Annotated in this window: 45 protein-coding genes (1 of these 45 running past the window's edge); 19 read left to right on the top strand and 26 right to left on the bottom strand. The window is 59.4% G+C overall.

What is annotated here, in order from left to right:
* A protein-coding gene (locus DWZ52_RS03880) for a M18 family aminopeptidase (protein WP_233547258.1) crosses the window boundary here: on the bottom strand, positions 1-1,261 show its 5' portion. 125 nt of this gene lie to the left of the window's left edge; the window shows 1,261 of its 1,386 coding nt (coding positions 1-1,261); the start codon lies at positions 1,259-1,261; its stop codon lies beyond the left edge, outside the window.
* 161 nt (positions 1,262-1,422) lie between these two features.
* Between DWZ52_RS03880 and DWZ52_RS03875 the strand changes: the two genes are divergently transcribed.
* From DWZ52_RS03875 to DWZ52_RS03865, 3 genes are all read left to right on the top strand, one after another.
* Complete coding sequence (locus tag DWZ52_RS03875) at positions 1,423-2,508, top strand: linear amide C-N hydrolase (protein ID WP_117716959.1); 1,086 nt, start codon at positions 1,423-1,425, stop codon at positions 2,506-2,508.
* Positions 2,509-2,648: 140 nt separating this feature from the next.
* Positions 2,649-3,728 carry a 6-phosphofructokinase gene (locus tag DWZ52_RS03870; RefSeq protein WP_117716958.1) on the top strand — a complete coding sequence of 360 codons (1,080 nt, stop codon included), beginning with the start codon at positions 2,649-2,651 and terminating at the stop codon, positions 3,726-3,728.
* A gap of 434 nt (positions 3,729-4,162) precedes the next feature.
* Complete coding sequence (locus tag DWZ52_RS03865) at positions 4,163-5,101, top strand: helix-turn-helix domain-containing protein (RefSeq protein WP_117640206.1); 939 nt, start codon at positions 4,163-4,165, stop codon at positions 5,099-5,101.
* Positions 5,102-5,584: 483 nt separating this feature from the next.
* On the opposite strand, the gene DWZ52_RS03860 is transcribed toward DWZ52_RS03865, so the two are convergent.
* Positions 5,585-8,350: an FtsX-like permease family protein gene (locus tag DWZ52_RS03860; RefSeq protein WP_233524927.1), complete on the bottom strand. Its 2,766-nt coding sequence runs from the start codon at positions 8,348-8,350 to the stop codon at positions 5,585-5,587.
* A 5-nt stretch (positions 8,351-8,355) separates the two neighbouring features.
* Positions 8,356-9,057, bottom strand: coding sequence for an ABC transporter ATP-binding protein (locus DWZ52_RS03855; protein WP_117635686.1), 702 nt, complete (start codon positions 9,055-9,057; stop codon positions 8,356-8,358).
* Positions 9,058-9,329: 272 nt separating this feature from the next.
* Between DWZ52_RS03855 and DWZ52_RS03850 the strand changes: the two genes are divergently transcribed.
* Together DWZ52_RS03850 and DWZ52_RS03845 are read left to right on the top strand one after the other, a co-directional pair.
* Complete coding sequence (locus tag DWZ52_RS03850) at positions 9,330-9,968, top strand: GyrI-like domain-containing protein (protein ID WP_117635685.1); 639 nt, start codon at positions 9,330-9,332, stop codon at positions 9,966-9,968.
* Positions 9,969-10,153: 185 nt separating this feature from the next.
* Positions 10,154-11,389 (top strand): chloride channel protein, encoded by a 1,236-nt coding sequence (locus tag DWZ52_RS03845; protein WP_117640204.1) that lies wholly within the window; start codon positions 10,154-10,156, stop codon positions 11,387-11,389.
* 206 nt (positions 11,390-11,595) lie between these two features.
* Here DWZ52_RS03845 and DWZ52_RS03840 read toward each other — a convergent pair whose 3' ends face one another.
* The 3 genes from DWZ52_RS03840 to DWZ52_RS03830 form a co-directional block, all read right to left on the bottom strand.
* A complete protein-coding gene (locus tag DWZ52_RS03840; RefSeq protein ID WP_233509057.1) occupies positions 11,596-12,174 on the bottom strand; it encodes a methylated-DNA--[protein]-cysteine S-methyltransferase in 579 nt (192 codons plus the stop codon).
* Between the two features lie 457 nt (positions 12,175-12,631).
* Positions 12,632-13,657: an aspartate-semialdehyde dehydrogenase gene (locus tag DWZ52_RS03835; protein WP_117640200.1), complete on the bottom strand. Its 1,026-nt coding sequence runs from the start codon at positions 13,655-13,657 to the stop codon at positions 12,632-12,634.
* Positions 13,658-13,830: 173 nt separating this feature from the next.
* The gene (locus tag DWZ52_RS03830) at positions 13,831-15,219 is read right to left on the bottom strand and encodes an aspartate kinase (RefSeq protein WP_117640197.1); all 1,389 of its coding nucleotides are present in this window, start codon (positions 15,217-15,219) and stop codon (positions 13,831-13,833) included.
* Between the two features lie 103 nt (positions 15,220-15,322).
* Here DWZ52_RS03830 and thrC point away from each other — a divergent pair, with 103 nt between their 5' ends.
* Both thrC and thrB read left to right on the top strand, forming a co-directional pair.
* Positions 15,323-16,840, top strand: a complete 1,518-nt coding sequence (gene thrC / locus DWZ52_RS03825; RefSeq protein ID WP_117640195.1) for a threonine synthase — start codon at positions 15,323-15,325, stop codon at positions 16,838-16,840.
* A 201-nt stretch (positions 16,841-17,041) separates the two neighbouring features.
* Positions 17,042-17,923, top strand: a complete 882-nt coding sequence (gene thrB, locus DWZ52_RS03820; RefSeq protein WP_117563865.1) for a homoserine kinase — start codon at positions 17,042-17,044, stop codon at positions 17,921-17,923.
* 258 nt (positions 17,924-18,181) lie between these two features.
* Here thrB and yihA read toward each other — a convergent pair whose 3' ends face one another.
* From yihA to DWZ52_RS03775, 9 genes are all read right to left on the bottom strand, one after another.
* Positions 18,182-18,772, bottom strand: a complete 591-nt coding sequence (gene yihA / locus DWZ52_RS03815) for a ribosome biogenesis GTP-binding protein YihA/YsxC (protein WP_006234871.1) — start codon at positions 18,770-18,772, stop codon at positions 18,182-18,184.
* A 38-nt stretch (positions 18,773-18,810) separates the two neighbouring features.
* Entirely contained in the window at positions 18,811-19,551 is a 741-nt protein-coding gene (mtnN, locus tag DWZ52_RS03810; protein WP_118384943.1) for a 5'-methylthioadenosine/S-adenosylhomocysteine nucleosidase, read from the bottom strand.
* 78 nt (positions 19,552-19,629) lie between these two features.
* A complete protein-coding gene (locus DWZ52_RS03805) occupies positions 19,630-19,851 on the bottom strand; it encodes a hypothetical protein (RefSeq protein ID WP_118384942.1) in 222 nt (73 codons plus the stop codon).
* Positions 19,852-19,900: 49 nt separating this feature from the next.
* Positions 19,901-20,719 carry a pyruvate formate-lyase-activating protein gene (pflA, locus tag DWZ52_RS03800; RefSeq protein ID WP_118384941.1) on the bottom strand — a complete coding sequence of 273 codons (819 nt, stop codon included), beginning with the start codon at positions 20,717-20,719 and terminating at the stop codon, positions 19,901-19,903.
* A gap of 175 nt (positions 20,720-20,894) precedes the next feature.
* Positions 20,895-21,749: a DegV family protein gene (locus DWZ52_RS03795; protein WP_117716955.1), complete on the bottom strand. Its 855-nt coding sequence runs from the start codon at positions 21,747-21,749 to the stop codon at positions 20,895-20,897.
* 438 nt (positions 21,750-22,187) lie between these two features.
* Positions 22,188-22,439, bottom strand: coding sequence for an autonomous glycyl radical cofactor GrcA3 (grcA3, locus tag DWZ52_RS03790; protein WP_055252439.1), 252 nt, complete (start codon positions 22,437-22,439; stop codon positions 22,188-22,190).
* An 85-nt stretch (positions 22,440-22,524) separates the two neighbouring features.
* Positions 22,525-24,576, bottom strand: coding sequence for a formate C-acetyltransferase (gene pflB / locus DWZ52_RS03785; protein WP_117637024.1), 2,052 nt, complete (start codon positions 24,574-24,576; stop codon positions 22,525-22,527).
* A 469-nt stretch (positions 24,577-25,045) separates the two neighbouring features.
* Positions 25,046-26,059 (bottom strand): 2-keto-3-deoxygluconate permease, encoded by a 1,014-nt coding sequence (locus DWZ52_RS03780; protein WP_117564719.1) that lies wholly within the window; start codon positions 26,057-26,059, stop codon positions 25,046-25,048.
* A gap of 108 nt (positions 26,060-26,167) precedes the next feature.
* On the bottom strand, positions 26,168-26,917 hold the full coding sequence (locus tag DWZ52_RS03775; RefSeq protein WP_089572357.1) for an SDR family NAD(P)-dependent oxidoreductase: 750 nt from the start codon (positions 26,915-26,917) through the stop codon (positions 26,168-26,170).
* A 249-nt stretch (positions 26,918-27,166) separates the two neighbouring features.
* On the opposite strand from DWZ52_RS03775, the gene DWZ52_RS03770 reads away from it, so the two are divergent.
* Genes DWZ52_RS03770 through DWZ52_RS03760 form a run of 3 tightly spaced genes read left to right on the top strand, consistent with a single transcriptional unit; the run spans position 27,167 to position 31,835 of the window.
* Positions 27,167-27,616: a MarR family winged helix-turn-helix transcriptional regulator gene (locus DWZ52_RS03770; RefSeq protein ID WP_118384940.1), complete on the top strand. Its 450-nt coding sequence runs from the start codon at positions 27,167-27,169 to the stop codon at positions 27,614-27,616.
* Positions 27,613-29,979, top strand: a complete 2,367-nt coding sequence (locus tag DWZ52_RS03765; RefSeq protein ID WP_118384939.1) for an ABC transporter ATP-binding protein — start codon at positions 27,613-27,615, stop codon at positions 29,977-29,979. Before DWZ52_RS03770 ends, DWZ52_RS03765 begins: the two co-directional genes overlap by 4 nt.
* Positions 29,979-31,835 (top strand): ABC transporter ATP-binding protein, encoded by a 1,857-nt coding sequence (locus DWZ52_RS03760; RefSeq protein WP_118384938.1) that lies wholly within the window; start codon positions 29,979-29,981, stop codon positions 31,833-31,835. Before DWZ52_RS03765 ends, DWZ52_RS03760 begins: the two co-directional genes overlap by 1 nt.
* Positions 31,836-32,392: 557 nt before the next feature.
* On the opposite strand, the gene DWZ52_RS03750 is transcribed toward DWZ52_RS03760, so the two are convergent.
* A complete protein-coding gene (locus DWZ52_RS03750; protein ID WP_117564710.1) occupies positions 32,393-33,424 on the bottom strand; it encodes a 3-deoxy-7-phosphoheptulonate synthase in 1,032 nt (343 codons plus the stop codon).
* Positions 33,425-33,768: 344 nt separating this feature from the next.
* Between DWZ52_RS03750 and DWZ52_RS03745 the strand changes: the two genes are divergently transcribed.
* Complete coding sequence (locus DWZ52_RS03745; protein ID WP_117716324.1) at positions 33,769-34,419, top strand: GNAT family N-acetyltransferase; 651 nt, start codon at positions 33,769-33,771, stop codon at positions 34,417-34,419.
* 735 nt (positions 34,420-35,154) lie between these two features.
* The gene (locus tag DWZ52_RS03740) at positions 35,155-35,346 is read left to right on the top strand and encodes a hypothetical protein (protein ID WP_117564706.1); all 192 of its coding nucleotides are present in this window, start codon (positions 35,155-35,157) and stop codon (positions 35,344-35,346) included.
* 36 nt (positions 35,347-35,382) lie between these two features.
* On the opposite strand, the gene DWZ52_RS03735 is transcribed toward DWZ52_RS03740, so the two are convergent.
* From DWZ52_RS03735 to ptcA, 5 genes are all read right to left on the bottom strand, one after another.
* The gene (locus DWZ52_RS03735) at positions 35,383-36,792 is read right to left on the bottom strand and encodes an APC family permease (protein ID WP_117776867.1); all 1,410 of its coding nucleotides are present in this window, start codon (positions 36,790-36,792) and stop codon (positions 35,383-35,385) included.
* Entirely contained in the window at positions 36,782-36,964 is a 183-nt protein-coding gene (locus tag DWZ52_RS03730) for a hypothetical protein (protein WP_117637033.1), read from the bottom strand. Before DWZ52_RS03730 ends, DWZ52_RS03735 begins: the two co-directional genes overlap by 11 nt.
* A gap of 367 nt (positions 36,965-37,331) precedes the next feature.
* Positions 37,332-38,537 carry an agmatine deiminase family protein gene (locus DWZ52_RS03720; RefSeq protein ID WP_089572369.1) on the bottom strand — a complete coding sequence of 402 codons (1,206 nt, stop codon included), beginning with the start codon at positions 38,535-38,537 and terminating at the stop codon, positions 37,332-37,334.
* Positions 38,538-38,904: 367 nt separating this feature from the next.
* Positions 38,905-40,344: an APC family permease gene (locus DWZ52_RS03715; RefSeq protein WP_117785928.1), complete on the bottom strand. Its 1,440-nt coding sequence runs from the start codon at positions 40,342-40,344 to the stop codon at positions 38,905-38,907.
* A gap of 132 nt (positions 40,345-40,476) precedes the next feature.
* Entirely contained in the window at positions 40,477-41,550 is a 1,074-nt protein-coding gene (ptcA, locus tag DWZ52_RS03710; protein WP_118384936.1) for a putrescine carbamoyltransferase, read from the bottom strand.
* A gap of 329 nt (positions 41,551-41,879) precedes the next feature.
* Here ptcA and DWZ52_RS03705 point away from each other — a divergent pair, with 329 nt between their 5' ends.
* Positions 41,880-42,845 carry a response regulator transcription factor gene (locus tag DWZ52_RS03705; protein WP_158572407.1) on the top strand — a complete coding sequence of 322 codons (966 nt, stop codon included), beginning with the start codon at positions 41,880-41,882 and terminating at the stop codon, positions 42,843-42,845.
* 189 nt (positions 42,846-43,034) lie between these two features.
* On the opposite strand, the gene DWZ52_RS03700 is transcribed toward DWZ52_RS03705, so the two are convergent.
* Both DWZ52_RS03700 and DWZ52_RS03695 read right to left on the bottom strand, forming a co-directional pair.
* Positions 43,035-45,272 carry an ABC transporter permease gene (locus DWZ52_RS03700; protein ID WP_118384934.1) on the bottom strand — a complete coding sequence of 746 codons (2,238 nt, stop codon included), beginning with the start codon at positions 45,270-45,272 and terminating at the stop codon, positions 43,035-43,037.
* On the bottom strand, positions 45,262-46,047 hold the full coding sequence (locus DWZ52_RS03695; protein ID WP_118384933.1) for an ABC transporter ATP-binding protein: 786 nt from the start codon (positions 46,045-46,047) through the stop codon (positions 45,262-45,264). Before DWZ52_RS03695 ends, DWZ52_RS03700 begins: the two co-directional genes overlap by 11 nt.
* A 144-nt stretch (positions 46,048-46,191) precedes the next feature.
* Here DWZ52_RS03695 and vsr point away from each other — a divergent pair, with 144 nt between their 5' ends.
* From vsr to DWZ52_RS03680, 3 genes are all read left to right on the top strand, one after another.
* Positions 46,192-47,178: a DNA mismatch endonuclease Vsr gene (gene vsr / locus DWZ52_RS03690; RefSeq protein WP_118384932.1), complete on the top strand. Its 987-nt coding sequence runs from the start codon at positions 46,192-46,194 to the stop codon at positions 47,176-47,178.
* A 497-nt stretch (positions 47,179-47,675) separates the two neighbouring features.
* Positions 47,676-48,605 (top strand): AraC family transcriptional regulator, encoded by a 930-nt coding sequence (locus tag DWZ52_RS03685; RefSeq protein WP_158551686.1) that lies wholly within the window; start codon positions 47,676-47,678, stop codon positions 48,603-48,605.
* 56 nt (positions 48,606-48,661) lie between these two features.
* Entirely contained in the window at positions 48,662-49,285 is a 624-nt protein-coding gene (locus DWZ52_RS03680; protein WP_117629872.1) for an HAD family hydrolase, read from the top strand.
* A 322-nt stretch (positions 49,286-49,607) separates the two neighbouring features.
* Here the strand turns inward: DWZ52_RS03680 and DWZ52_RS03675 are convergent, their stop codons facing one another.
* Positions 49,608-50,465 (bottom strand): class II fructose-bisphosphate aldolase, encoded by an 858-nt coding sequence (locus tag DWZ52_RS03675; RefSeq protein ID WP_117629873.1) that lies wholly within the window; start codon positions 50,463-50,465, stop codon positions 49,608-49,610.
* Positions 50,466-50,800: 335 nt separating this feature from the next.
* Here DWZ52_RS03675 and DWZ52_RS03670 point away from each other — a divergent pair, with 335 nt between their 5' ends.
* Positions 50,801-51,604, top strand: coding sequence for a DeoR/GlpR family DNA-binding transcription regulator (locus tag DWZ52_RS03670; RefSeq protein ID WP_118384931.1), 804 nt, complete (start codon positions 50,801-50,803; stop codon positions 51,602-51,604).
* 41 nt (positions 51,605-51,645) lie between these two features.
* Here the strand turns inward: DWZ52_RS03670 and DWZ52_RS03665 are convergent, their stop codons facing one another.
* Together DWZ52_RS03665 and DWZ52_RS03660 are read right to left on the bottom strand one after the other, a co-directional pair.
* Positions 51,646-52,824, bottom strand: coding sequence for an FprA family A-type flavoprotein (locus tag DWZ52_RS03665; RefSeq protein WP_233547257.1), 1,179 nt, complete (start codon positions 52,822-52,824; stop codon positions 51,646-51,648).
* 129 nt (positions 52,825-52,953) lie between these two features.
* Complete coding sequence (locus tag DWZ52_RS03660; RefSeq protein ID WP_118384959.1) at positions 52,954-53,940, bottom strand: LacI family DNA-binding transcriptional regulator; 987 nt, start codon at positions 53,938-53,940, stop codon at positions 52,954-52,956.
* A 383-nt stretch (positions 53,941-54,323) separates the two neighbouring features.
* Between DWZ52_RS03660 and DWZ52_RS03655 the strand changes: the two genes are divergently transcribed.
* Together DWZ52_RS03655 and DWZ52_RS03650 are read left to right on the top strand one after the other, a co-directional pair.
* Positions 54,324-55,529 carry a galactokinase family protein gene (locus DWZ52_RS03655; RefSeq protein WP_118384929.1) on the top strand — a complete coding sequence of 402 codons (1,206 nt, stop codon included), beginning with the start codon at positions 54,324-54,326 and terminating at the stop codon, positions 55,527-55,529.
* Positions 55,520-57,148: a UDP-glucose--hexose-1-phosphate uridylyltransferase gene (locus DWZ52_RS03650; protein ID WP_233547256.1), complete on the top strand. Its 1,629-nt coding sequence runs from the start codon at positions 55,520-55,522 to the stop codon at positions 57,146-57,148. Before DWZ52_RS03655 ends, DWZ52_RS03650 begins: the two co-directional genes overlap by 10 nt.
* The last annotated feature ends 523 nt before the right edge of the window (positions 57,149-57,671 follow it).

The raw sequence follows: 57,671 nt of genomic DNA, 5'->3' as shown, positions 1-57,671 counted from the left end.
GCGGCAGGCCCACGTCCACGGCATGCATGCTCGCCTGCATATTGGACAGATTGCCCAGGGTAGAACCGCCGGCCATATCGCTCTTGTTGGCAAAGGCCTGCGTGGGCACGTCGGCGTCATCGCAAATGGCCTGGAACACCGCGCGGCTAAAGGCGTCGGTGCAGTAGTGCTGGTTGGCGGCCTCCTTGATGACGATGCCGCCGTTAAGCACAACCTGGTTGCGGGCGTCGCACTTCTCGGCGTGGTTGGGGTGCACGGCATGCGCGTTGTCGCAGCTCACGAGCATCGAAGCGGCAAGTGTGCGGTGGTACGACTCGTCATCGAAGCCCAGCGACCCGTTGATGCGGCGCAGCGCGTCGGCCAAGAACGTCGACATGGCGCCCTGCTTGGTCTCGGAGCCAACCTCCTCGTTATCAAAGCAGCAAAAGACCGAAACGTCGTGCGCATTCTCGGCACCCAAAAATGCCTGCAGCGAGGTGTAGGCGCAGGCCAGGTCGTCGAGCTTGGGCGTCGAGATAAACTCGTCGGCCCAGCCCCAAATACGCGCATCCTGTCGGTTGACCAGGAACAGGTCGCGGCCCAGAATCTGCTCAGGCTCAACATCCAGTTCGTCAGCGATCAGGGCATCAAAGTCACCCTGCTTAAGATCGCCAGCGCTGATGAGCGGGCACAGATCAACGGCGCGATTGGGAGCAAAGCCCTCGTTAACGCCGCGGTTCATATGGATGGCAAGGCTCGGAATGATAGCGACCTCGCGCTCGGTGGCGAGCAGGCGGCTCTCAATACGGTCGCCCTCGCGCACCAACACGCGGCCCGCGAGCGCCAACGGGCGGTCGAACCAGGTGTAGTCGATCATGCCGCCGTAGGCCTCGGTGTTCAGGCGCAGCGTCTTGCCCGCGCCGTCGAGCTCGGGCACGGCCTTGACCTTAAACGTCGGCGAATCGCTGTGCGACGCCGTGAGCTGAAAATGGTAGTCGCCGGCAACGCCGTCCTCGCCCCATGTCGCGGCCAGGTCCTCGCCCACCTTAAAGGCAACGACGCTCGAGGTGTTGCGCTGCGTGTAATAACGCCCGCCCGGCTCGATGTCCCACGCCGCATTCTCGGGCAGGTAGGTAAAGCCCGCCTCGTCGAGCTCGGCCATAATGGTCGCTGCCGTATGGAACATGCTGGGGCATGCCTCGATAAAGTCGATAAGGTCGTTGGCAGCCTCGATATCGTCGGCCGTCACGTGCGCGCGCTCGGGCGTTTCCTGATCCGTCATGCTCTCCCCTTTCGCTGGGTTGATGGTCCCCTCCAGCATACCCCGCCACGCCAGCGTCGCACTCTTCATTCCATGCTTAGTTCCGCGCCGCTCACCAAGTTGAGTCATCATGCCCGCGCTCCTTTTGCGACAATTGCACCAACAGGACGAGAGGAGCCGTCATGAAGCCACGTAACATTGCCATCGCCTGCGGTACCGCGGGAGTCGCCGTCGGCCTTGCCGCTGCCACCGGTATCGTTTATCACAAGCAAATCAAGTCCGCCGCGTCGCTCAAACGCTTGACCGGCTACGCGGATGGCTATGACCTGTACGTAATCGACATCGTCTACGACTACGATCTTGATCGCATCATCGCCGCTGGCGTGCGCGACGACCAGGCCTACATCGATGCCGTGGTGGCGCAGGCGCTCCCCGGCGTGCCGGCACATGTCCAGGCGCCCCAGTTTGCCTGCAGCGCTTTTGTCGCCGTGGATGCCGAAGGCCGCGTGCGCACCGGTCGCAATTACGACTTTAAGGACGACACCTCAGCGCTGCTGGTGCGCAATCACCCGCGCGACGGCTATGCCTCCATCGGGTTTGCCGCCCTCAATAACCTGGGCGATAACACTCCGCTTGACTCCGTCGCCGGACGCGCCGCCGCACTCATGGGCTCGTTTGCCCAGCTCGATGGTGTTAACGAATGTGGCGTGTCCATTGCCGTACTCACCCTGGATTCCAAACCCTGTGACCAGGACACGCAGCGCCCCGTCATCAACACTTCGCTCGCCATCCGCCTGGTGCTCGACCGCGCGGCTACCACGCAGGAGGCCGTCGACCTGCTTTCTGCCTACGACATGCACGCCATGGCAGGACGCGATTACCACTTCTTTATCAACGACGCCGCCGGTGACGCGCGGGTGGTGGAGTGGGATCCGCGCGACCCCGACCGCGCATGCAAGGCGACGCCCGTGCGCCAGGTTACGAACTTCTACGCCTGCTATGGTGCCGAAGTGCTACCCAACCAAAAGAACGGCGAACTGGGCCATGGCAAGGAACGCGCCATCGCCATCGCCGATGTCCTCGACGCCCATGTCGGTGCCCAAGACGAGGCAGTCGCTTGGAAGGCCCTGCGCGCTGCGGCGCAAGAGCCCAATCCGGAAGACATCACCAGCAACACGCAGTGGTCGGTCGTCTTTGACAATACCGAGCCCGCTGCCGCCATCACGCTGCGCCGCCACTGGGGCGACGTCGACGCCTTCGCGCTGTAAGGAGCTGGCACCGTCGTCCTTACGCTCGCCTGACGTTGCTTACATTTCTATACATTTGAGCTAACACGTTTTACCTCCGCATCAACAGTGTGCGGGGGTAAACTTATGCGCATGTTATAACTTGCCCGGAAGGATTCATCATGCTCAGGATCGGTCTTCTTACCAGTGGCGGCGACTGCCAGGCGCTCAATGCCACCATGCGCGGCATCGTCAAAACGCTCATGACCAATAGCGAAGAGCCTATCGAGATCTATGGTTTTGAGGACGGCTACCAGGGCCTCATCTACAGCCGTTTTCGCGTGATGACGCCGGCAGACTTTAGCGGCATCCTCACCCGCGGCGGCACCATCCTGGGCACGAGCCGCACGCCGTTCAAGCGCCTGGACATTCCCGAGGCCGACGGCGTCGAGAAGGTGCCCGCAATGGTCCACACCTATCATAAACTGCAGCTCGACTGCCTGTTTATGCTGGGCGGCAACGGATCCACCAAGACCGCCAACCGCCTGCGCGAAGAAGGCCTCAACGTTATCGCCCTGCCCAAGACCATCGATAACGACACCTGGGGCACCGAGTTGACGTTTGGCTTTACGAGCGCCATCGACGTCGCCACCAAGTGCATCGACGACATCCACACCACTGCCTCGAGTCACGGCCGCGTGTTTGTCATCGAGATCATGGGCCACAAGGTCGGTTGGATTCCGCTGTATGCCGGCGTCGCGGGCGGCGCGGACGTCATCTTGATTCCCGAGATCCCCTACGACATGGACAACGTCATCAAGACCATCGAGCATCGCATGGAGACCGGCAGCCGCTTTACCATCGTGGCCGTCGCCGAGGGCGCTATCTCCAAGGAGGACGCAGCGCTGCCCAAGAAGGAGTACAAGAAAAAGCTCGCCGAGCGCACGAGTCCGTCGATCGTCTACGACATCGCCAAGGAGATCGAGGCCAAGACTGGTCGCGAGACCCGCGTCGCCATCCCCGGCCACACGCAGCGCGGCGGCCAACCCGACGCCCAGGACCGCATCTTTGCGACCCAGTGCGGCGTCGAGGCGGCACTGGGGTGCCTACGCGGCGAGTTTGGCTACATGATTGCCCTGCGTGACGGCAAGATGTGCCACATGCCGCTCGAGGAGGTCGCCGGCAAGCTCAAGTTTGTCGACCCCCAGAGCGACCTGGTGCGCGAGGCCAAGGCGTTGGGCATCAGCTTCGGCGACGAATAGCCTCGGCTGGAATCCACCCCATCGGGCCCTCCGACCCCGCCCGACGTATTTCGATTTGGCTCCTCCCTTGACTCCGTCAAAGGTCGCCAATCGAAATCGTCGGGCGGGGTCGGAGGGCCCTGCGTTTACATACTCGCCGAGGCTATTCGTCTTCTTGCTGCGGGTGCCTGGTCTGAAATTCAGTTGCGGTGAAATAGTTCCTGCTTAGTCCGCAAATGGCTGAATCCAAAAACTATTCCACCGCAACTTACTGAGTGGGGGCTCTTGGCTGCTACTTGCACTGGCATTTGTCCTGAAATGGCTGGTCGTTAGGGGTTGCTACCGGTAGTTGCGGTAGGGTTGGGGCAGATTCTAACTAGAAATGGTGGTCGCTACCGGTTGTTCTCGGCATACTCGGCTCATTCGATTACGGTCACCACATGAAAGGAACTGTCATGGATCTTGCGATGGCACAGCGGCTCGTCGATCGCCGCAAGGCTGCCGGGCTTTCTCAGGAGGCGCTTGCCGCCCAGCTGGGTGTGAGTCGTCAGGCTGTCAGTAAATGGGAGCGCAGCGAATCCTCTCCCGATACCGATAACCTTATTGCGCTCGCCGCGCTGTATGGCGTGTCGCTGGATGAGCTGCTGTATGGGGAGGCGGTGGATAGCACTGACGACTCGCAGGCTGATGATGAGGCGCAGAACAGCAACGCCGGCACCAAAGCTTCAGATAAGGCTGAGGAGGCTGAGGCTTCTACTGAACACGCTGATTGCAGCGATAAGCCACTTGTCGATATTTCCCTCGCGCGCGGCATCCACGTTATTGACCCCAACAAAGGCGAAGAGGTTCATGTTGGCTGGAATGGCATCCATGTGGCTAACGAGCGCAAGGGTGAAGAGGTCCATGTGGGGCCAGGCGGATTGCATATCGATACGCTTGAGGACGATGGACATAGTGTGCATACCAATGACGACGGCACCGTCACCATCGACGGCGAGACGTTTTCCAGCTGGAAGGAAGCACACGACAAGCTCGACCATCACGGCAAGCATTTCCACACCAAGGTCGGACGTGCATGGAACAAATTCCCCTTCCCTGCGCTTGTCGCCCTCGCCTATCTGGTGCTCGGCATTGTCTACGGCACATGGGCTACGGGACTCTTCCTCGTCTTTCTGATTCCCGTCTATTACGCGCTTGGCGACTTTATCGACCAACGCCACTTATCTAAGCTGATCGAGGTCATCTACCCGGCAGCCGCCATCGCTTGGTTCCTCTACATGTGGCTCTGTTTGGGACAGCCCCATCCTGCATGGATCATCCTCATCACGATTCCCGTCATCAAAGCGCTCATGCGCTGGTGCCGCAAACAATGGAAGCACCGCCAACAGGCCTAACACGCTCCGACCCACCAGCACCCAACCACCCCCGCCCTTCTCCTAAGTTGCGGTGAGATAGGGACTGTTTTGAAGCTCCAAAGCGCCAAACAGTCCGTATATCACCGCAACTTACAAACAACTGGGTCAGTTCCGGCACGGAGATTAGCATTGAGCTGACCGCGCGCCACGAAAAGGGGCCATCTACTACGTTTAACTCGATGGGGCCAACCATGACCGCCTTTTTCGAAAATCGACAGGCCTTCTACCTGCGGTTTTATTTTTCGTTTTCCCGGCATGGTTGAGGGTGTCCAATTAAACGTAGTAGATAGGCCCGTTTTGTGGCATACGACCCATTCAAGCCCAATCTCGAAGGCTAAAGAAAGCCTCTCATCCACGCCTGCGGGCAAAAGATAGCAAAGCAACAAACGCCGGGTCGCTCGTAGGTGCCCGGCGTTTGCGCAGATAAAACCTGCCAAAATAAACCTGTCCCTTTTTGGCAGGTCACTCGGCGCTCTTGAGGGCGCCGACCATGTCGATCTTGTTGAGGGTACGATTGGTGGCTAGGTTGACGATAAACGTAAAGCCAAAGGAAAGCACCACGGCGAGCACGTAGCTTAGCGGCTCGACTTCGACGTCAAAGTACAGCGACGGCATCTGCAAAATGTACGTAAAACTCTCGGCCAGCAAGCCGCCCAGTGGCACGCCCAGCGCGGCGCCAATTGCCGTGAGGATCAACGTCTCCTTGTTGACGTAATGGTGCACCTCGCCACGGCGGAAGCCCAGCACCTTGATGGTCGCCAGCTCGCGTTCGCGCTCGGAGATATTCGTGTTGGACAGCGTAAACACCACCACAAACGACAGGCATGCCGCCATAAAAGTCACGAGCACCACGACCGAATTGATGATCGCAAAGTTCGCCTCGTAGTTCTGCCAATGTTCGGCCGTGCTCGAGATGGTGAGCCAACCGTCGCTCTTAAGCTTCTTGCTAAACGCAATCTGGTCGGCCGACGAGCCCTTAAGCAGCACAAAGACGCCGTTGAGGCGTGCGCTTCGACCGAACGCGCGCTCATAGGTGCCCTGCGTCATGTAAAGCGTGTTGCCAAGATAGTTAAGCGAAATGTCACTGACTTTGACCTTGGCAACATTGAGCGACGAATCCTGGACGTATGCCGTATCGCCCGGCTGAATCCCCAGCACCAGCTGTGAACTCTTACTCAGATACACGTCTCCGTCACGCAAAGACAGCGGCTCTTTGGACTCGTCCTCTAGGCGCACGTAGTCATCCAGGTCGTTCGTGCGGTCATCGGGCACCACGATCAGCTGCACGGTCTCGCTCTTTCCGCCGAATGTAAAGGTAACGTTGTCGGTCATAATCGGCAGCGTCGAAGTCACGGTCACGTTGGAATCCTTGGCTGCACTGCGCTCATCCAACGCCGCGCACGTCTGCGAAAAATCATCGGGATTGGCGACCGCCAGCAAATCGTAGCGTGTGATGTGCCCGTACTGCTTGGGCGACAGCGCGACCGACGTATCACGGATGCCCATACCGCAAATCACAAGCGCCGTGCAGCCCGCAATGCCAAAGATGGTCATAAAGGCGCGCTTTTTGTAGCGGAACAGGTTACGCGCCGCCACCTTGTTTAAGAAGCCCATGCGGCGCCAGATAAATCCGATACGCTCGAGCAGGATGCGCGAGCCGGCGGGCGGAGCCTTGGGACGCATGAGCGAGGCAGGGGTCTCGGCCATCTCGTGGCGGCAGGCGATAATCGTGGCTCCCACCACGCCCACGGCAAACAGCGCCACCGAAACGATCGAGGACACGATGTCGTACGAAAGTAGCATCTGGGGCAGCGAGTACATGTCGTCGAACACCGTAAACAAGAACAGCGGCAGACCCACAAATCCGATGATATTGCCGAGCACGCCACCGATCAGACACGCCCACAGCGAGTAGTCCACATATTTGGACAGGATACGCCCGCGTGAATAGCCGAGCGCCTTGTACAGGCCAATAAGCGTGCGCTCCTCCTCGACCATGCGGGTGGCGGTGGTGAGGCTGATAAGCACGGCGACGATAAAGAAGATGAACGGGAACACCGTGGCGATGGCCTCGATCGAAGAACTATCGCTCTCGACGCTCGAGTAGCTTGCGATATTGCCGCGGTCCTGGATGTACCAGGTGCATTCGCCCAGGTCAGAGAGCTCGGCGCGGGCATCGGCAAACTGCTGGTCGGCGGCGGCGCGGCGCTGGTCCAGGTCGGCTTGCGCCTGCGCACGCTCGTCGCTGCCCTCGGCCATGCGATTGATGTTGTCCTGCTCGATCCCAAAGACCATATTCGCCTGACGCTCAGCCGCGTCCAAGCTCGCCGGTGTGTCGACCGTCAGCTCCTGAGTGCGCGCCTTCTCACGCTCCTCGCGGATCTTCTCGATATTGCCCTTGACCTCATTGATCTTTGCCGAGTAGGCATCCGAATAGGAGTTGAGGCTCTTGGCTCCCTCGACGACCACGTGGACAGCGGAGTAGGAAGAAGATGTCGCGGCATCCTCGCTCACGTAGAACTTGTAGTCCGCAGTCGAAGCAGCACGGAAGGCGTTGACCGTCGAGTCGGAGCTCACGTCGGTGGGATCGAGAACCTCTGCCGTGATGGTGTAGTCCCCATCGGCAAACTGGTCCTTGGCGCTTTGGTTCGACGAGCTCGCATCGTTGGCGGCAAAGCTCACCGTATCGCCGATTTTCTTGCCCGAAGCCTTCAAAAAACGTGAGGTCACCGCGACCTCGCCGGCACACTCGGGCAAATCGCCGCTCAACAGCACCGGTTGATCGATATTCTCCCTGGAAAGGCTCTGGACAACCACGCGCTCGCGCGTTGTGCCCACGGCGGTGTAGGCAGTCTCGGTGTAGATGCCCTCGGCCGTCTCGACGCCATCGACCTCTTGGATCGCAGCAAGATCGTCATCGGTCAGACCATAGGTCGACTGCACGTTGATGTCATAAACATTCTGCTGGTCAAAATAGGCATCGACCGAATCGCACAGATCCTCGCAACCCGCCTTGAGGCCGCACATCACGCTCACGCCGAGCGCCGTGATTACGACGATGGATAAGAAGCGCTTAAGACTGCCTCGGATTGTGCGGTAGATGCTACGGCGAAAAACCATCGGCACCATGTCGTTTGAGCTTTGGGCGGTGCGGTAGGTCGTAAAATCCTGCTCGCGCTCCGTGTTCTGCGCGTCGCGGCGCTGGCTGTTTTGGCGGTCCTGGTCCATGGGCGCTACCACTCGATCGTCTCGATCGGCACGGGATTTTGTTGGACCGTCTCGCTCTCCACGCGCCCGCTCTTAAAGCGAATCAGGCGATCTGCCATGGGCGCCAGCGCGGAGTTGTGGGTGATGATAATGACCGTAATGCCCTGCTTGCGACAGGTGTCCTGTAGCAGCTGCAAGATCTGCTTGCCGGTTTTGTAGTCGAGCGCGCCCGTGGGCTCGTCGCACAGAAGCAGCTTGGGATTCTTGGCCAGTGCGCGGGCGATGGACACGCGCTGCTGCTCGCCGCCCGAAAGCTGCGCCGGAAAGTTGGCGAGGCGCTCACCCAGGCCGACCTGGCGAAGCGTCTGTTCGGCATCGAGCGAATCGGGGCAGATTTGCGCCGCGAGCTCGACGTTTTCGAGCGCCGTCAAGTTGGGGACCAAATTGTAGAACTGGAAGACAAAGCCGACGTCGGCGCGGCGGTATTCCACGAGCTGCGCCTCGTTCGCGGAGCTCACGTCGCGCCCGTCCACCGTCACAGTGCCGGAGGTCGCCGTGTCCATGCCGCCCAGAATGTTGAGGGCCGTGGTCTTGCCGGCGCCCGAAGCACCCAGAATGATGGCGAGCTCGCCGCGCTCGACCGTAAAACTCGCGCCGTCGAGCGCGTGGATGCGGGCGTCGCCTTCGCCGTATGCTTTGATGACGTCTTTGAATTCGATATAGGCCATCGATTAATTCCCATCTGGTCGGATAACTCTTTAGTATTACCCATTTCCCACCTACCAAAAAGGGACAGGTTTATTTTGGCAGGTTTTATATGGGGGAAACGGCAGCTATAGATGAGGCGCCGGGGAGGCCGAGAAATCATCGACGGGGTCAGGCCGACCGCCAAGCACAACGCACGCATCTCAATCTGTCAGCCAAATAATTCGAACAGCTGTTCGTTTCTATGATATGATTCAACTATCTAAGCAGGCCAATACGCAGAAAGGCGGCCAACATGGCGTTCGACTTTAAGAAGGAATGCAAGGAGCTCTACAAACCTGCAAGCAAGCCGAGCATCGTAACTGTCCCGCCTATGAACTACGTTGCCGTTCGCGGAAAGGGCGACCCAAATACCGAAGGTGGCGAGTATCAAAACGCCCTGCCGCTACTTTACGGCATCGCCTATACCGTCAAGATGTCGAAGAAAGGCCCAAGGAGCATCGAGGGCTATTTCGACTTTGTGGTACCGCCGCTCGAGGGTTTCTGGTGGCAAGACTCCCCGAGCGGCGACATCGATTATGTACGCAAGGACGATTTCAACTTTATCTCGTGCATCCGCCTGCCCGATTTCGTCAGCCGAGATGATTTTGACTGGGCAGTCGCTGAAGCCACGGCCAAAAAGAAACTAGACTTTACCGCTGTTGAGCTGCTTAAAGTTGATGAGGGTCTCTGCGTTCAGTGCATGCATACCGGACCCTATGACAGCGAGCCGACAACCGTAGACGCCATGCATGAATACGCGACCGAACAGGGCTATGCCCCCGACTTCTCAGACACCCGTTTACATCACGAAATCTATCTCTCCGATCCACGCAAATGTGCACCGGAGAAACTTAAGACTGTGGTTCGTCATCCTATCAAGCGCGCTGAATAGCGTGGGGCGTCATTTCACGCGCTAGGTTTTAAGCCAGCCAACCAGCCGCCTCCTAGGCCGTCCGGTAATTATCTTGACGCGGCCCGTCGCATCTTATAAGTTTGTTTTGCTAAAGCTGGAAAGCCTCTCAACGATGCGCAACTCCAGCTCTTTTTCTATCAAGAGAGCAAGTGTCGGAAAGCAAAATGTCAGAAAGCAGCGCTTCGAGCAGAATCAAACGCCTGGTCAACACCTATAGCGGTCTCGTGCTCATGGGCGCCGTCGGAATCCCTATCGGCGTTATCGTTGGCGCCATCTGTGCCTTTTTTGGTCGTGTGCTCCTGGCAATCGGCGCCTTCCGCGACGAGCACATCACGCTGCTCCTTCCCTTCCTCGCTCTTATGGGCCTTGCCATCGTGTTTGCCTACCGCACTTGGGGCAAGGGCACCGACCGCGGCATGAGTCTGGTCTTCGACGTGGGCCACGGACGCGAGAAAGCCATCTCCCCGCGTTTGGTGCCGCTCATTATGCTGAGCACGTGGGGGACGCACCTCTTTGGCGGCAGTGCGGGACGCGAGGGCGTGGCCGTGCAGATCGGCGCAACCGTCTCACATTGGATCGGCCGACGCCTGCCTTTCCGAGACCCCGGCAACACGTTTTTGCTTATTGGCATGGCCGCCGGCTTTGCCGGACTCTTTCGAACGCCTCTCGCCGCCACGGTCTTTGCCATCGAAGTACTGGTCGCAGGACGCTTGGAATACCGTGCGTTGCTTCCCGCACTCGCAGCCTCGCTCGCCGCAAGCATGACTTCCGGCGCCTTGGGACTCGAGAAGTTTGAGGTCGCCGTTGTCGCCTCATATGCGCTTGACCTCCCCGGTCTTGAGCGGCTGGCGCTGTTGGGTATCGCGTTTGGTATGGTAGGTGGAGCTTTTGCCTGGTGCCTTGCCCATGCCAAGACCCTTGCAGCGCGGCTGCTCCCCAACCCTTACATGCGCGTTGCCGTTATGGGCCTTGCGCTGTCGGCGATCCTGTTCGCACTGTGGCAGGGGCGATACTGCGGACTTGGCACCAACCTGATATCAGCGGCGCTCAACGGTGAAGGCAAGATCGCCATCATGCCTTGGGACTGGGCGCTCAAATTCGCACTCACCATCGCCACGCTTGCCGCAGGTTATCAGGGTGGCGAGGTGACGCCGCTGTTCTCCATCGGGGCCAGTCTGGGTGTCATGCTCGCCGGGATTCTCGGCATGCCCGTCGAGCTCTGCGCCGCGCTGGGTTATGCCGCCGTCTTTGGCAGCGCCACCAACACGCTGCTCGCGCCCATCCTTATTGGCTGCGAGGTCTTTGGCTTTGGCAATCTGCCGATTTTCTTTATTGTCTGCGTCGTGGCTTACCTGTTCAACATGGACAAATCGATCTATGCACTGCAAAAGCGAGCGTAGAAAGATGCTCAAGCAGGTGGTCTCAACCGGAAACGGCGTCCCACTCTGAGGCTGTATTCCGGGACGTGGTTTCCGCTTGGGACGCCATTCGGAAAGCGTGTCCCGCTTTAAAACGGAATTCCGGGACGTGGTTTCCGCCCGGGCCTCCATTCGGAAAGCGCGTCCCATTCTTTCATGGCGTCCTGGCTATGCAAAGTGCCCGAACGTTAGTCCTCGTACGCGCCCTCAAGCCGAAGCAGCCACTCCTTGCGATCAAGCCCGCCGGCATATCCGTTGAGCGATCCGTCGGCCGCGACCACGCGATGGCACGGCACGATTATCGAAATGGGATTACGCGCAACCGCAGCCCCCACCGCACGAGGAGACACGACGGGCGCCTCATTTCCCGGCACACGATGTCGAGCCGCAATACGCTGGGCAATCTCGCCATATGTAGCGACTTCGCCACGTGGGATAGAAAGCAGCTCAAACCAAACCTCGCGCTGGAACGCCGTACCGATCATATGCAACGGCGGCGTAAACCGAGGTTCCTGCCCTGCAAAATAAGCATTCAGCCAAGCCCAGGAACGCTCAAGCACCGAAGAGGCCGCACCATTTACCGGACTCACCGGAGACATCCCACCGGTACCGGAAACCGCGTCAGCGCCTTCAACATGTTCGGAGTCTTCCCGGAGAAGCGTGGAGCCAAAATGCTCCTGTCCCTCAAACCAAAGCCCCGTCAGACCGCGGCCATCAGCGGCAAGCAAGATTTCGCCCAAAGGCGAGGCAAACGTCGTCGTGACCACCAGCGGCTCCTTTCAAAACTTCGCAACATAATACCGCGAATTGTGCAGACAACCTCAATCGACCCCAAAGTCACCCAAGGCAGCAGGCGCGACAGCGCCGCAGCTGCCGCACGACCCCAAAGTCCCCGCAGGCAGCAGGCGCGACAGCGCCGCAGCTGCCGGCCGCGCTCCGCAGTCCCCAAAGGCGGCAGGCGCAAAGCGCCGAGGCCGCCGCCGGGACCAGGGCCCGCAACAACCACGTTCCCCCACATCAGCCCAGCGGCCCCAACCAACAACGACCCCATCGCAGGCCACTCGCAGCAGCGTCACCGCAGGCGGGGGCCGGGCTTAGTTTTCAGAACACTCCGCAGACCAGTGTGGCGCCTTGTCCGCGGCTCCGAAGGAGCAGGACAAGGCGCCACACATGGTCGAGGACGTTCTGAAAACTAAGCCCGGCCCCCGCCGGACAGGTCCACCGCTACTCGCAGAGCAGCTTAGCGATCTGGACGGCGTTGGTTGCCGCGCCCTTACGGATTTGGTCGCCGCAGCACCAGAAGGTGATGCCACGCGCGGCCTCGGGGTTCGAGATGTCGCGACGCACACGACCGACCCAGATCAGGTCCTGGTCGGACGTATCCATCGGCATGGGGAAGCGATCGTGCGCATCCTCGGCGCTCATGTCGTCAACCAGCTTGACGCCGGGAGCGGCAGCCAGCGCAGCACGAGCCTCCTCAACCGTGATGTCACGCTCGAACTCGAGCGTAATGCTCTCGGAGTGCGAGCGCAGCACGGGCACGCGCACGCAGGTGCAGTTCACGCGCAGCTCGGGCAGATGCATAATCTTGCGACCCTCGTTTTGCAGCTTCATCTCCTCGGAGGTAAAGCCCTCCTCCTTGACGCCGCCAATCTGCGGAATCAGGTTGCTCGCGAGCTGGGCGGCAAATGCGCGCGGCTCGGGAATCTCCTCGCCACGGCCCAGGGCGGCCAGCTGAGCCTCGAGCTCGGCCATGCCGGGAGCGCCGGCACCCGAAGCAGCCTGATACGTCGAGACGATCATGCGCTTCACGCCGGCGAGCTGATGCAGCGGCCAGGTGGGAACCAGGCCGATGATGGTCGCGCAGTTGGGGTTGGCGATAAGGCCGTGATGCCACTTGATGTCGTCGGCATTGATCTCAGGCACAACCAGCGGCACTTCGGGATCCATGCGGAAGGCGTGACTGTTGTCGACCACGACGGCGCCGCGCTTGACGGCCTCGGGCAGCAGCTCCTTGGCGATATCGTCGCCGGCAGCGCCGAGCACGATGTCGCAGCCCTCAAAGGCCTCGGGGCAAGCTTCCTCGATCACGATCTGCTCGCCGCGGAACTCAACGGTCTTGCCCGCAGAGCGCGCGCTCGCCAGCAGCTTGAGCTTACCGACCGGAAACTCCTGCTCGTTGAGGCACTCGAGCATCTGGGTGCCCACAGCTCCCGTCGCGCCCAAAATAGCAACCGTGTACTGTTTCATGCTTCCCCCTTTAAAGGTTATGGCTTTTGCCCGCACGCCAAGCAGGCCGATTATTGTTGCCAGTGTATACAAGAACGGGGCGGGCACGAAATCCGCCCCGTCGAAACGAAACCGAAACGAAACGCCCCGCCGTAGATTTTTGAGACATGACCCAAAAATCCACCGAGCAGTCGCTACTTTTTGAGCGCGGCCTGGATGGGATCGGCCGGCGCGGGAGCCTCCAGGTCGGAGACCTTCACAATGCCGTTTTCATCGGAGAAGGCACGGTAAATGGTCTGGATCGCCAGATCGAAGTCCTTCTCCTCCACGCCGATGATGATGTTGATCTCGTCGCAGCTCTGCGAAATCATACGCACGCTCACGCCCGCCTGGCCAAGCATGCCAAACAGGTGGCCAGAGATGCCGGCGCGACCGCGCAGGTTGCGGCCAACGGTAGCGATAAGCGCCAGGCCCTCGACAACCTCGATCTCGAGCGGCTCGACCTCCTGCTGAATGTCGCCCACGAGCGAGTACAGCGAATCGTGCACGTCCTGCTCCTGCACCACGGCGCCAAAGCGGTCGACACCGGTGGGCATGTGCTCGACGGAGACGTCATAGCGCTCGAAGACCGAAAGCGCGCGGCGCATAAAGCCGACACGGGGCTTGGTGCGGTCGCGGGCCACGTTGATGGCGACAAAGCCGCGCTTGCCGGTCACGCCGGTAATGATGGGCTCCGCCTCGCCCTCGTCGGCCGTCTCGCTAATGATGGTGCCGGGGTCCTGCGGCGCGTTGGTGTTCTTGATGACTAGCGGAATACCGGCCTCGCGCACGGGGAACACGGCCTCCTCGTGCAGGACGCTTGCACCCATGTACGAAAGCTCGCGCAGCTCCTCGTAGGTAACGCGCGCAATGGGCTGAGCCTCGGGTACGATGCGCGGGTCGGCAGAGTAGAAGCCCGAGACGTCGGTCCAGTTCTCGTAAAGGTCGGCGCCCAGGCACTTAGCCAGAATCGAGCCGGAAATATCGCCGCCACCACGGTCGAGCAGCTTGATCTGGCCCTCACGCGTCGCGCCGTAGAAACCGGGCATGACAAAGCCACCCTGCTGACCGTACTCCTGCACCAGCTCGGAGGTGCGGTTCATGCTGAGCGTACCGTCGTGATGGAACGCAACGACCGTCGCGGCGTCCAGGAACGGCAGGCCCAGGTACTCGGCCATCAGGCGAGCGGTGAAGCACTCGCCACGGCTCACGAGCTCCTCGGTGGAGTAGCCACCCGAGCGGGCACGCTCGGCAAAGGCCGCGAACTCCTCGCGGATGGGATAGGTGAGCTCCAGCTCGTCAGCGATATCAAAATAGCGCTGCCCAATGTCCTCGAGCAGCTCCTCGCACGACACGTGGTACTTAACGTGCGCGTTAACCAGGTAGAGCAGGTCGGTCACCTTGGTGTCGCCCTTAAAGCGGCGACCGCAGGCAGAAACCACCACAAAACGGCGGGCCGGGTCGGCATCGACGATGGCCTTGATCTTCTTAAAGTGTTCGGCGTCGGCGACCGACGAGCCGCCAAACTTGGCAATTTTTATCATGGCGTGGAGGTTACCTTTCTAAAAGCCTCTGCAAACCTGTTTTGCGCGCTCTGATACCATGGGTTCACCGATTGGGACCAAGGCATCCGAGGAGCAGTGTTATATGGGAACTTATCATAGTACACGAGGACGCACTTTATCGTGCTCAAGTAAGGTGGCAATCCGTACCGGCATCGCTCCCGACGGGGGTTTGTTTGTCTCGGACGAGCTCGGCACCCAGCAGGTCGATATCAGCTCGCTTGCAGATAAATCGTACTTTGAAATCGCTCAAGATGTGTTGGGAATGTTACTGAATGATTACACAGCCGAAGAAATTTCGGCCTGTGTGAATGAGGCATACCGCGGCACGTTCGCGAGCGAAGAGGTTACGCCGCTCGTCAAACTCGATACAGCGCCGGGCACCGACGTCCCTCAAACCTATGTGATGGAGCTCTTTGGTGGCCCCACGAGCGCCTTTAAGGACGTCGCCCTGCAGATGCTCCCCCGCCTCATGGCCCGCACCTCCGCCAAGGACGGCGGCGCCGAGCGCATCATGATCGTCACCGCCACGTCGGGCGACACCGGCAAGGCCGCACTCGCCGGTTTTGCCGACGCTCCAGGTACGGGCATCACCGTCTTTTATCCCGAGGGCAAGGTCAGCCGCGTGCAGAACCTGCAGATGTCCACGCAGGAGGGCGACAACGTCGCCGTCTGCGGTATCCGCGGCAACTTTGACGACGCCCAGAGCGCCGTCAAGCGCATCTTTGCCGATAAGGAGCTTGCCGAGCGCCTGGAGGGCGCTGGCACGGTGCTTTCGAGCGCCAACTCCATCAATGTCGGCCGTCTGGTACCGCAGGTCGTCTACTACTTTGCCGCCTATGCGCAGCTGTTGCGCGCCGACGCTATCGAGGCTGGCGACGCCGTAGAGTTCTGTGTACCGACCGGTAACTTTGGCGATATCCTGGCCGGCTACTATGCCAAGCGCATGGGTCTGCCCGTCGCCAAGCTCATCGTCGCGAGCGACAAGAACAACGTGCTTGCCGACTTCCTGACCACCGGCGTCTACGACCGCAACCGTCCGTTCTTCACGACCATCTCGCCGTCGATGGACATCCTCATCAGCTCCAACCTGGAGCGCATGCTCTACTTCCTGTCCGACGGCGACTGCGAGCTTGTTGCCGACCTTATGGAGCAGCTGGCACAGACTGGTCGCTACGAAGTTCCCGCCAACCTGCTGGCAAAGATTCAGAGCGTCTTTGGCTGCGGCTGGGCCAGCGAGGACGAGGTCCGCGCTGCCATCAAGAGCTGCTGGGACGCAAACGGCTACGTGATCGACCCGCACACCGCCTGCGGCTATCACGTCTTTGAAAAAGTCACCCCCGCCGAGGGCGCCAAGGCCCGCGTGCTGCTTTCGACCGCCAGCCCCTACAAGTTCCCGCGCGCCTGCTGCGATGCCCTGGGCCTCGACGTGCCCGAGGACGACTTTGAGGCTATGCGTGTGCTCGAGCAGGCCACCAACACGGTCGCCCCGGCACAGCTCGCCGAGCTCGAGTCCAAGCCCGTCCGCTTCGAAGACGTCTGCGACGTCGATGAGATGGACAGTTACGTCGAGTCTGCAGCAAAACGAATGAGCACCAACTAAACCCCTTATTAAGCGCCGGCGAAAGCCGGCGCACCTTCTTTTATCAGAAATCCACCGGGATGATGACGAGCTGACATGCGGGTCTGCCTGTTTAGTTCGTCGCGAGTTCCGCACGAGCCGGAAAGCACTTAATGTGCTTTCCGAGCGAGCCAGGACTGCCCGAGCAGCGAACTAAACAGGCAGACCGCCCAGGAGATTCCCATGATCAAGATCACCGTCCCAGCAACAAGCGCCAACTTGGGCATCGGCTACGACACCCTCGGCATGGCCGTCAGCCTTTACTCGCACTTTACCTTCGAGCGCGCCGACAAGCTCACCATCACGGGCTGCCCCGAGGAGTTCCAAAACGAGAATAACCTGGTCTATGTGAGCTTTGTCGATGCTCTGGCCGCCTGGGGCGAGCCGGCCTTCCCCGTCGCTATCGACATCCAGACCGACGTGCCCGTCGCCCGCGGCCTGGGTTCCAGCTCCACCTGCGTCGTCGCGGGCATCATGGCAGCCGCCGCGCTGACGGGCCACACCGTCGACCGCGCCGAGCTCGTCCGCATCGCCACCGAGGTCGAGGGACATCCCGACAACGTCGCCCCCGCCATCCTTGGCGGCGCCGTCTGCTCCTTTACACCGACCGATTCGCTCCCCCAATGCCTGCGCTACGAGGTGAGCGATCGCTTGCGTTTTATTACCGTGATTCCGCCCTACGAGGTACATACGAGCGAGGCGCGCAAGGTCGTGCCGCAGGAGATTCCGCTCTCCACCGCCGTGTGGCAGATGGGCCGCATCGCCGGCATGACGCGCGGTCTCGAGACCGGCGATCTGGACCTGATTGCCGCCGCCAATGACGACCGCATCCAAGAGCCGTATCGCCGTCGCCTGATTCCCGACTACAACGCTGTGCGCGACACCTGCCTTAACGGCGGCGCCAAGACCATCTGGATCAGTGGCTCCGGCTCGACCCTCATGGCCGTGACTGACGACACCATCGTAGCCAAGTTCCTGCAGGTCAAGCTGCGTGAGCAGTTCCCCAAGTGTGAGACGCATATTCTGACGTGCGACACCGAGGGCGCTCAAATCGAGTACCTGTAGACATCGCTGGTTAATCCCTTCGGGCCGCCCAAGGGTATCCCCTTAAAAACGTCCTCGCACTTGAGGCCCGCTTATCCTGCTCCTTCGGAGCTACGGATAAGCGGGCCTCGTGCTGCGGAATGTTTTTAAGGGGATGCCCCTGGGTGGCCCTATGGTAACGTGACTAGCGATGTCTACAGGGACCCACGCTTTGAAGGGGCGCCGGGCTGAAATTATGGCCTTTTATTGGTAGGGGCTCTTGCTAGGCTGGAGCCCTTACTAGAGGCAGGCCTCGGCGATGCGCTTTTTGAGTTCGTCGATGCCGGTGCCGGTCTGGGAGCTCGTGATGATTACATTCTCGGCCGGGACGTTGAGCTGCTTTTTGATGGCTGCTGCCTGGCGGGCCTGCTGGGTGCGGCTGAGCTTGTCGGCTTTGGTGAGGCAGACGATAAAGTTGAACTCGTTGCCCTGTAGGTAGTCAATCATGTCGTGGTCGAGCTTGCTGGGGTCGTGACGAATGTCCACCAGCGAGACGACCAAGTTAAAGCTGCGCTCGGAGTCGAAGAAGTCGCCGATGAGCTCGGCCCAACGGTCGCGCTCGGCCTTGGAGCGACGGGCGAAACCGTAACCCGGCAGGTCCACGAAATGCACGTCGTCGGCCTCAAAGAAGTTGATGTTGCTCGTCTTGCCCGGCGTGCTGGAAACCTTGACCAGGTTCTTGCGGCCAAAGAGCTTGTTCATAATCGACGACTTGCCCACGTTGGAGCGGCCGACAAAGCTCACCTCGGGGCAGGTGGACTCGGGAATCTGCGAAACCTTGCCGTAGCTGGCGACGAACTTGGCAAGCTGGTAGTTAATGGAATCGGCCATGGACACTCCTTGGTCGTAGGTTCTTACAAATAGACGCGCTATTGCGCAGCGGCAATGCGGCGGACGATATCGAGCGTGATGTCACTTGCGACACGTGCGTACTCGAACAGATCGAACTCGCGCTCGCAAATTGCATCGTACGCCTCGTCACAATTATCACTGATAGCGCGCAACACCAGGCAATCGACACCATTTTTGGTTGCGACATGGGCAATTGCCGCGCCCTCCATGCCGACGCAATCGGCATGCGTCGCCTCGATAGCGTCGTTGCGCATGGCGGCGCCCGTCACAAAGCGGTTACCCGTGGCAATCGTGCCGACCAGGAACTGCTTGGTGCCCTCATTCGAAGCGACTGCATTTGTCGAAGCGTCAACAAACCCACGCTCAGCAAGCGCATCGGCGGCAATATCGACCAGTGCAGGCGTCGAGTCAAACTCCTCGAGCCCCGGTGCGGACTCGGCAATAAGCGCGGTATCGGTATCCAGATAGCGCAGGCGTTTGCCAATGACCACGTCGTCGATATGGAGCTTGGGGTTCAAACCACCCGCAATGCCCGAAAACACAACAGCCCGCGGAGCATACTTGCTAATGAGGTGCTGTGTTGCAGCGGCGGCGTTCACCGTGCCCATGCCCGCCGTTGTGGCGACAACTGTCAGGCCGTCGAGCTCACCGCTCACAACGGTCAAGCCTGCCTCCCGCGCCTCGCAAACGTCGCTCAGCTCTTCCTTAATCTGCATGATCTCTTTTTCGAGCGCACCGATAATCGCGATGGTAGCCATACCATTCCCCAAACCTATACGAAATTCTCAACCACGGTATGGTACCAGCATTTTGTTTGACCTCGCCAAACGAACACGCTAAGCCAGTGCAGCTCGCGTATCAAACAGCGCCTTTGCAATCGCGGCCGTAACCTCGCTCGAGCGGTCGCTCCACGGCATCGATGTCATGACGCTCATGGCATAGGTACAGCCATCGATGCCGATAAGGCCCGCATCGCATGTCGAATAGTAACCATCCTCGCTAATCCAGCCTGCCTTGTTGCGCACCAAAACCTGCTCGTCAGCAATGCCATCGCGCACTCATTTAAGTCTGTCCCCAATGAGTGCCCTTGGGGGCGAAAATAGATCGCTAGCCGATGGCGTTTTTGAGTTCGGCGCGGCGCTTTTTCATGCCCGTCATGACGGCGTTGCGCAGCTCGGGCATGCGCGCGGTATCCATCTGGGGCACGCCCTCGAGCTTATAGGGAATACCCAGCTGCTCGTACTTGACGACACCCATCGTGTGATACGGCAGCATTTCCAGGCCCACCACGTTGTGCCATGGAGCGATCAGGCGACCGAGCTTCTCGCATTCCTCCGCCGTGTCGGTGATACCCGGCACCACCACATGGCGAATAACAACCTTAATCTTGCGATGGGCAAGCTCATCGCCAAACGCCAGGATGCGCGCAGGATCGCAACCGGTCAGCTTTTTATGCTCAACCGGATCGGCATGCTTGATGTCGAGCAGCACCATATCGGTCTCGTTGAGAACAGCATCGAACTTCTCCGGATGCTTGGGATCAAATGCATAGCCACAGCTATCTAGGCAGGTATGCACACGGCCATCGGGATTGTTGTGCATTGCACGGAACAGGTCGGCCAAAAACTCGGGCTGCAGGAGCGGTTCGCCACCCGAAACGGTAATGCCGCCACTACGGTAGAACTCATGGTTGCTCTGGAACTCGTCCATGAGATGCTCGACAGTCACCATCGTGCCGCCGTTAACAGACCAGGTATCGGGATTGTGGCAATACGCGCAGCGCATGGGACAGCCCTGAACAAACACCACAAAGCGGATGCCGGGTCCGTCGACCGTTCCCATCGTCTCGATCGAATGCACGCGACCCAGGGCATACGCAGAGTCCTCGGGACGAGCGTCCACACCCTCAAGCGTCATTTCTGCCATTCGCGCTACCTTGCCTCTCCTTGGATGCAACCAATTAAAATGCCAGAGCCATTCTAGCCCATGCGTTTGCGTTTAAACGTCTCGGACTAGAACGGCACGTTTTAATCTATCCCCCATCACCATGGCTGGGGGGCTACATCGAGATGTCAGGCTGGAGAACGCTCGCCTGCGGCCTTTACGCCTTAAGCGTGAGCACCGCGCCGAAGGCGGTCGGGCCGCAATGGCTCGAGATGACGCCGCCAACCTGCGTCCAGGTAACGTCCTCAAAGCCCAGGTCGTGCGCATAGACTTCCATGTCGTCGCGCAGCTCCTGGGAAAGGCCCACCGAATACGCCAAGCCAATGTGCGAGTAATCAATATCGCCCTTGGCAACCATGTGGTCAATAAAGGCACGGGCGCATTTGAGCATAGAGCCGCGGAGCTTCTTGGTCGCCACGAATTTGCCACCCGTTACCTCAATGCAGGGCTTAATCTTGAGCAGATGGGCGCCAAGAAACGCGACGTTGGACAAGCGACCACCCGCCTTAAGGAAGGCAAGGTCCGTAGGAACAAAGCCCAGCAGCACGCGGTCCATCACCGAATTGGTAAAGGCGAAAATCTCGTCGACGGTGGCATCCGGATGGGCTTCGATATACTTGGCGGTCTCAACGGCGACAAGCGACTGGCCCACCGACACAAAGCGCGTATCCATGGAGAAGACGTAATCGCGGCCCTTTGCCGCAATCTTCGACGACTGATGCGAGCAGGTCGTAACCTCGGAATACGCAAGATGCAAAATGGTCGCGTCGGGCTGCTCGGCGTGAATGCGGTCGTACACATGCGCAAAATCCGCCGGCGAGCAACCGCTGGTCTTGGGCATCACGCCAAACTCGTTGCAGCGCGAGTAAATCTCAAGCGGGTCGATCGATCCGTCTTCGACGGTCTCGTCACCAATCGTGACATGCATGGGCACGCGCACGATGCCATAGCGCTCGCAGAGCTCCGGCGTCACATCCGAACCAGACTCAACCACGATTACGTACTTGCCCATTATCATCACAACCCATCTCGACGTTGGCTTTTGAATATGTGACGCACGTCCGCCGTCCTGCTGCAGAACGGCCTCCAAGCGCCAAAGAGACGCCGCCCCTTGCACACAACAAAGGACAGCGTCTCCCTGGAAAACTCCGTGCTTATCTGAGATTCTACACGGTTTATTAAGGAGTGTTACTTATTCCGCAAACGGTAGCTATACGCGATAAACGGTAGCAAGCAAGAATCCAGAACGCTCAACCCATTAGGAGAGTTCCGCCTAAAGGGTGACTACACAGGACCCCGCCGGGGCTGTTTGGGCTACCTCCCAAAATATTCCGCAGGACGCAAGAAGCCCTCGCCGCACGAAGTGCGCAGCGAGGGCTTCTTGCATGTCCGAGGACGTTTTGGGAGGTAGCCCAAACAGCCCCGGCGATCCTGCGGGAGTTAAACCCCTTTAGAACTTGTTGTGGAAGGTACGCGAAATGACCTCGTCCTGCTGCTCCTTGGTGAGCGTGTGGAAGTTCACGGCGTAGCCGGAAACGCGAATGGTCAGCTGCGGGTACTTCTCGGGGTGAGCCTGAGCGTCGAGCAGCGTCTCACGGTTGAAGACGTTGATGTTCAGGTGGTGGCCACCCTTCTCGGCGTAAGCGTCGAGCATGTGGACCAGGTTATCGGCCTGAGTCTCGGAAACTTCAGAAACCTTCATAATGTGTCTCCTTCGATCGATAGGCGCCGGCCGAAACCGGCGCACTAATCAGTAATCGTTATTGTTAGTATAGCACTAACAATAGTTACTCGCCCAGCTGATCAAGGTCGATATCGCCAAAGAACACCTGGTCCTCCTTGCCGAGCGCACCCGGGATGATGGAGAAGGTGTTGGAGATGCCGTCCTGAGCATCGCGGAACGGGAGCTTGGAAACCGAAGACAGCGAAGCGATGGCGCCGTGGCTATCGCGCTTGTGCATGGGGTTAGCACCCGGGGCGAAGGGCTGGCCAGCCTTGCGGCCATCAGGCGTAGAACCGGTCTTCTTGCCGTACACGACGTTGGAGGTGATGGTCAGAACCGAGGTCGTGGGCACGGAGTTGCGGTAGGTGTCGTTCATGCGGATGTACTCCATGAACTGGTGCACAACGTCGTGAGCGATCTGGTCGACGCGGTCGTCGTCGTTACCGTACTTGGGGAACTCGCCCTCGGTCTCGAAGTCGACAATGATGCCGTTCTCGTCGCGGACGGGGTGGACCTTGGCGTACTTGATGGCGGACAGGGAGTCAGCCACGACGGAAAGGCCAGCAATGCCCGTAGCGAACCAGCGGTGCACGTGCTTGTCGTGCAGAGCCATCTGGATGCGCTCGTAGCAATACTTGTCGTGCATGTAGTGGATGATGTTCAGCGAGTTGACGTACACGCCAGCGAGCCACTTCATCATGTCGTTGTACTTGGCCACAACGTCGTCGTAATCGAGCGTATCGCCCTCGACGGCGCGATACTTGGGGCCGACCTGCTTCTTGGAGACCTCGTCAACACCGCCGTTGAGTGCGTACAGCAGGCACTTGGCCAGGTTGGCGCGGGCGCCGAAGAACTGCATCTCCTTGCCGATGCGCATGGAGGACACGCAGCAGGCAATGCCGTAGTCGTCGCCGTGGTAGACGCGCATGAGGTCGTCGTTCTCGTACTGAATCGAGGAGCTGGCGACAGAAGTCTTGGCGCAGAACTTCTTGAAGTTCTCGGGCAGACGGGTCGACCACAGAACGGTCATGTTGGGCTCGGGGCTGGTGCCCATGTTCTCGAGCGTGTGCAGGTAGCGGTAGCTCATCTTGGTAACGAGCGTACGGCCGTCAACACCCATGCCGCCGATGGACTCGGTGACCCACTGCGGATCGCCGGTAAACAGGGCCTGGTACTCGGGGGTACGGGCAAACTTGACCATGCGGAGCTTCATGATGAAGTGATCCACGAACTCCTGGATCTGCTCCTCGGTGAAGGTACCGTTGGCAAGGTCGCGCTCAGCGTAGATGTCGATGAACGTGGAGGTACGGCCAATGGACATAGCGGCGCCGTTCTGCTCCTTGACGGAAGCGAGGTAGGCGAAGTACATCCACTGGATGGCCTCCTGCGTGTTGGTAGCAGGGTTGGAAATGTCGAAACCATAGGTCTCGGCCATCATCTTGAGCTCGCCGAGGGCGCGGATCTGCTCCTGCAGCTCCTCACGATCGCGGATGTTGTCGGCGGTCATGACCGTCGGGGTGGAAGCCTTCTGGGCCTCCTTGTCCTTGATCAGGTAGTCGACGCCGTACAGGGCAACACGACGGTAGTCGCCGATGATGCGGCCGCGGCCATAGCCATCGGGCAGACCGGTGATGATGTGAGCCGAGCGGCAAGCACGCATCTCGGGGGTGTAAACATCGAAGACGCCAGCGTTGTGGGTCTTGCGCTCGAAGGTGTAGCGCTCGACAACGTTCTCGTCGACCTTATAGCCGTGCTGGCTGGCAGCCTGGCAAGCGATGCGGATGCCACCGTTGACGTGCAGCGCGCGCTTGAGCGGCTTGTCAGTCTGGAGACCGACGATGGTCTCCTTCTCGCGGTGGGCGTTATCGATGTAGCCAGCGGGGTGGCTCACGATACCCGTAACGGTCTTGGTGTCCATATCGAGGACACCGCCCTGCTCGCGCTCCTTAAGCAGCAGGTCGAGAACCTCGCCCCACAGCTCCTTGGTACGCTCGGTTGGGCCGGCGAGGAACGACTCGTCGCCCTCGTAGGGGGTGTAGTTCTTCTGGATGAAGTCTCGGACGTCAACTTCTCCCGTCCAGATGCCTTCCTTGAAGCCTTCCCATGCCTCCTGCATTGTGTAACCACGCTCCTAGTTACGTGTAATGCGGCGCTCTCTCACACCGCTGCTTATTGAATTCTTGAATGTTCGGCTTGCACTACCGGCTTCTTCCGTTCTTCACCACACGTTGGTGCAGGGAAAACGTTTGTCCACCTTGGAACTACAACCCAAAACCCAAGATTTCACCCGTTTGAGAAGGATAACATAGCCACCCCCTTCATCAGGGCTGTTATATGTTTCTTTTTTTATACCATTAGTGCGTTTTTAACAAATCCGCAGGAAATGCGAGCGCGAACAACTACCGTTCACCGATTTGTTTGGTATATTTCCTTGCCTTTGTACGACGTTCACTCTAGCTGTTATGCCAGTTTTAGCAGGGTAAAGTGCCCCAGAGACCCCGCAGAAACTGCAGGGCGGCCACGGGATTTCCCCCGGGGCCGCCCTGTGGCATGGCTAGTTATTTAGCTTTGATTGCCGTTTGGCATTAGGCGGCTGCGGCGGCCTTGTCGGTCGTTGCTTTGCTGTGGCCCTGGCCCTCAAAATGCTTGTAGCACCAGCTGGTGACCAGCGGGGTCAAAATGGCCGTCACGATAGCACATGCTGCAACCTGCGCCGTAGCCGTCGCGAGCACCGCGCCGCCGTACATGGCCTCGTTGACGCTTGCCATGGCAGCAGGCGTGGCCACATTGGCTCCGGCGCAGCTCGAAATGGCCGCACCTGCGACACCCGTACCGCCCGTGAGCTTATCGACCGCGATGACGGGAATTGCAAAGACTACCGAGCAGATCACGCCGAGCAGGATGCCGGGAAGACCACCGTTGATAAGCTGGCCAAAGGTCATGGTCGAGCCCATGGCAAAGAAGACGAGCACGATGATGGCGGAAAGTGCCGGTGCCATCATCTTCTTAAAGCTCGGGAAGAGGTTACCCAGAATAATGCCGACGACGATCGGCAGGATGGCGCCCACGAGCGACCAACCGATCGGAGCCTGACCGGCAGCGCCGAGCACGATCATCGTGACCGGAGGGCCGACAACCAGCGTGGTGATTGCGACGGCACCACGCTCGGCCTCATTGCCCATGGTGCCCATCAGACCAGCGTACATAGCGTTGTTGGCGCCGGTGCAAGCGGCCAGCATCACCATGGCAGAGATGCCAAACAGGTTGTCGTTGAATACATAAAGGATGAGCAGCGACACGGCAACGACCACGATCTGCTTGACGGCGATGATGATGGCGCCGCGGGCAGCGGCGGCAGGAGCGCTCTTAAACGAAATCGTCGTACCGACGATGAGCAAAAAAGCGCCAACAAGCGGGCCTGCGCCCTGCTGGGTCATGCCGAGCGTAAAGCTGCCGAGCGTTTTGAACAGGTCGGGGAACAGCGTGTTGAGCAGGCAGCCCAACAAAAGCGGCACCAAAATATTGGCACCCGGGATGGAGGACATCTTAAAGAACGGCTCCTTTGCCGCCGGCGCCTCCACCGCAGTCGATTCACTCATATATATCTCCTTTGGATGCATGCGAATCGTAGCCGCACGCGCCTATGTCAGAAAGAAGGCGACGGTCCCGAGTCGCAGGAACCGTCGCCGAATAATCGTCGTGGGGTATTACCCGTCCAGGACGATGCCGCCGTCGCAGTCGCCGATCTCGCCGTTCACGAAGCTGGCGAGGTCGGAAGCGAAGAACAGCACCATCTGCGCAGGCTCGCTGGCCTGGGCGGCGCGGCCCAGAGGAATACCGTTGATGATGCGCTGAGAGTTCTCGTCAGAGAGAATCGAGGTCATATCGGTAAGGGTGAGCGACGGGCACACGGCGTTGCAGCGGACGCCAAACTTGCCGCCTTCCTTGGCGACTGCCTTGGTTAGACCGTTAACACCGGCCTTGGAGCTCGCGTAAGCCGCGGTGCCGAGCAGGCCGCCACCGATCTTGCCCGCAACGGAACTCACGTTGACGATAGTGCCGGCATGGGCCGCCTTAAAGTGCGGGTACACAGCATTCATCATAGTGAAGGTACCGTTGAGGTTGATGTCGATGGTACGACGCCACTCGGTGTCATCGATCTCGTCGAACTTCTTGGTGCTGATGACGCCAGCACAGTTGATCAGGATGTTGGTTTGCGGCAGGTCCGTAAAAATCTGCTCGACGGTCTCGCGTGCCTTGGGTGCATCGGCGACATCGAGCTGATAGAACTTGTTGCCCTCGCCAAGCTCGACCACAGCGGCCTCGCCCTTGGCAGCGTTCCTTGCGATGAGCGCGACGTGTCCGCCGCCCGCGACGATGCCCTTGGCGATCTCGAGGCCAATGCCCTGAGTGCCGCCGGTAACGATCGCGGTTTTGCCCGTGAAGTCAAATGCCATGACTCCAACCCCCTTGATTCAGGTGTCTCCTTGCGGGAAGTTGGAGCATCGCACGTGGCGATAAATGAGTCCCAGTCGTCATGGTGGTGACAACCCCTCGCCTAACCGCGGGCATAGTAGTTCTTTGAAACGCTTCAGCAATTGAATTTTTTAACTCTTTATGCGCTCTTTATATTGCCCACTGCATGAGGCCCGAATATGCGGGTATCATCTTTCACCGAAAATAGTTTCTAGTGTTAGGGGTTTTCGGTGGAAGATACCGATTTCCATGAGCTTGGACGTCAGCTCTTAACTGAGTTTGGCAGCATGCATCATCGCATTTCACGCTCTGCGGACAAAGCTCTCGGCGGCGAGATGGCTGTCATGCGCGCCCTCATGCTCGCTGGCGGTTCGCTCACGCCGAGCGAACTCGCAAATCGCGCCTGGGTCTCGAGTGCCCGCATCGCCAATACCTTACGCACTCTCGAAGCCAAGGGCTGGGTCGAGCGCGAGCACTCAAAGACCGACCGTCGTCGTGTACACGTCACGATGACCGACAAGGGATTCCAGAATCTCGAAATCAAACGTCGGGAATTCGAGGAGCGCACCGCGGCCTTCCTCGAGCAGCTCGGCGAAACAGATACCCAAGAGATGGTGCGCCTTCTAAGGCGTCTCAACGAAATTATCGACTGCAATCAAGAAAGGAGAAATGCCAAGTGAGGATTCTCAAGCTCTTTAAAAAGCATGTCCCATCACTGTTCGCAGCTATCGTACTTATCGTAATCAGCTGTAACGCCGATCTGGCACTGCCTACCTATATGAGCGACATCGTCGACGTGGGCGTGCAGCAAGGCGGCATCGCCTCACCCGTACCCGATACCATTCGTGCCGAGTCGCTCGATGACCTCAAGCTCTTTATGAGCGCCAAGGACGCCAAAGCGGTGGAGGCCGTGTTTAGCAAGGCGGACAGCAACGGCATTCGAACGTACGAGGGCACCGAGGAGAAGCGCGCCGACGGCGGCAAGATTGCCGATATCATGAGCCTGCCCGAGACCGTCGTCCTTTCGCTCAACCAGGGCATCGACGCCGGCTCCATGGGCGACATGATGGGCACGTCCGGCGAGAAGGACAACAGCGCCGCCCAGGCCATGCCCACCCCCGAGCAGATGGCAGCGATGACGCCCGAGCAACTCGCCGATATGCAGCAGAGGGCCGCAGCGGCGCAGAGCATGCAAAAGCAGATTGATGCCGACGGCGGCAAGATCACCATGAAGAGCCTGCGTCTGGGCGTTGAAGGCGGCCTGATCGATCAGGGCAAGCTCGTCGAGGGCGCCAACGACATGGCGGACAAGATGGGCTCCATGTCGGGCTCCATCGTGACCCAACGCGCCGTGAGCTATGTACAGGACGAGTACAAGGCGCAGGGTATCGACCCCGCCGACGTGCAGAACGCCTACTTGGGCCGCATGGCGACCACGATGTTTGGTCTGTGCCTGGTGTCGCTCGTCGCCACCATCCTGACCGGCGCCGTGGCCTCACGCACCGCCTGTTCCATCGCACGCGACCTGCGCCGCGAGACCTTCAACAAGGTTATGCACTTCTCGCCGGCCGAGGTGGGCAAGTTTAGCCAGGCCTCGCTCATCACCCGCTGCACCAACGACATTCAGCAGATTCAGATGGCCGCAACCCTGTTTATCCGCATGTGCCTGATGGCCCCCGTCATGGGCATCGTCGCCGTCATGCGCGTCCTGGCCAACCACACCGGCCTGGAGTGGACCATCGCCGTGGCCATCATCGCTGTCTCGGCCGTCGTCGGCGTGCTCATGGGCCTCACCATGCCCAAGTTCAAAAAGATGCAGAGCTTTGTGGACCGTGTGAACCTTACCGCCCGCGAGCTGCTCGACGGCCTTATGCCTATCCGCTCGTTCAACCGCGAGGAGCATGAGCTCGAGCGTTTTGACAAGGCTTCGCTCGACCTGATGACCACGCAGCTCTACACCAACCGAGCCATGAGCTTTATGATGCCGCTCATGATGCTCGTCATGAACTGCATCACCGTGCTTATCGTCTGGTTTGGCGCGCAAGGCGTGTCCGACGGCGTGATGCAGGTCGGCAACATGATGGCGTTTATCTCCTACACCATGCAGATCGTCATGGCGTTCATGATCCTCACCATGGTTTCGGTCATCCTGCCCCGTGCCGAGGTCGCAGCCGAGCGCGTGGAAGAGGTCATCACTTGCCCCACGAGCATCAACGACCCTGCCTCGCCCAAGGTGCCCGCGGCCAGCGCGCCGCGCGGTGAGCTCACCTTCCGCGACGTGAGCTTCCAGTATCCCGATGCCCGCGCCGACGTCATTAGCGGCGTGAACTTCACCACGCATGCCGGTCAGATGCTCGGCATCATTGGCTCCACGGGCTCGGGCAAGTCCACGCTTGTGCAGTTGATTCCGCGCCTGTACGACGTCACGGGCGGCAGCATTTCGCTCGACGGCATCGACGTGCGCGATATGACCCTTTCCGAGCTGCGCCGCCGCATTGGCTATATCCCGCAGCAGGGACGCCTGTTCTCGGGCACCGTCGAGAGCAACCTTAAGTTTGCCGGCGACATGGTGAGCGACGAGGACATGCACGAGGCCGCGTGCATCGCCCAGGCGGAGGACTTTATCGCCGAGCGCGAGGGCGGCTACGACTCCCCCATCAGTCAGGGCGGCTCCAATGTCTCGGGCGGCCAGCGCCAGCGCCTGGCCATCGCCCGCGCGTTGGCCAAAAAGCCCGAGGTTGTGGTGTTCGATGACTCGTTTAGCGCCCTCGACTACAAGACCGACGCGCGCCTACGCGAGGAGCTGGCCAAAAACGTCACTGACGCGGCACTCGTGGTCGTGGCCCAGCGCATCGCGACCATCATGCACGCCGACCAGATCATCGTGCTCGACGACGGCCACGTGGTAGGCACCGGTACGCACGAGGAGCTGCTGCACAGCTGCCCGGCGTACCTGGAAATCGCACAGTCGCAGCTTTCCGCCGAGGAGCTGGGGCTTACCCAAGAAGAAATTGCAGCCGTCATGGAAGGAGGCGAGCGCTAATGGCAGACGAGACCAAGACTCAGATTCCCAAGCCCACCCGCCAGCGCGGTCCCATGGGCCGCATGGGCGGCATGCGTCGCGGCGAAAAGGCCAAGGACTTTAAGGGCACCATGAGGCAGCTGCTCGGCTATATCGGCCAGCACAAGATTGCCGTGTTTACCGCCGTCGCCTTTGCCGTGTGCTCGGTCATCTTTAACATTGTGGGACCAAAGGTGCTCGGCCAGGTTACGACCAAACTGTTTGAGGGCCTGGTTGCCAAGGTCAACGGTACCGGCGATGTCGACTTTACCTGGATCGCCAAGACGCTCGGCTTTTTGCTCTGCCTGTACCTGGCGAGCTCTGCCTGCAGTCTGATTCAGGGCTGGCTCATGACCGGCGTCACGCAAAAGATCTGCTACCGCATGCGCAAGGAAATCGCCGCCAAGATCGCCGTCGTGCCGATGAGCTACTTCAACGGCCACAGCAAGGGCGACGTGCTCAGCCGCATCACCAACGACGTCGATACGCTCGGCCAGTCACTCAACCAGAGCGTGACGCAGCTTATTACGTCCGTCACGCAGATTATCGGCGTGCTCGTCATGATGCTGTCGATAAGCCTGCCGCTTACCGGCGTCACCGTGCTCACGCTGCCGGCCGCCGCGATTATCCTGACCGTAATGATTCACTTCTCGCAGCCGTACTTCCGCGAGCAGCAGCAGGTCCTGGGCACCGTCAACGGTATTATCGAGGAGGACTTTGCCGGCCAGAACGTCATCCAGGTGTTCGATCGCGCCGAGGCCTCAATCGAGGAGTTCGACAGGGAGAACGACCGCCTCTTTATTAGCGGCTGGCGCTCACAGTTCCTGTCGGGCCTGATGATGCCGCTTATGAGCTTGGTGGGTAACATGGGCTACGTGGGCGTCGTCGTGGTGGGCGCGCAGCTCGCGCTGACTGGTAACGCCACGCCCGGCGACATCCAGAGCTTCATTCAGTACGTGCGAAACTTTACGCAGCCCGTGCAGCAGCTGGGCAACGTGAGCAACACGATGCAGTCGATGGCCGCTGCCACCGAGCGCGTCTTTGAGTTCCTGGCCGCGCCCGAGGAGGAGCAGAAGGCCGACGCGCAGATTCCCGAAAAGCGCCCCGGCCACGTGGAGTTTGACCATGTCAAGTTTGGCTACACGCCCGACAGGACCATCATCCACGACTTTAGCTGCGAGGCACAGCCCGGCCAAACCATCGCCATCGTCGGCCCCACCGGCGCCGGCAAGACCACGCTCATCAAACTGCTGCAGCGCTTCTACGACGTGGACGGCGGTTCGCTGCGCGTCGAGGGCGTCGACGTGCGCGACTGGGACCGCGCGGCACTGCGCGGCGAGTTTGCCATGGTGCTGCAGGATACCTGGCTGTTTAACGGCACCATCCGCGAGAACATCCGCTACGGACGTCCCGATGCGACTGACGCCGAGGTCGAGGCCGCCGCGCGCGCCGCACGCTGCGACCACTTTATCCATACGCTCGCCGGCGGTTACGACTTTATGATCAATGAGGAGGGCACCAACCTCTCACAGGGCCAGCGCCAACTCGTGACCATCGCCCGCGCCATTTTGGCCGACCGTCCGGCGCTGATTTTGGACGAGGCGACCTCCAACGTCGATACCCGCACCGAGGAGCTTATTCAGCGCGCCATGGATGCGCTGATGCAGGGCCGCACGAGCTTTGTCATCGCGCACCGCCTGTCCACAATCCGCAACGCCGACGTAATCTTGGTGATTCGCGACGGCGACATCGTCGAGAAGGGCACACACGACGAACTGCTCGCCCAGGGCGGCTTCTACGCCGACCTGTACAACTCGCAGTTCGACGAGGCGGCGTAAAACCGGCGGCAAACAACCGCAATACCCAAAGAATGGGGGCGCAGGACAACCAGCGCCCCCATTTTTCGTTCTGCGGCCCTTGGGCCGCATCCCCTGGAGCCGAATTGACGGTCCTTTCCAGCCCCTGTGGGCAAAAAATGGCAAATATGAGTACTGTTACCTTTTTAGTAACAGCCAAAACAGCCCCATATGCTGCCCGCACGGCTTGCAAGCGCCCCTAAATTACTCAAATAGTTCTATAGCGGGCTTATATGTGTTAAGGTTAATGAACATATTTTCTGTTATGTCTATTATCTTATGCCGGCAATATGACACTACGATAGCAACAGTACTCATATTTGCCATTTTTTGCCCACAGGGCCTGGAAAAGGCCAACAGGGTAGTCATTGGGGACGTTCTTAAACGACCAGTCAAACAAGAACGTCCCCAACGACTACTTAAAAACGGGAGATTATCCACTCTCATTCTGCGAGCACTCATTTAAGTCTGTCCCCAATGAGTGCCCGGCAGCAACGGGACCGCCGATGTCTTGGCAGAGTCAGCGAAAACCCGCGTAACTAAACCCGCTCCGCGATCTCGTGAATGAGGTAGTCGGTCTTTTCCCAGCCCAGGCACGGATCGGTGATCGACTTGCCAAAGACACCGCCGTCGACCGGCTGGTTGCCGTCCTCAAGGTAGGACTCGATCATAAAGCCCTTGACCAGCCTTGAAATGGCTTCGTTGCGGCGGCAGCTGTCGAGCACCTCCTTGCAAATGCGATACTGCTCCAGCGGACGCTTGCCCGAGTTGTCGTGGTTGCAGTCGATGACCGCTGCCGGATTGGCATAGCCGGCGTGCTCGGTATAGCGCTCGGCCAGGCGCTCGAGGTGCTCGTAGTGGTAGTTGGGGTAGGTGCGCCCATCGAGACCGATGTAGCCACGCATAACGGCGTGCGCGAGCGGATTGCCGTCGCACTCGACCTCCCAGTTGCGGAAGATGAAACTCTGATGCGCCTGAGCGGCGTAGATGGAGTTGAGCATGACGGTGGTGGAGCCGGCAGTGGGGTTCTTCATGCCCACCGGCACCGAAATGCCGCTCGACACCAGACGGTGCTCCTGGTTCTCGACCGAGCGCGCGCCCACAGCGACGTAGCTCAGCAGATCGACAAGGTACTGATAGTTAGAGGGGTAGAGCATCTCGTCGGCGGTAAAGAAGCCGGTCTCCTCGATGACGCGCAGGTGCATGTGGCGAATGGCCTTGACGCCCTCGAGCAGGTCATCGGGCGCCTCGGGGTCGGGATTGTGCAGTAGACCCTTGTAGCCGGTACCCTTGGTGCGCGGCTTGTTGGTGTAGACACGCGGGATGATGATGAGCTTGTCCTTGACCTCCTCGGCGGTTTTGGCCAGGCGGTTCATGTACTCGAGGACCGAATCCTCCCGATCGGCAGAGCATGGGCCGATGATGAGCACCTTGCGCGCGTCCTCGCCGGTAAAGACCTTGGCGACCTCGGCGTCGAATGCCTGCTTCTTAGCGGTAAGCTCGGCGGAAAGCGGCATTTCCTCGCGGATCTCCATGGGGATCGGCAGCCTACGTTTGAAATCCATGGCCATAGGGGCCTCCTCAATCTATAGAGAGAGCAAAAAGCGTATTGTCGAGTGCTCGGCATTATCCGCTGTCGCACGCTAAAGTGCAAGCACAGCCTACTAAAAAGGGAATGAATCGACACAAGGGCCCGCTCACCACGAGAGTGGATAATCTCCCGTTTTTGGCCCATGTTCGCGCTCAAAGTGGGAGATTATCCACTCTCGTCGGGCAAGCGTCCGAAAATCCTCACTCGTGACCCCTTTTCCTCCGTCCCCGAGGGATCGGGGCTCGCCTGCCGAATGATTGATGCGGCCGCCCTGCGTCCATGTCACACTCAGAGGTGGCCTGACCCAACTTGGAAGGAGCCTTCATGAGCCTTGACAACGTAACCCTGCGCGCCGCCACGCTCGACGACCTGACCGGCATCGCCGCCATCTACAACCAGCTGTGGTGCAACACGCTGCGCAACCGCGGCGACGTCGAAGCTGCCGATTTCTGCGCGCGCTTTAACATCGCTATGCAGCTGCAACGCTCACCTATCGCGCTTGTCGCCGAGGCCGAGGGCCGCATTATCGCCGCCTGCTGCATCGGCATCTTCGAGGACGGCAAGCCGCGCACCAACCCCACGTGGGAGTCCTGCTACAACGAGATGCTCGCCCAGGCAACCGAAATGGCAAAGGCCGCCGACGCCAAGCTCGAGGGCTCGCTCTTCGGCGACAGTCGCGAAAAGGCCACGGCGGATCGCTTTGCCGCCACAGGCAACGAGTATGCCCAGGGCCAGCTCAACCTGATCATCATCGTGCCCGAGTGGCAGGGCAAGGGGCTCGGCCGCGCGCTTATCGACCTTGCGCGCGCCGAGCTCGCCAAGGCAGGCTGCACCAAGTTCTTCCTGATGAGCGACTGCAACTCCGACTGGCAGTTCTACGAGCACCTCAACATGAAGCGCATCCTGGAGGATCACAGTCAAGACACCGGCGACGGTTTTATCGTCTACATGTACGGAGGCGACACGCAGGGCTAACCCGCTAAGCAAGTACCAAAACCACCACAAAAGGCGCCCATCCCCCTTGTGGTGACAGGTTTTATCTGGGCGAACGTTAAGACCGCCGCGGGGGAGCTGCTTTCCCTCGCGGCGGTTTACTAACCGTGAAAACCAAGTGAGTAGGCTTTTGGCGGGATCCCGAGCACACCCCAAAACGCCGCAGCTCTGGCCTGCGGTTTTATCGAGCGTTTGTCGCGATGTGCTCGGCAGATCCCAAAAAGTCTACTCACTTGCATCCGAGACGCACCAGGCAGGCAAAAAACCGCCGCGAAAGGGGCCCGTCCCCCTTCGCGGCGGTTGTTCATCGCGGTTTTGCGACGGTTTTGCGGTGGTTTTGCCCGCCTGCTACTCGCTGTAGCGAGTGGCGATGGCAACTCGCACCATGCCGGCGCTCATGAGGTACGTTGCCATAGGCTGTAGTAGCGCATGTCATAATCCTACAGCAGCATTCGCCATAATCTGACAATAGAGTTTTCCACAATCTATAAGTAGCCCAGGTCGGGACCCTATTTAACAAACCAAATTCTCGCCCAACGCCATTTCCTCTCCTGGTGACCGGTTCATTTTGGCGGGTTTCATCTGGGCAAACGCCAAAACCACCACAAAGGTGCCTGTCCCCTTTGTGGTGGTTTGAAGCTCTCCTGGGCGGGATGCTAGACTTGCGGCATATACATTCGCGCCAAAGCACGGGTCGCATACAGGAAAGGAGATGCCATGGCGCCTATCGCACCGCTCAAGATGCTCGTCGCTCCTGCCGCCAAGGCCATCGCCCACCTGAGCGACTCACTTACTTACGATGAGGTCCCCTGCATCGCCGAGGAGCGTTCGGACAGCCGCCCGTACCTGGGCCACGTCCCCTACTTTGCGCCTAAGCTCGTTTCCGATCCCGAGCACCGCGAACAGTAATCCAAGATGCACCAAGCGCTGCGTAACTCGCGGCGCTTACTGTTTTGGTGCAAAGTAACCTGACCCCCGTGCACCAACGCCGGGATTGTCGACGCTTCGGCCGCGGCGCGATATGAGGCGCGAAACCTCGCCCAATAACAGGCCAATCACTACGCCCGCGAGAATCGGCAACTTTGCCATCTCGGCAGGTGAGCTGTTGAGCGGCACAATCGTAGCAACAATCGAAAGCACGAGCTCCACCACGGGAATCGCAAGCGCCACCGCGAGCACCTTGCCCTCGAAAGGCGCACGGAACACACGCGAGCGATTATCGTGCTTGCGCAGACGCCAAAACGCTGGGAACATGGGAATATAGCTCATGAGCAGAAAGACGACGTTCATCGAGAAGAAGACCCAAAAGACGTCGGAACCCTCACCCAGCGGAATCTGGAGCAGCAGCACCAGACTGGCAAAACAGCCGTTAATGAGCGCCGAGCCGTTGGGCATGCCGGTCTTTTTGGACACCAGCGCAAAGGGGCGCGGCATGTTGCCGTGACGTGCGGCATAGCTCGCTACGTTGTTGACGCCAAAGCTCCAGCAGATCATATTGGCGAACAGCGTCACCAAAAAGGCCACGCCCACGACCATCGTCAGCGGGTGGGTGCGCCCCACCATAGCGGCGACTGCGTCCACAATGCCCGAATCGAGTGAAAGCTGCTCGGTGGGAACCGCGGCTCCAATGCCAATGCCACAGATGATGTAGATCGCCGCAATGGCCACGCCACCGGCAATAACCGCCTTGGGGATATCACGCGACGGGTTCTTCATCGTGCTGGCAAAGGTCGCGACCACTTCGAAGCCCATAAAGTTGAACAGGATAATCGATAGGTACGTCAACGAATTGGTGTCGCCCAGATCTGGAATGAAGGTCTTAAACGACATGTCGTTGGCAAAGCCGTTATTGCAGGCAAACCAAATGCCGACGATTCCCACCGCAGCGGTAATGAGCACCTTGATGACGGCGCCGCCGTCCATAACCCAATCGGCCTCCGCCACCGGCTGCATTGCCATGACCGTGACGCCCCACACAAAGGCAATCTCGATGGCAATTCGGATCCCGAGTGAAAACTCGATACCCCACACCGCATTAATGACACTGGGGAACATGCAGGCGATACTTGCCACCCACAGCGGAAAGTTAACCCAGTAGCACCAAGAGCAACGGGCGCCCCAACGGTCGCCCAGGCCCAAGCGAACCCAATCGTACAGGCCGCCCTCGGAATCAAACGCCGTACCCAGCTCGGCCACCACCAGACCATAGGGAAGCAAAAACGTAATGATAAGGAAAATCCACCAGAAGAACTGTACGTTACCCATGGCAGATGCCGGAGCCGCCGCCTCGATGGTAAACACGACGCAGATAACCGAAAGGATGACCTCGATCAGGGAGAACTTTTTACCTGCCATGGCGCGCGCCCCCTACAGCAAAAAGGATGGCATCTGTACCGAAGGCGCAGCCCAAGGTAGGGTTGCAGGCCGCGTCACCGGTGCAGGTGCCATCCCAGAGAGAGGAGAGGATGCATTTGTTGGACCAACGCTCGCGGAACAGGCGCGTGTAGATAACGATACGCTGGTACATAGATACTCCGATCAAAACGGCCGCGTTCACGACCGATAACTTTCGGCAATTGAAAACGCGTCTGGCCTGGGAAATTCAAGCGAACAATTGGCCTAACCCGCAAAAAATCCCAGGCCAGACGCGTACTCAATCAAAGAAAAGGGCACTCCGAAGTGGAGGCAACGGAGTGCCCAAAGAAAACCCAACCGACCAAGACATCGGGCAAGCCGACCATCAATGCCCCAAGATGGTTCGATTCGCCGATTGTCCGATTGATCGGCTGGGTTTTCGAGGTGCCCCAGGTCGCCGCGAAAGAGGAGCGAAGCGTACTTTGGTACGCGAGCGACGGTTTGAGCGGCGAGATGGGGTGCCTCGGAAAGTCAGACGATTAAGCGGACGGCTCCTGCTGCGTAATGCAGTGGATATTGCCGCCGCCGAAGACGACCTGCTCGGACTGAACGCCGACGCACTTGTAGACGCCCTCGCCCCAGACCTCGTCATAGATCTTCTGGAGCGTGTCAACGGCCAGCTGGTCGTTCTCGTCGCCGTACTGCGGGACGATAACGCCGTGGTTGGTGACCAGGTAGTTCATGTAGGAGGCGATCAGCGGCTCGTCGGGAACGCGCGGCTCGGCGTTCTCGTCGGCGTCGATGGTGTCGCAGGAAGCCTGGTCCATGAACAGCGGGTTCACGGGCATGCAGAGCTTGTAGACCTTCATCTTGCGGCCCTTGGCGTCAACGGCGTTGGAGAGGGTCTCGTAGGCAGCGTGGCACTGCTCGTAGAACGGATACTCGGGATCGTCGGTCCAGATGCAGGCCATGACGCCCGGAGCGATGAACGTGGCGACGTCATCGATGTGGCCGTTGGTCTCCTCGGGGTCGATGCCCTCCTTGACCCAGATGACCTTCTCGACACCCAGGTAATCCTTGAGGTGCTCGTCCATATAGGCGCGAAGCTCCTCGCTCCAGGGCTCAAACTTCTTGTGGAACTTGGGCCAGATGGACTCGGGATCCTCTTCCTCCTCCAGAACCGCAGAGCAGGTGCGGCCCGGGGAAAGCAGGCACTGGTCGGTCACGACAAGGGTGCCCTCGCCGTCGACGGTGATGGAGCCGCCCTCGAGGATCATGTCATCGGGACGATAGCGACGGCAGCCGGAGAGCTCAGCCATCTTAAGGGCGATCTGCTCGTCCTTGTCCCACGGGAAATAGAGGCCATCCACAAGGCCACCGTAAGCGTTGAAGTGCCAGTGGTTGGCGCGCTTCTCGCCCTTGCCGTTGATGACGTAGGTGGCGGCGGTGTCGCGGAACCAGGCGTCGTCGGTGGTCATCTCGATGACGGTGACGTTCTCGTCCTCCTCGAAGACGGCCTTGCAGTTGGCATAGTCGACCTGGTTGGCGCACATGGTAACCGGGGTGAACTCGGCGATGGCGCGGGCGATGGCGGCATACTGCTTCTGAGCCGGCTTGGCGCCGTGGGCCCAGGTGTCGGTGCGGTGGGGCCAACCCATCCACACGCGATCCTGCGGGGCGAACTCAGCGGGCATAAAGAAGCCGTCGGCCTTGGGGGTGGACTCGGACTCGGTGATCGTACGCATAAGATTTCCTCCAAATCGAACGATCGCTTGCTGCGGGCGGGTTACCCGCAGCCTAAAACCAAGAGATGGTAGGCGCCCGTTCCCCGGCAAAGGTCGGGGCGCCCGGCGCCGGTTTTCACGGAGTCGCACCGGCAAGCGACGACGTAACCAAGTGCGCGGAGACAAAACGCACGAAGGATACGGAAGAGAGATTGGGGTGGGCGGTGGTTACCGGAGCTATCGCTCACACCCACCCCGGGGAATGGTTAGCAAACCTGTCGCTTGGGCACGTCTCCGAAGAAGCTAGAGTGCCCGGAGTCGGGAGCGACAAGCCCGACGAAGCGCACGTTGGTACGCGAGGAGGGTTGGAGCCCCAGAACCGGGTGCCCTAGTTCTCCTCGGCCTCGGCGGCCTCCTCAGCGAGACGCTGAGCTGCCAGCTCGGGAGTGAGGCCCTTGTACTCGGTCTCGCGGCCCTTGGCGCTGACGACGCGGACAACCTCGCCGATGAGCAGAAGCACGATGAAGATAACGATCATCGGGAGCTTGTCGCCAATTTCAGCGGCAGAGAGCGGCACCAGCGTTGCAACGATGGCCAGGATCAGCTCGATGCAAGGGATGGCCAGCATGACCTTCATCATGGCACCCTTAAACGGGAACGTGAAGATGCGCTCGCGGTTGGGGTCGTTCTTACGAAGGTTGAGGAACGCCGGGAACATCGGGATATAGGTGAGCAGCAGGAAGACGACGGAGGTGCCGAAGAGCATCCAGAAGACACCGTTGGAGATGGCGTCGATGGGCACGAGCTGCAGGCACAGCACCAGGGAGGCAACGATGGCGTTGACCAGGTTGGCGCCGTTGGGCATGTCGTCATCCGAGATCATCGAGGCGAAGACCTTGGGCATGTTGCCGTGCTCGGCAGCATAGCGAGCAACAGAGTTGACGCCGAAGGACCAGGCAGCCATGTTGGCGAACAGGGTGATCAGGAAGGCAATGCAGATGACCTTGAAGATCATGGAGTCGCCCACCATGGTCTGGACTGCGACGATCATGCCGTAGTCGGGGTCGATGGAATCGGCCGGCACCGCAGCGCCGATGCCAAAGCCAGCGAACAGGTAGATCACGGCGATGGACAGGCCACCGACGATGATAGCCTTGGGGATATCGCGAGCGGGATCGGCCATGTCGTCGGTCATGGTGCAGATGACCTCGAAGCCCATGAAGTTAAAGATGATGATCGACAGGTAGCCGAGAGCGTTGGTGTTGGTGAGCTCGGGCAGGAAGGTGGCAGCGGACATGTCGTTCGCAAAACCGTTCTCCATGGCATACCAAATGCCCAAAGCGCCAACGATAACGGCGACGGCAACCTTGATGATGGCGCCGCCGTTAAGGACCCACTCGGAGTCGGCCGCCTTGGAGCGGCCCATGAGGTAGACGATCCACACAAAGGCAAGATCGATACCCATCTTGGCGATCAAGTTGAACTCGACGCCAAAGACCATGCCCAAAATGTCGGGGAACATGGTAGCCAGCGAGGCGATCCACAGCGGGTAGTTGACCCAGTAGTAGTACGAGATGCGGGCGCCCCATTTGTCGCCCAGGCCATCGCGTACCCAGTCGTAAATGCCGCCCTCGCCGTCATAGGTGGTACCGAGCTCGGCGACAACCATGCCGTAGGGAAGCAGGAAGGTCAGGATCAGGAAGATCCACCAGAAGAACTGCTGGTTTCCAATGGCAGCAGCAGGAGCGGCGGCCTCGCAAACGAAGACGACGCAGATGATGGTCGAAATGACCGTCAAGAAGGAAAGCTTTTTCTTTCCGTCGCTCATGATGAGCTCCTTCGCTCAGTCTTGGACAGATCCGAGGCCCAAGGTACTAAGGCAATTGCCTGAGCCTCGGTGAGCGGACGACAGGAGACGAGCATCCGCCGCCCGCAAACGTGCGTTTAGCAGGCTTAAGGCTTAGAGCTGCTCGAGAGCCTCGAGAGCGGCGTGAAGCTCGGCCTTGGCGGAGTACTCGACACCCTCGTCGTTGAGCGGGGTGCGCTTGCCCAGGGCAGCGAGGAGAGCACGGATGGAGTGCTTGCGGTTCTCGGCCTCGACCCAGCACAGGGAGCGCTCGGGATCGTCCATAACCTCGTCGACGACTTCCTCGTTGCGAGTGGCCGGCAGGCAGTGCATGAACTTGGAGTTGGGGCCGGCGAAGTTCATCATGTCCATGGTGACCTGATACTTGGGGTAGAACACGTCCATGTAGTTCTCGCCCGAGACCTCCTCGTCGTACAGGCCATACCACACGTCGGTGTAGATGAAGTCGGCGCCCTTGATGCACTCGATGTCGTCGGAGATGACGACGGAGCCGCCGGAGACCTTGCAGTTCTCCTCGGCGATGGCCATCATCTGCTTGCCGAACTCGGCGCGCTCCTCAACGGTGCCAACGTGCAGGCCGCCGTCGGGGATCTGGTGGCCCTTGGGTCCAAACTGGACAAACTTCATGCCGACCTTGGAGGCGATGAACATGAGGGAGACGCAGACCTGGGTGGCGTCGCCGATGAAGGCCAGGGTGCAGCCCTCGATCTTCTTGCCCTCGGGGAGGTTCTCGAGCATGGTCATGAGGTCGCCCATCTCCTGCGTGGGATGGTTGAACTCGGACATGCCATTGATGACGGGCACAGCGGAACCCTTGGCGAGGCCGACGACGTCCTTGTGACGGTCAACGCGAGCCATCATGATGTCGAGCAGGTCGCCCATGACGCGAGCGGTGTCGCCCAGGGACTCGTGGCCACCGAGCTGAATGGTGCCAGGGCCATAGAACTGAGCATGGCCGCCGAGGTCGCACATGGCGGTCTCGAAGGAAAGACGGGTGCGGGTGGAAACCTGCTGGAAGATCATGCCAAGGCTCTGGTTGCGGAGCAGGTGCGGATAATAGCCGTCAACCTTGATGGCCTTCTTCATTGCCAGGCCAAGATCCTCGATAGCCAGGATCTGCTCTTTGGTGAAGTCGTTGGTGTCGATGAAATCCTTAGGCAGCGCCATGTCGATTCCTTTCCGCCGGTCGTGCCGACTATTGCTATGAGGCGCTCGAACATCACGCCTCGTGTTGACAAGACCATCATTCACCCGTATGCAATTTTAACCTAGTTTATTCGGGATTAAAGACCGTTCACGGAGTTACATCCCCTCTAAACCAATATAAACCCGCAGGTAGCCAGCTTGCAGGGGGTTTACTATCTAGAACCGCGAACGGTATACGGCTATGCTGTATCTCGGCGCCTAATCCGCAATGGAACGAAGGGTTGAGACGTCTATATCCCACAAGGTATACAGGGCTCGGCCATAGATGAAATGAGATGGGACGGTGGCAGATGAACACCCTGATGTTCTTCTATACCCTAGCGATACTCGTGATCTGTATTGTGACGGCAGTGCTTTCGCTTGCCGCCTATGCCTCGTCTCGTCGACGCTTCTTTATCTATGGCAGCGGCGTTTTTATTTGCTATGCCATCGAGATGACCGAGATCTTCTTTTTTGAATACACGTTGCAAAACCAGAGTTTTCCAGCCAGCGACTATTACTCAATTACCATGCCTGTGTTGCGGACCCTTGTGGCGACCGCTTCACAAGCTTTTATCTGGCTCATTGCCATGGACTTGCTCGACAAACATTCAAAAAAGCAGTTTGTTATTCCCGTCGCAACGTTCTTCCTGAGCGAGCTGCTGATCATTGTCGCTGTCCCCTACGGCCCCATACATCAATGGCTCTACTACACGATGCGTCAGGTATTCCTTGTATTTGTGGGACTGTATATCTTTTGGACGGCGCATAAAAGCACGCAGATCGAGCTTAAGGCGTGCGTCAACAATCAACGAAAGCACCTCATTATCGGCGCCATTCTGGTCGGGTGCATCGTTGCCGAGGATTTCTACAACATCCTTGTTGTTCCCATGAGCCTGGCACCCTCTTGGCTGCAGCTGTACCTGTCCGAGCGCAACTTTAGCGAGAACATCTTTGCGTGCTACTTTGCGATTCTGCTGATCATCTATGCCTATCACGTGCTTTCGATTCGCATGCAGGAGGCGCCCGAGGAAAAGAACGTCAGCGATCTTGATCGACACATCGAAGAGCAGATGCCCTTCTATCGCAACGCCTACAAGCTCTCCAACCGCGAAACCGAAGTCATGCGTCTGGTTGTGTTGGGCAAATCGAACCAAGAGATCGCTGACGAGCTCTTCCTTGCCGTGGGTACCGTCAAGACCCACATCCACAACATCCTGGTCAAAACCGAGCAGCAAAACCGTACGACGTTGATCCTCCACTTTTGGAAGCGCTGAGGTTACGCGGTTTTGCCAAACCGCGTAACGGCTCGACGCTGCAAGCGCCCCTAGGCGGCAATCTGACGTTCAATCGTCGGTCGCGTACCGAAGTACGCTTCCCTCCTCTTTCACGTCACCTTGCTCGCCTAGGGATGCTTTCGCTGACTTATGCTCAACCTGTGATGATTTTACTTTTCGCTAGGCAGGTTACTCGCTGTAGCGGGTGGCGATGGCAGCTTGTACCATGCCGGCGCTCATGAGGTACGTCACCAGGAAGTAGCCACCATAGGCTGCCAGGAAGATCGCACAGGTGAGGCCCACGGTGCCGCCGATGCTCATATTTCCGAATATGCTCACCAGCTCGATGATCACCTTAAGTGCCACAAAGGAGTGCGCTAGGCCCACTGCCAGCGGGAACAGGAAGAATACCGCTTGCTGCGCCATCACCGAATGGCGAATCTGGCGGTCGTCGCAGCCGATCTGTGCCAGCACACGATAGCTGCGGCTGCCATCGGCCACGTTGGAGAGTTGCTGGATCGACAGAATCGCCGCGCATGCAACGACCAATACAAAGCCGATGTAGATGGCTAGGTAGCTAATAAGACCGTTCATTTGCGCTGCTTGCGTGTACATCTCGGAGCGTGTGATGAAGGTTCCCCACGACCCCGGCTTCTTGCCGTCAACGAGCAGATCGTCGAGCAGAGTGTATTTAATGCTCTCGTCTGCCTCGGTCGTATCCATCCCCTGTTTGTAGTTAACGAGCAGGCTACTGGAATACGGCTGCAGATTAAGTTGGGACAACAGCTCGTCGGCAACGACGACGGTACCCGGATTACTGCCCATCGCCGAGTTGGCGATGGCCGCCGTATCTTCGTCCGACTTATCGGTTGCGGGCTTGAGCGTATGCCCGCCCAAGGTAAGGGCATGGCCGCCGGCCATATACTTGGTGTACATGTCGACCAACTCGCCGCCCATATCACACGTGAGCAGATACTGGTCGCGGCCAATGCTCACCGGCTCCTCGCCCATCATCTGGCGCAGTTTGTTGTACTGGCTCGCCGGCGTCACAAACAGGCCCATATCATCGGCGTTGCTTCCCTCGAGCGCCTTGGGAAGCTTTTCGCCCATGGCCTTGCACATCTCACCCGCCACCACCGAGGGGCCCGAGCCGCCAAGCGGGTAGCTCAGATACGAATCGATCTGCACATGCTCACCGGCAACATCGGCGATATTGACCTTCTTGCCGGTCTCGTCGTTGTTGTCCGCCGACTTGCCCTTAATACCGTCTGCAACGTTATCGGGATCTTTACGATCGCCATGCCATGCAGCGTACAAATCGACCGTTGCATCGGCCAGCACCATGCGATCGGCCTCAGACGGATTGACATACTCCTTGTAGTAATCGAGCGTTTCGGGCGTGTAATAGACATACGTCTGAGACACGTCAACAGGGTTATAGCGCTCCAGGTTTTCGTTCATCACATTGGCGATCGACATACCGCACGTCACCGAAGTGATGGCAAGGAACAGAATCATCGCGATGACACCCATCGAAAAGCACACCGTATTGACCTTGGCCGAAAGCTGACGCACGGTAAACATATTGAGGCCGCACCAATACACGCTGCGCAGGCTCTGCAACAGCTTGATAAGCATGCCCGAGAGTCCCCAGAACAGCGCAAAGGTGCCCACTGTAACCATAGCGGTCGTAATGCCAAACTGGCTCATGGCCTCTTGCAGCTTGCTGTCCGTCGCAGTTAGCGGGAACCCGTCGCGCAGCAGGCGGTAATAGGCCACGCCCACCAGCACCACGCCCACGACAAAGATGGCAATCGCGATCCAGGGGTTGCGCGTCTTGATGCTCTCGTTGCGACGCTCGGCACCCATAAGCTCGATGAGCTTGGTGCGGCGCACGGCGCGAAGGTTCAGCAGCAGTGTGAGCACAAACATTACGAGCATGCAGGCAAGGGTCAGGTTGAACGCATGCACCGAGAAAAAGAAGTGGAAATTGGCAATCTGTGTCTTAAAGAGCGAGGCCGTAAAGAACGTCATGAGCTGGGAGAGTCCCACACCCAGCACAATGCCGGCGACAAAGGCCACGACCGATACTATCACGGTCTCGAGCGTCATGATCGTGGCGACGCGCCCGCGCCCCATGCCGAGCACCTGGTACAGGCCAAACTCCTTTTTGCGGCGTTTCATGATGAAGTTATTGGCATACATCATCAAAAAGGCCATCACACCGGCCAAAAAGTACGTCAGGTAGCCGAGCATGCTGCCCATAACCTGTGCCAAGCCCTCTTCATCGATGCCGGCAATGTCGACCTGCATCGAGACGGTATTGAAGGCATAGAAGACCGTGACGCCCAGGGTGAGCGTCAAAAGGTAGACGAGGTAGTCGCGGCCGGCGCGGCGGACGTTGCCCCAAGCGAGTTTACAGAGCATCGGAGCCCTCACCGCCCATCATGGCAACGACCTCCATAATGCGGTCGAAGAACTCTCGGCGGTCGGTGTCGCCGCGGCGCAGCTCGGTAAAGATCTTGCCGTCGCGAATAAACAGCACACGGCTCGTGTAGCTGGCGGCAAAACTGTCGTGCGTAACCATGAGCACGGTGGCGCGCAGGCGGCGGTTAAGGGCCTCCAGGCTCTCGAGCAGCAGGCGAGCGCTCTTGGAATCGAGGGCGCCGGTGGGCTCGTCGGCCATGATCATGGTGGGGTCGGTGACGAGCGCGCGAGCCGCGGCAACGCGCTGCTGCTGGCCGCCCGACATTTGGTAGGGATACTTGTCGAGCACCTGACTGATAGACAGGCGCGCTGCTACATCCTGCACGCGGGTCGAGATCTCTGCCGAGTTTGTGCGGGCGATGGTGAGCGGCAGGGCGATGTTCTCGCGTGCCGTGAGCGTATCGAGTAGGTTGGAGTCCTGGAAGATAAAGCCCAGCTCCTCGCGGCGGAACTGCGAAAGCTTGGCCTGCTTCATGCGCGTCACGTCCTGGCCGTTGATGCGGATGGTGCCACTCGTGGCGCTATCGATGGTCGACACGCAGTTGAGCAACGTCGACTTGCCCGAGCCCGAGGCTCCCATGATGCCGACGAATTCGCCGCGGTTGGCGGTAAAGTTGACGTCGTTGAGCGCGCGGGTCACGTTGCCCAGCGCTCCATATACCTTTTCGAGATGCGCGACCTCCAGTACCGGGGTCGCCATTTGGGTGGTTTGCATACCGAGTCCTTTCTTGCGATTAGTCTACGGCATCTATAGTCGCAAGGAGCCGAGTCGGCTACCATCGATATGGCTTACGCTTGCCTTACCGTTGTGTAAGGTAAGGGTAGCCTGCCATGTGTTGATGTGGAGAGAGGACTCCTGTTGAAGACTGTTCATGTTGCCGCTGGGATCATTCGCAAGGATGGATCTGACGAGCTGCTTGCCGTGCAGCGCGGCTACGGCGACATGCAGGGACTGTGGGAGTTCCCAGGTGGCAAGCTCATGCGCGGCGAAACACCCGAAGACGCTGTGCGCCGCGAGCTTATGGAAGAGCTACAGGTAAAGGTCACCAACCTACGTGATTTCTACACCGTTGAGTATGACTACCCCGATTTTCATCTCTCAATGGAGTGTTACTACTGCTCGCTGGCTGATGAATCCGATGAGCCCCAGAAGCACGACCGCCAGCTCGATATCCGCTGGATTCCGCGCACCTCGCTTGCCACGGTGGAATGGATGCCCGCCGACAAGGGGCTCATTGATGCGCTGATTGAGCTGAAGGAAGACCGGCTTGAGGCTAATGGCGCTGCCAACGATACCGAGACCACGGCCGACGAGCCCGCTACCAAACCCAAGCGCAAGCCTAAGCGCCACAGCAAAAAGCGCCCCAAGCCCGGCCTGCTGGACGGCATCGATACCTCGGACCTCTCCGCTGACGAGCGCGAACTGGTCCGCCGTCGAGCCGCCATCAAAAAGTCCATGAAGGGCAACAAACGCGCCAACACCAAGCCCGAGCTGCTCGTTCGCCAGCGCCTACGGGCCGCCGGCCTCACGGGCTATCGTTTGGAATGGAAGGTGCCCGGCAAGCCCGACATCGCCTTTCCCGGGCGCAAGATCGCCATCTTCGTCAACGGCTGCTTTTGGCACCGCTGCCCCAAGTGCAACCCGAGCCAGCCCAAGCGCAATGTTGATTTTTGGGAGGCAAAGTTCCGTCGCAACGTCGAGCGCGACCGCGCTGCCGTGGCGGCACTCACTCAAATGGGCTGGACACCCATAACCATCTGGGAATGCGAGCTCAAAAAAGACCGCATCGACGCCACGATGGAAAAGGTCATCGAGCAGGTACGGGCTGCAGAGCCGCAGCGCTAACAGCGAGCATTCACACGCCCCACACAGGCGAGCCACATCCACGTCACAAACCTTAGAAAGCCCTTAAGCCCAAAACCTTTCAAGAGTGTTACTCAATAGCCTTGACCTGCGGTTTCATCGTAACACCAAACCAGGTTAAGCCTTTCTTTAGCGCTTCTTTGAACGGTCCGCTGCATAATACTGCCAACGCACGGGACCTAGCAGCACACCCTGTGCGCAACCTTTTGGTGGACATCGAGGAGGCCGCATAAGCATGCATTCTTCCAATGACGCAACACAGCAGCCATCCCTAACACATGCAGACCTTTTCTCCTTCCCCCCGACACAGAGAAATGGCCTCCTCGACTCCCCCACCACAAAAGCAAAACGCTCAACCGACCAGAACCTCAACTTGCGAGCATCGTTCGAAAAGCTCCAAGCATCCCTAAACAAGGCGTTCCCCGAACAGGCAAGAGCAATCTAAGCCCATCGCGCTTTATACTGATGCCATGCGAAACATGGATCACATAGAATTGCACCGCGGAGGACGCGAGGAAGCGTTTCCCGAGACCGCCGATGACTGGCCCTATATTGCCGAACGCGCAGAATTCGCTCGCTATCCGGGCAATTCCGTCCCCTGGCACTGGCATTCCGAAGTTGAGCTTTTCTACATGGAGCAGGGAGCGATTGACTATCGAACGCGCGCGGCTCATGAGCACGTACGCTTTGAGGAAGGGTCCGCCGGCTTTATCAACGGCGGCGTTTTGCACAGCACGCTGCAATCACCCAATTCGGCACCAGCCATTCAAATGTTGCATATCTTTCAGCCGTCGATGCTCGGCGATCCCGCGGGACGCCTTCAAAAGCGCTATATCAATCCTTTACTGCAATGTCGAGGCGTCGATGTGCTCAAATGGTCGCCCACCAACCCCGACGATATGCCCTTTATCGATTTGCTAAAGAGTTCCTTTAACCACGACCTTCAACGGCCGCAGAACGAGATGGCGCTTCGGAATAGCTTGTCAGAGCTCTGGATTCAGATTTACGCCAAGGCCGAACCGCTCTTTTCCTCCGACAACGCCTCTTGGATGACCAACCGCGACGTACAGTTCAAGGCAATCCTGGACTATATCCGCGCGAACTATGCAGCCGCTATAGATGTGCCCCAGATGGCATCTGCAGCCGGCGTAAGCGAAAGAGAGTGTTACCGCATTATCGAAGCTTGCGCAGGAACGACCCCGGCGGCATATCTGCGCGCATACCGCGTAAACCGTGCTTGCGAACTTTTGACACACACCACGCGAACGGTCCAGACAGTCGCGCGCCAATGCGGCTTTGCGACAGCAAGCCATCTTGGCCAGGTATTTAAAGAACAAATGGGATGCACTCCTTCGAGCTATCGAGCAGCGAGGCAGAATCTCGATAGCACCAGGCAGAAATCCCGCTAGCCTTTCTTCTGTCACCGCATCAAACTTGCAGGCAAACAACAGAGAGGAGCAATCATATGAAGCACTTTGACCATATCGTATTTGACGTTGATGGGACATTGGCAGATACAGAAGAAAGCGTTCTATCATCGCTTGTCCAGATTGTCCAAGAAGAGACCGGCAAAACGCTCCCCCGACACGAGCTTGAATTTGCCCTCGGCATACCCGGCAAGGATGCCCTTGAGAAACTTGGAATCTACTCGCAGGCAACGTTGGATCGCTGGTGCCAAGTTGCCGCCAGCTTTAAAAGCACCATCAGCGTGTTTCCAGGTTTGCTTGAAGTCATCGCAACACTCGCCGATAGCGGCTGCAAACTTGGCATCGTCTCCTCACGTGCGCGCGACGAATACACAAAAGAAATTGCACCCCTTGGTTTCGATAAGTATTTTGAGCACATCATCCTTGTCGAAGACACAACCGAACATAAACCCGCACCCGCACCCATGCTCGAATATCTCCGGCGTACGGGCGCGAATCCTGGCAACGTCGTCTACGTTGGCGACACCGTCTACGACGAACAATGCGCAACTTCGGCAGGGGTCAGTTTTGCCAGAGCGGCATGGGGATCACACCAAGACATCCCAAACGCCACCTACAACCTCAAAACCCCCAACGACCTACTAACCCTAACAACCAAATAACCCACGCGTCCCACCCTTTCAGCCCCAACACCACAAGGGCGATTGAGCAGAACGGCTTGGGCGGGTCCCCGTACTTAGTTTCCAAAATCATTCCGCAGCGCGAAGGCTTCTTATTATTTTCCGCCCTAACGCCACAAGGGCGACGACCTCGAGTAGGTCAACCTGGGAGGGACGAGGGCTTAGTTCCCCAATCTTTCCGCAGGGGGCAAAAAGCCTCGCCGCACGAAGTGCGCAGCGAGGCTTTTTGCATGCCCGAGGACGATTGGGGAACTAAGCCCCCGTCCCTCCCCGGGATATGTAGCGAGTCGGAGTACCCTTGCTGTTACTCTGCCTTGCCCACAGAGTTGAGGTTGGTCATGCGGATCTTAACCAGCTCGGTGATCTCGCGCATGCCCTCCTTGGCCGGCTTCTTGGGATCGAAGCAGGCGGGGTTCTCGGCCATGTAGGCCATGAAGCCCTTGGTGAAGGCCTGACGCAGCTCGGTAGCGTAGTTAACCTTGCAGATGCCGTTCTTCACGGCCTCGGCAACCTGCTCATCGGGCACACCGGAGGTGCCGTGCAGGACCAGCGGCACGTCGACGGCGTCGCGGATGGCCTTGACCACGGACTGCTCGATGTGCGGATCGCTCGTGTACACGCCGTGGCTGGTGCCAACGCCAATAGCGAGGGAGGTGCAGCCAGTGCGCTCGACGAACTCCTTGGCCTCGGCAGGATCGGTGTAGGGGCTCTCGCCCTCAACCGCGGGACCGTCGTCCTCCTTGCCGCCGACCTTGCCGAGCTCAGCCTCGACGGGCACGCCCATGGCGCGGCCAGCATCGGCGACGGACTTGGTCAGGGCGATGTTGTCCTCGAAGGACTCGTGCGAGCCGTCAATCATAACGGAGGTGTAGCCAGTGCGGAAAGCCTGCATGCAGCGGTCATAGCCATCGCCGTGATCGAGGTGCAGAGCGACGGGCACGGAAGCGCGCTCGGCGGCAGCCTTGACCATGCCGTAGAAGTAGTCCAGACCAGCGGTCTTGATGGTGCCCGGGGTGGTCTGCATGATGACGGGGGACTTGGTCTCCTCGGCAGCGGCCAGAACGGCCATAACAAACTCGAGGTTCTCGACGTTGAACGCGCCGACGGCGTAGTGGCCGGCCTGAGCGTCCTTGAGCATCTTTTCGGTGGTAACAAGTGCCATGAGCGTTTGCTCCTCTCCCTCGCCCGCATCTGGACATCGGGCGTAGTTGTTCACAAGGCGTTTTACCTTGCGTTTTGCTGCGCTCATTGTATGAAATTCAGCGGCTTTGCACGTGCGAGATATTGTCATCGCGCGAGGTTCAACCTTCATTTTTGAAAAGCAAACGGAAGGGATCGAACCCGAGCGCGCGTGTTCGATATTGAGTTTTGAGCCTTGATCGTCTTTCTTTTATAGAAAAGATAAGTAATCGAAAGGTATTTTCTTACTCAAAAAGAAAATGAACGAAAATAGAGTCAACACAATTCCTGCAAATTTCAGACGATGATGGAGCAGATATGGCCCACGCAACAACCCGAGCTTTCGCCGACGAGCGTCGTTCCGCCATCATGGAGATGCTCGATCATAATGCCTCGGTGCAGGTAGCAGAAATCGCCCAGACCTTTGGCGTGTCCTCCGTCACCGCCCGAGCCGACCTGGACGCGCTCGCCGAAGCAGGCAAGCTGCGCCGCACGCATGGCGGTGCCGTATCGCTCCACAAACGCCTGACCGTTTCCACGCAGGATCGCCGCATCAATGTCAACGTCGCCGCCAAGCAGGCCATCGCGCAAAGCGCCATTGAACTCGTCGGCAATGGTGACACTCTGCTCGTCGACTCGGGCACCACAGCGCTCGAGTTCGTCCGGCTCCTCGACCAGCGCGATGGCATCACCGTCATCACGGCCGACATTACCATTGCCGATTACATCGACGAGAGCATGCCCTTAGTCGATGTCGTCATGCTGGGCGGGGCACTGCGCAAAGGCCATCGCTATCTGTACGGCCCACTTACCATGCAGGCGCTCCAAATGGTCCACGCCGATCTTGCCGTCATGTGCCCTGGCGCTTTTGTTCCCGGCTGCGGCTTTACGACCGACTTTCCGCAGATGGCCGAGACCAAAGCGGCTATGGTCGGTGCCGCTCGTCAAAGTGTCGCCCTCATGGACGCCAGTAAGGTCAACGGACGTGGCATGTACCGCTTTGCCGAGCTGACCGACGTCAACGCCATCGTAATGGACCGTGACCCCGATCACGCCGTCGCCATCTCAATCGCCGAGATCGCCGACGACACCCGCCCAAATCTCGTCATCGCCGGCGCTTAAACAAAAACCACCACAAAGGTCTCCTTTGTGGTGGTTGAGCATCAGAAGTGAATGTGTCGCCACTTGGACAGCTCGTCGGCGAGAACCTCGATCTGAGCGCGCGAGGCGTCGTTGAGCGAACCCAGGACGGTCACCTTATTCTGCGTCAGCGTGATGTCTTTCATACCCTCGAGCTCCTTGGTCATAACCTTAGCGGCGGCAGGTGCCCAGGAACCGGCCTCGACGAGCGCCACGGTGCGGTTCTGGTAGGCATGCTCGGCGAGCGTGTGGATGAAGGTGCTCATAAACGGGAAGATCTCGCCCTGATAGGTGATGGAGGCGAGCACCAGACGGTCATAGCGGAACGCGTCCTCAACGGCCTCGGCCATGTCGTCGCGAGCCAGGTCAAAGACGGAAACCTTCTGGCCGCGAGCCTCAAGCGCAGATGCAAGCTCCTCAACGGCAGCCTTCAGATGGCCGTAGACGCTCGCGTAGGCAATGGTGATGCCCTCGTCCTCGGGCTGATAGCTCGACCAGGTGTTGTAGGTGTCGAGGTAGTAGCCCAGGTTCTCGGTCAGCACGGGGCCGTGGAGCGGGCAGATGATCTGGATGTCCAGATCAGCGGCCTTCTTGAGCACGGCCTGCACGAACTTGCCGAACTTACCAACGATGCCAAAGTAGTAGCGGCGAGCCTCGCAAGCCCAACCCTCGGGATCCTCGATGTCGTTAGCGCCAAACTTGCCAAAGCCGTCGGCACTAAAGAGCACCTTGTCGGTAGACTCGTAGGAGAAGATCACCTCGGGCCAGTGAACGTTGGGGGCGCCGACAAACGTTAGGCTGTGACCGCCCAGATCGAGCACGTCGCCCTCTTTGACGACCATCTTGCGCTCGGGGTAGTCGGTGCCAAAGTAGTTGACCATCATGCGGAAGGCGCCCATGCTGGCCACAATCTGTGCCTGGGGATAGCGCTCCATAAAGGCGGCGATGCCGGCGGAGTGATCGGGCTCCATATGGTGAACGACCAGGTAATCGGGCGTGCGACCGTCGAGCACGGCTTCGATGTTACCGAGCCACTCGTCGACAAAACCGCCGTCGACTGAATCGGCGACAGCAATCTTTTCGCCCAAGATAACGTAGCTGTTGTATGCCATACCGTTCTCGGACACATCGTACTGGCCCTCGAACAGGTCAATGTCGTGATCGTCGACGCCAACGTAGCGGATATCCTTGGTGATCTCCATCAGGCAAAGCCTCCTAGATAGACAAAAGAACCCGTCTATCATAACACTCGGTAGTATCCCAGCTGTTATCTGCCGGCATCCATACCGATTGTTATTGAAATACGATAAATCGCCGTTTACCTGCGCAAACTATGAGCGTGGTATCGCCGTGCTATGTCGAATAATGAGCTGACCGGGAATACGAATGGCAACGGTTTTGCCCGCCGTACCCGCCTCGGGAACCGCATGCTCGAATACCTCGCGCCCGCGCTGATGTAGATCGAATCGCACGGTCGTGAGCTCGTTATGCGCGACAAAATCATCGAGCGAGTCATCGACGCCTACCACGCTCACGTCCTCAGGCACGCGCAGACCGCTATCACGCAGCGCGGCAATCGCGCCATTTGCCATCTGATCGTTTGCCGCATAGATCGCCGTCATGGTGCGATCGTGCTCGGCCAGGTACCTGCCGGCCTCGTAGCCGCTGTTGGCAGACCAGTCGCCCTCGAGCGGCTCTGCCGGCTCGATGTGTTTACGCTCGAGCGCATCCTGCCAACCGGCTCGACGAAATTGCTCGTCGACCGAGAACGACGGGCCGCCAATATAGCGAATCTGTTCGTGCCCCAGCTCAAACAGATGGTCCATAAGCAACAGCGAGCAGCCGTAATGGTCGGAATCGACTGTGGTCACGCGCGGATGCGCATACATGGTAACGATGACCGTGCCAATGCCCGGCAGTGGATCAAACGTCTCAAAATCGGGCGCCATGCGGCTCATGCCGATGATGATGCCGTCCACCGGCAATGCGGCCATACGACGCGTTGCCTCGGCAAGCGAGAACTCCTCGGTCTTGGACATCTCGACCAGCGTGATGGCGCAATTACGCTCGCGAGCAGCGCTGGCGATGCCGTCGATCATTGAAAGGTTGCCAAACTTGGTGACATCGTTGATGCACAGGCCGACCGAATGGTAACGGCCATCGCGCAGCGAGCGACCGGCATAACTCGGACGAAAGCCGAGCTCTTGCATAGCGGCCTGCACGCGCTGGCGCGTCTGCTCGTTAACGTTGGGCAAGCCGTTGGCGACGCGCGAAACCGTCTGCTGCGAAACGCCAGCAGCGCGGGCGACGTCGGCCATGGAGACCGGACGCGTACCTGTATCGTTGGACGGGCGCCTTGCCACAGGATCACCTTCACCCTTGCGAGATCTGAATAGCGTGAATGCCGGCCCGGGCAGTAATACATCCCGCGCCGAGGCCCGCTATCGTCGGACGCATGTTAACGTACTCTACTTTTTCTATCTGCATCTCTTCTGCTTTATAAGTCCATACGGCAGTACCGTTCACGGCTGTATTTCTACCGATTACCAGATTCTCAAAAAGTGACAAGCGATGTGTTATGAGTACGTTAACATAGCCCGTAACGTGCGGTATCGTGAACACTTGGTTCATGCCGCTACAAGTTGTTAACGTACTCATAACGACGCAAAACTCACCCGTGCGCGCCAAGGAAAGGACTCCCATGACCACGCCCGACGAAAAGACATTCGCCACACTTACCAAGCTGTTTGAGGAGGAGTTTGGCCCCATCGGCGACCGCCAGGTGCTCTACGTACACGCGCCCGGCCGTTCCGAGATCAGCGGCAACCACACCGACCACGAGGGTGGCCACGTTATCGCCGGCTCGCTCGATGTCGCTGTCGACGGCATCGCCGTGGCAACCGATTCCAACAAGGTTCGCGTAGCCGACGAGGGCTATCCCACGTTTGAAATCGCGCTCGGCACGCTAGACGTTCGGGAGTCCGAGAAGGGCACGTCCGCAAGCCTCGTGCGCGGTATGGCCCACGAGATTGCAGCCCTTGGCGTTGAGCCTCACGGCTTCGATTTCGCCTTCACCTGCTCCGTCCCCTCGGGCGGCGGCCTTTCCAGCTCCGCTGCCGTCGAGGCCGCATACGGCCGCGCCATGGAGACGCTCTGGGGCGCGCCCGCCATTGAGCCCGTCGCGCTCGCGCAGATGAGCCAGCGCACCGAGAACAACTACTACGGCAAGCCCTGCGGTCTGATGGACCAGGCCGCCGTGTGCCTGGGTGGCCTCGCCTACATGGACTTTGAGGACCAGGCTCAGCCTAAGACCCAGAAGCTCGAGCTCAACTTTGAGGATCACGGTTATGCGCTTGTGCTCGTTAAAGTGGGCGCCGACCACGTGGCAGCCACCGATGACTACGCCGCCGTTCCGCGCGAGATGCAAGACGTCGCTGCCGAGTTTGGCAAGGCGCGCCTGTGCGAGGTCGACGTTGCCGACTTTGACGCTAAGCTCCCCGAGCTGCGCGCCAAGCTGGGCGACCGCGCCTGCCTGCGCGCCGTTCACTACTGGTACGAGAACGGCCTGGTCGATAAGCGCTGGGCAGCGCTCAACGCCGGCGACATTGACCAGTTCCTGGTCCTGACGCGCGAGTCCGGCGCCAGCTCTGCCATGTACCTGCAAAATGTTGTTGCCAAGCTGGGTTCCGAGCAGCCTTCCATGTATGCCCTGGCGCTGGCCGAGCACGTGCTCGACGGCCGCGGCGCCGTCCGTATCCACGGTGGCGGCTTTGGTGGCACCATCCAGGCCTTCGTGCCGCTCGATCTGGTCGACACCTTCATTGCCAAGATGAACGGCTGGCTGGGCGAGGGCTCTGCCCGTCACTACGCCATCTCTGACAAGGGGGCTTACGCGGCATGGCTGTAATGACTGACGTGCGAGAGGCCGCGCAGAACCTGATCGAGTACGCCATCCACCGATCGATGATCGGCCAGGACGACCGGATCTGGGCATACAACACCATTTTGGAGTGCATCGGCGCCACGGGCCCCGCACTCGACATGGCTTGGGCACTCAAGACCGAGAAGATTTCGCTCTTGCACCCCGATACACTCCCCGACTTTGACCTGGAGGGCACGCTTGCCGCGCTTTCCGAGGCCGCCGTTACCAACGGTGCCGCCGAGGACACGGCGTCAGGCCGCGACCGCATCGCCATGCGCATCATGGGTGCGCTCATGCCGAGGCCTTCGGTTGTAAACGAAGAGTTCAACGGACGTATGGGCGTCAACGAGCCCCGCGCCGCGACCGACTGGTTCTACGGCCTGTGCTGCGACGCCGGCTACGTGCGCCGCGCCGCCATCGCGCGCAACATCAAATGGAGCACCCCCACCAACTGGGGCGATCTTGAGATCACCATCAACCTGTCCAAGCCCGAGAAGGATCCGCGCGATATCGCCGCGGCAGGTGCCGCCAAGAACACGGGCGAGAAGTATCCCGCCTGCCAGCTCTGCATCGAAAACGAGGGCTATCCCGGACGCTCCGCCGCAGCCGACGGCGGCGCTCACCCCGCTCGCCAAAACCTGCGCATTATCCCCATCCAGCTCAACGGCGAGCGCTGGGGCTTCCAGTACAGCCCGTACGCCTACTTTAACGAGCACTGCATTGCCATGAGCTCCGAGCATCGTCCGATGCACGTCGACCGCAAGGGCTTGACCTGCCTGCTCGACTTTGTGGACCTGTTCCCGCATTACTTCATCGGCTCCAACGCCGACCTGCCTATCGTGGGCGGCTCGATTCTGTCGCACGACCACTTCCAGGGCGGCGCGCACGAGTTCCCCATGATGCATGCCGCCGAGGTCTCGCAGTTTAGCATGCCCGGTTTTGACCAGGTCACCGGCACTGTGCTGCAGTGGCCACTCTCGGTGCTGCGCCTGCGCTCGCATGACCGCGCTCAGCTGCTCGACGCTGCCGAGAAGATTATCCTCGCCTGGCGCGAGTGGACCGACGAGTCTGTGGGCGTTATCGCGCACACGGCCGACGGCGTAGCGCACAACACCGTGACGCCCGTCATCCGCCGCGTCGACTCCCGCGGCAACGCCGGCGGCGAGATTTACGAGGCCTACCTGGCGCTTCGCTGCAATATCACGACCGACGAGCATCCGCTGGGCGTTTTCCACCCGCATGCCGAGTATCACCACATTAAGAAGGAGAACATCGGCCTGATCGAGGTTATGGGCCTGGCTATTCTTCCGCCGCGCCTGGTTCCCGAGCTCGGCGCTGTCCGCGAGCACCTGCTGGCAGCCAAGGCTGATGCCAGCTACGACCTTGCCGCAGCGCTCGAGAGCGACGATCTTTGCCGTAGCCACGCCGCATGGACCGCGGATGTCTTTGCTCGCCGCGCGAACGAGCTTACGGTGGACAACGCCATCGGCATCCTGCACGAGGAGGTCGGCGTGGTGTTTGGCCACGTGCTCGACAACGCCGGCGTCTTTAAATGGGACGAGGCCGGCCGCGCCGCCCAGCAGCGCTTTATCGACTCACTGTAGAGCACAGACCCGGACGCTCAACGGCAGTCCACACGACATAACCGCCCACACGACAACGGCGCCCGCCGGCAACATCGCCGACGGGCGCCGTTTTTGAGTGTAGCCATTGGGGACGTTCTTAAACGACTAGTCAAACAAGAACGTCCATTACAGTCGAAATTGTCAGCCCGGGACCGTCTCGGGCTACGATTGAGGCGCGCCCAGAACGGGCCGCCGACCGGGCGCCCGCGCACGGCCGAACGTCCCTGCCCCCGAGAGGGCCCGTTGGGTGCTGCCGGCGCGGGACGCGCCGCCCCCGACGGCTGATAGGAAAGTGCCGGGCAGGCGCCGCGGCTGGTAATGTGAGTGCCGAGGGGGAGGCCATCCGGTCGAACGACTACCGGAAGGATACCACCGTGAAAGCGCCATCCACCAGGCCCGCGGCCGTGCTCGGCCTGGACGTCGGCAAGTCCTCCCACTGGGCCTGCCTGATCGACCGCGACGGGGGGGGTGCTGGCCAGCGCCCCCGTCCGCAACCGGGAGG

The organism is Collinsella sp. AF33-16, assembly GCF_003475325.1.
Taxonomy (GTDB): Bacteria; Actinomycetota; Coriobacteriia; order Coriobacteriales; family Coriobacteriaceae; genus Collinsella.
The sequence above is the reverse complement of the archived record's forward strand: the minus strand, read 5'-3'. Positions and strand labels throughout refer to the sequence as shown.

Coding starts and splice junctions, on each gene's coding strand:
- DWZ52_RS03675 (WP_117629873.1), bottom strand. CDS start 50,465: ATGGCACTTGTTACCACCGAAAAGATGCTCAAGGACGCTCAGGCCGGC.
- DWZ52_RS03715 (WP_117785928.1), bottom strand. CDS start 40,344: ATGAGCGACGGAAAGAAAAAGCTTTCCTTCTTGACGGTCATTTCGACC.
- DWZ52_RS03875 (WP_117716959.1), top strand. CDS start 1,423: ATGAAGCCACGTAACATTGCCATCGCCTGCGGTACCGCGGGAGTCGCC.
- DWZ52_RS03655 (WP_118384929.1), top strand. CDS start 54,324: ATGACCACGCCCGACGAAAAGACATTCGCCACACTTACCAAGCTGTTT.
- DWZ52_RS03705 (WP_158572407.1), top strand. CDS start 41,880: ATGAACACCCTGATGTTCTTCTATACCCTAGCGATACTCGTGATCTGT.
- thrC (WP_117640195.1), top strand. CDS start 15,323: ATGGGAACTTATCATAGTACACGAGGACGCACTTTATCGTGCTCAAGT.
- DWZ52_RS03680 (WP_117629872.1), top strand. CDS start 48,662: ATGAAGCACTTTGACCATATCGTATTTGACGTTGATGGGACATTGGCA.
- DWZ52_RS03740 (WP_117564706.1), top strand. CDS start 35,155: ATGGCGCCTATCGCACCGCTCAAGATGCTCGTCGCTCCTGCCGCCAAG.
- DWZ52_RS03795 (WP_117716955.1), bottom strand. CDS start 21,749: ATGGGCAAGTACGTAATCGTGGTTGAGTCTGGTTCGGATGTGACGCCG.
- DWZ52_RS03660 (WP_118384959.1), bottom strand. CDS start 53,940: ATGGCCGACGTCGCCCGCGCTGCTGGCGTTTCGCAGCAGACGGTTTCG.
- DWZ52_RS03775 (WP_089572357.1), bottom strand. CDS start 26,917: ATGGCATTTGACTTCACGGGCAAAACCGCGATCGTTACCGGCGGCACT.
- DWZ52_RS03830 (WP_117640197.1), bottom strand. CDS start 15,219: ATGATAAAAATTGCCAAGTTTGGCGGCTCGTCGGTCGCCGACGCCGAA.
- DWZ52_RS03700 (WP_118384934.1), bottom strand. CDS start 45,272: ATGCTCTGTAAACTCGCTTGGGGCAACGTCCGCCGCGCCGGCCGCGAC.
- DWZ52_RS03750 (WP_117564710.1), bottom strand. CDS start 33,424: ATGGCCATGGATTTCAAACGTAGGCTGCCGATCCCCATGGAGATCCGC.
- DWZ52_RS03665 (WP_233547257.1), bottom strand. CDS start 52,824: ATGGAGATCACCAAGGATATCCGCTACGTTGGCGTCGACGATCACGAC.
- thrB (WP_117563865.1), top strand. CDS start 17,042: ATGATCAAGATCACCGTCCCAGCAACAAGCGCCAACTTGGGCATCGGC.
- DWZ52_RS03745 (WP_117716324.1), top strand. CDS start 33,769: ATGAGCCTTGACAACGTAACCCTGCGCGCCGCCACGCTCGACGACCTG.
- DWZ52_RS03670 (WP_118384931.1), top strand. CDS start 50,801: ATGGCCCACGCAACAACCCGAGCTTTCGCCGACGAGCGTCGTTCCGCC.
- DWZ52_RS03835 (WP_117640200.1), bottom strand. CDS start 13,657: ATGAAACAGTACACGGTTGCTATTTTGGGCGCGACGGGAGCTGTGGGC.
- ptcA (WP_118384936.1), bottom strand. CDS start 41,550: ATGGCGCTGCCTAAGGATTTCATCGACACCAACGACTTCACCAAAGAG.
- DWZ52_RS03845 (WP_117640204.1), top strand. CDS start 10,154: ATGTCAGAAAGCAGCGCTTCGAGCAGAATCAAACGCCTGGTCAACACC.
- DWZ52_RS03735 (WP_117776867.1), bottom strand. CDS start 36,792: ATGGCAGGTAAAAAGTTCTCCCTGATCGAGGTCATCCTTTCGGTTATC.
- DWZ52_RS03650 (WP_233547256.1), top strand. CDS start 55,520: ATGGCTGTAATGACTGACGTGCGAGAGGCCGCGCAGAACCTGATCGAG.
- DWZ52_RS03685 (WP_158551686.1), top strand. CDS start 47,676: ATGGATCACATAGAATTGCACCGCGGAGGACGCGAGGAAGCGTTTCCC.
- DWZ52_RS03870 (WP_117716958.1), top strand. CDS start 2,649: ATGCTCAGGATCGGTCTTCTTACCAGTGGCGGCGACTGCCAGGCGCTC.
- DWZ52_RS03760 (WP_118384938.1), top strand. CDS start 29,979: ATGGCAGACGAGACCAAGACTCAGATTCCCAAGCCCACCCGCCAGCGC.
- DWZ52_RS03695 (WP_118384933.1), bottom strand. CDS start 46,047: ATGCAAACCACCCAAATGGCGACCCCGGTACTGGAGGTCGCGCATCTC.
- DWZ52_RS03860 (WP_233524927.1), bottom strand. CDS start 8,350: ATGGACCAGGACCGCCAAAACAGCCAGCGCCGCGACGCGCAGAACACG.
- DWZ52_RS03720 (WP_089572369.1), bottom strand. CDS start 38,537: ATGCGTACGATCACCGAGTCCGAGTCCACCCCCAAGGCCGACGGCTTC.
- DWZ52_RS03865 (WP_117640206.1), top strand. CDS start 4,163: ATGGATCTTGCGATGGCACAGCGGCTCGTCGATCGCCGCAAGGCTGCC.
- mtnN (WP_118384943.1), bottom strand. CDS start 19,551: ATGGCTACCATCGCGATTATCGGTGCGCTCGAAAAAGAGATCATGCAG.
- pflB (WP_117637024.1), bottom strand. CDS start 24,576: ATGCAGGAGGCATGGGAAGGCTTCAAGGAAGGCATCTGGACGGGAGAA.
- DWZ52_RS03780 (WP_117564719.1), bottom strand. CDS start 26,059: ATGAGTGAATCGACTGCGGTGGAGGCGCCGGCGGCAAAGGAGCCGTTC.
- DWZ52_RS03850 (WP_117635685.1), top strand. CDS start 9,330: ATGGCGTTCGACTTTAAGAAGGAATGCAAGGAGCTCTACAAACCTGCA.
- pflA (WP_118384941.1), bottom strand. CDS start 20,719: ATGGCAGAAATGACGCTTGAGGGTGTGGACGCTCGTCCCGAGGACTCT.
- grcA3 (WP_055252439.1), bottom strand. CDS start 22,439: ATGAAGGTTTCTGAAGTTTCCGAGACTCAGGCCGATAACCTGGTCCAC.
- DWZ52_RS03730 (WP_117637033.1), bottom strand. CDS start 36,964: ATGTACCAGCGTATCGTTATCTACACGCGCCTGTTCCGCGAGCGTTGG.
- yihA (WP_006234871.1), bottom strand. CDS start 18,772: ATGGCCGATTCCATTAACTACCAGCTTGCCAAGTTCGTCGCCAGCTAC.
- DWZ52_RS03855 (WP_117635686.1), bottom strand. CDS start 9,057: ATGGCCTATATCGAATTCAAAGACGTCATCAAAGCATACGGCGAAGGC.